49 protein-coding genes (1 of these 49 running past the window's edge) are annotated in these 57,671 nt (G+C 69.4%); 14 read left to right on the top strand and 35 right to left on the bottom strand.

The window, feature by feature from the left end:
* The 7 genes in view from E6J58_10715 to E6J58_10685 are tightly spaced (at most 30 nt apart) and all read left to right on the top strand, a layout consistent with a single transcriptional unit that may run on beyond the window.
* Positions 1-525: the 3' end of a hypothetical protein gene (locus E6J58_10715; protein TMB37789.1), read on the top strand. 1,812 nt of this gene lie to the left of the window's left edge; only the last 525 of its 2,337 coding nucleotides appear in the window; its start codon lies off the left edge, out of view; the stop codon is at positions 523-525.
* A gap of 30 nt (positions 526-555) precedes the next feature.
* A complete protein-coding gene (locus tag E6J58_10710; protein TMB37788.1) occupies positions 556-2,787 on the top strand; it encodes a hypothetical protein in 2,232 nt (743 codons plus the stop codon).
* Positions 2,784-3,791 (top strand): hypothetical protein, encoded by a 1,008-nt coding sequence (locus E6J58_10705; GenBank protein ID TMB37787.1) that lies wholly within the window; start codon positions 2,784-2,786, stop codon positions 3,789-3,791. Before E6J58_10710 ends, E6J58_10705 begins: the two co-directional genes overlap by 4 nt.
* Positions 3,788-4,840 (top strand): hypothetical protein, encoded by a 1,053-nt coding sequence (locus E6J58_10700; GenBank protein TMB37786.1) that lies wholly within the window; start codon positions 3,788-3,790, stop codon positions 4,838-4,840. The genes E6J58_10705 and E6J58_10700 overlap by 4 nt, the downstream gene beginning before the upstream one ends.
* Entirely contained in the window at positions 4,837-7,335 is a 2,499-nt protein-coding gene (locus tag E6J58_10695; protein ID TMB37785.1) for an ATP-binding cassette domain-containing protein, read from the top strand. Before E6J58_10700 ends, E6J58_10695 begins: the two co-directional genes overlap by 4 nt.
* Positions 7,332-7,658 carry a hypothetical protein gene (locus E6J58_10690; protein TMB37784.1) on the top strand — a complete coding sequence of 109 codons (327 nt, stop codon included), beginning with the start codon at positions 7,332-7,334 and terminating at the stop codon, positions 7,656-7,658. The genes E6J58_10695 and E6J58_10690 overlap by 4 nt, the downstream gene beginning before the upstream one ends.
* A 7-nt stretch (positions 7,659-7,665) precedes the next feature.
* Positions 7,666-10,197, top strand: coding sequence for a hypothetical protein (locus E6J58_10685; protein ID TMB37783.1), 2,532 nt, complete (start codon positions 7,666-7,668; stop codon positions 10,195-10,197).
* Between the two features lie 31 nt (positions 10,198-10,228).
* On the opposite strand, the gene E6J58_10680 is transcribed toward E6J58_10685, so the two are convergent.
* Positions 10,229-10,876 (bottom strand): hypothetical protein, encoded by a 648-nt coding sequence (locus E6J58_10680; GenBank protein TMB37782.1) that lies wholly within the window; start codon positions 10,874-10,876, stop codon positions 10,229-10,231.
* A 38-nt stretch (positions 10,877-10,914) separates the two neighbouring features.
* Between E6J58_10680 and E6J58_10675 the strand changes: the two genes are divergently transcribed.
* On the top strand, positions 10,915-12,360 hold the full coding sequence (locus E6J58_10675; protein TMB37799.1) for a M20/M25/M40 family metallo-hydrolase: 1,446 nt from the start codon (positions 10,915-10,917) through the stop codon (positions 12,358-12,360).
* A gap of 19 nt (positions 12,361-12,379) precedes the next feature.
* A complete protein-coding gene (locus E6J58_10670) occupies positions 12,380-13,927 on the top strand; it encodes a 3,4-dehydroadipyl-CoA semialdehyde dehydrogenase (GenBank protein TMB37781.1) in 1,548 nt (515 codons plus the stop codon).
* 7 nt (positions 13,928-13,934) lie between these two features.
* On the opposite strand, the gene E6J58_10665 is transcribed toward E6J58_10670, so the two are convergent.
* Together E6J58_10665 and E6J58_10660 are read right to left on the bottom strand one after the other, a co-directional pair.
* Complete coding sequence (locus E6J58_10665) at positions 13,935-15,497, bottom strand: hypothetical protein (GenBank protein TMB37780.1); 1,563 nt, start codon at positions 15,495-15,497, stop codon at positions 13,935-13,937.
* A 143-nt stretch (positions 15,498-15,640) separates the two neighbouring features.
* The gene (locus tag E6J58_10660) at positions 15,641-16,528 is read right to left on the bottom strand and encodes an NAD-dependent epimerase/dehydratase family protein (GenBank protein TMB37779.1); all 888 of its coding nucleotides are present in this window, start codon (positions 16,526-16,528) and stop codon (positions 15,641-15,643) included.
* A 221-nt stretch (positions 16,529-16,749) separates the two neighbouring features.
* Here E6J58_10660 and E6J58_10655 point away from each other — a divergent pair, with 221 nt between their 5' ends.
* Positions 16,750-17,841, top strand: coding sequence for a hypothetical protein (locus tag E6J58_10655; protein TMB37778.1), 1,092 nt, complete (start codon positions 16,750-16,752; stop codon positions 17,839-17,841).
* Here the strand turns inward: E6J58_10655 and E6J58_10650 are convergent.
* The 11 genes from E6J58_10650 to E6J58_10600 all read right to left on the bottom strand — a co-directional run bounded on the left by E6J58_10650 (position 17,814) and on the right by E6J58_10600 (position 33,426).
* Entirely contained in the window at positions 17,814-18,449 is a 636-nt protein-coding gene (locus tag E6J58_10650; protein ID TMB37777.1) for a TIGR02266 family protein, read from the bottom strand. The genes E6J58_10655 and E6J58_10650 overlap by 28 nt on opposite strands.
* Before the next feature lie 121 nt (positions 18,450-18,570).
* The gene (locus E6J58_10645; protein ID TMB37776.1) at positions 18,571-19,893 is read right to left on the bottom strand and encodes a PhoH family protein; all 1,323 of its coding nucleotides are present in this window, start codon (positions 19,891-19,893) and stop codon (positions 18,571-18,573) included.
* On the bottom strand, positions 19,890-21,965 hold the full coding sequence (locus tag E6J58_10640; GenBank protein ID TMB37775.1) for a diguanylate cyclase: 2,076 nt from the start codon (positions 21,963-21,965) through the stop codon (positions 19,890-19,892). The genes E6J58_10645 and E6J58_10640 overlap by 4 nt, the downstream gene beginning before the upstream one ends.
* A gap of 4 nt (positions 21,966-21,969) precedes the next feature.
* Positions 21,970-22,263: a septum formation initiator family protein gene (locus E6J58_10635; protein TMB37774.1), complete on the bottom strand. Its 294-nt coding sequence runs from the start codon at positions 22,261-22,263 to the stop codon at positions 21,970-21,972.
* Positions 22,264-22,307: 44 nt separating this feature from the next.
* Entirely contained in the window at positions 22,308-28,772 is a 6,465-nt protein-coding gene (locus E6J58_10630; GenBank protein TMB37773.1) for a DUF4157 domain-containing protein, read from the bottom strand.
* Between the two features lie 66 nt (positions 28,773-28,838).
* Complete coding sequence (locus tag E6J58_10625) at positions 28,839-29,090, bottom strand: hypothetical protein (GenBank protein TMB37772.1); 252 nt, start codon at positions 29,088-29,090, stop codon at positions 28,839-28,841.
* Complete coding sequence (locus E6J58_10620; protein TMB37771.1) at positions 29,087-29,815, bottom strand: hypothetical protein; 729 nt, start codon at positions 29,813-29,815, stop codon at positions 29,087-29,089. The genes E6J58_10625 and E6J58_10620 overlap by 4 nt, the downstream gene beginning before the upstream one ends.
* A gap of 51 nt (positions 29,816-29,866) precedes the next feature.
* Complete coding sequence (locus E6J58_10615; GenBank protein ID TMB37798.1) at positions 29,867-30,355, bottom strand: transcriptional repressor; 489 nt, start codon at positions 30,353-30,355, stop codon at positions 29,867-29,869.
* A gap of 68 nt (positions 30,356-30,423) precedes the next feature.
* Positions 30,424-31,014: a HEAT repeat domain-containing protein gene (locus E6J58_10610; protein TMB37770.1), complete on the bottom strand. Its 591-nt coding sequence runs from the start codon at positions 31,012-31,014 to the stop codon at positions 30,424-30,426.
* Between the two features lie 10 nt (positions 31,015-31,024).
* A complete protein-coding gene (locus E6J58_10605; protein TMB37769.1) occupies positions 31,025-31,990 on the bottom strand; it encodes a hypothetical protein in 966 nt (321 codons plus the stop codon).
* Entirely contained in the window at positions 31,987-33,426 is a 1,440-nt protein-coding gene (locus E6J58_10600; GenBank protein ID TMB37768.1) for an adenylate/guanylate cyclase domain-containing protein, read from the bottom strand. Before E6J58_10600 ends, E6J58_10605 begins: the two co-directional genes overlap by 4 nt.
* A 156-nt stretch (positions 33,427-33,582) precedes the next feature.
* Here E6J58_10600 and E6J58_10595 point away from each other — a divergent pair, with 156 nt between their 5' ends.
* Positions 33,583-34,329, top strand: coding sequence for a hypothetical protein (locus tag E6J58_10595; GenBank protein ID TMB37767.1), 747 nt, complete (start codon positions 33,583-33,585; stop codon positions 34,327-34,329).
* A gap of 9 nt (positions 34,330-34,338) precedes the next feature.
* Positions 34,339-34,641, top strand: coding sequence for a zinc ribbon domain-containing protein (locus E6J58_10590; protein TMB37766.1), 303 nt, complete (start codon positions 34,339-34,341; stop codon positions 34,639-34,641).
* Here the strand turns inward: E6J58_10590 and E6J58_10585 are convergent, their stop codons facing one another.
* Together E6J58_10585 and E6J58_10580 are read right to left on the bottom strand one after the other, a co-directional pair.
* A complete protein-coding gene (locus E6J58_10585; protein ID TMB37765.1) occupies positions 34,642-35,691 on the bottom strand; it encodes a DUF72 domain-containing protein in 1,050 nt (349 codons plus the stop codon). It abuts the gene before it with no gap.
* A 56-nt stretch (positions 35,692-35,747) separates the two neighbouring features.
* Positions 35,748-37,004 (bottom strand): P1 family peptidase, encoded by a 1,257-nt coding sequence (locus tag E6J58_10580; protein ID TMB37764.1) that lies wholly within the window; start codon positions 37,002-37,004, stop codon positions 35,748-35,750.
* Between the two features lie 102 nt (positions 37,005-37,106).
* Between E6J58_10580 and E6J58_10575 the strand changes: the two genes are divergently transcribed.
* Positions 37,107-37,931 (top strand): hypothetical protein, encoded by an 825-nt coding sequence (locus E6J58_10575; GenBank protein ID TMB37763.1) that lies wholly within the window; start codon positions 37,107-37,109, stop codon positions 37,929-37,931.
* A gap of 6 nt (positions 37,932-37,937) precedes the next feature.
* Here E6J58_10575 and E6J58_10570 read toward each other — a convergent pair whose 3' ends face one another.
* The 12 genes from E6J58_10570 to E6J58_10515 form a co-directional block, all read right to left on the bottom strand.
* Complete coding sequence (locus E6J58_10570; GenBank protein TMB37762.1) at positions 37,938-40,091, bottom strand: ATP-grasp domain-containing protein; 2,154 nt, start codon at positions 40,089-40,091, stop codon at positions 37,938-37,940.
* Positions 40,076-40,666, bottom strand: a complete 591-nt coding sequence (locus tag E6J58_10565) for an RDD family protein (GenBank protein ID TMB37761.1) — start codon at positions 40,664-40,666, stop codon at positions 40,076-40,078. Before E6J58_10565 ends, E6J58_10570 begins: the two co-directional genes overlap by 16 nt.
* The gene (gene hemB / locus E6J58_10560) at positions 40,651-41,640 is read right to left on the bottom strand and encodes a porphobilinogen synthase (GenBank protein ID TMB37760.1); all 990 of its coding nucleotides are present in this window, start codon (positions 41,638-41,640) and stop codon (positions 40,651-40,653) included. The genes E6J58_10565 and hemB overlap by 16 nt, the downstream gene beginning before the upstream one ends.
* A 34-nt stretch (positions 41,641-41,674) precedes the next feature.
* Positions 41,675-42,460, bottom strand: coding sequence for a hypothetical protein (locus tag E6J58_10555; GenBank protein TMB37759.1), 786 nt, complete (start codon positions 42,458-42,460; stop codon positions 41,675-41,677).
* Positions 42,461-42,472: 12 nt separating this feature from the next.
* Positions 42,473-43,009: a nicotinate-nicotinamide nucleotide adenylyltransferase gene (locus E6J58_10550; GenBank protein ID TMB37758.1), complete on the bottom strand. Its 537-nt coding sequence runs from the start codon at positions 43,007-43,009 to the stop codon at positions 42,473-42,475.
* Positions 43,002-44,147 (bottom strand): DUF1343 domain-containing protein, encoded by a 1,146-nt coding sequence (locus E6J58_10545; GenBank protein TMB37757.1) that lies wholly within the window; start codon positions 44,145-44,147, stop codon positions 43,002-43,004. The genes E6J58_10550 and E6J58_10545 overlap by 8 nt, the downstream gene beginning before the upstream one ends.
* A complete protein-coding gene (locus tag E6J58_10540; GenBank protein TMB37756.1) occupies positions 44,147-45,547 on the bottom strand; it encodes an undecaprenyl-phosphate glucose phosphotransferase in 1,401 nt (466 codons plus the stop codon). Before E6J58_10540 ends, E6J58_10545 begins: the two co-directional genes overlap by 1 nt.
* Positions 45,548-46,138: 591 nt before the next feature.
* Entirely contained in the window at positions 46,139-47,419 is a 1,281-nt protein-coding gene (locus tag E6J58_10535; protein TMB37755.1) for a hypothetical protein, read from the bottom strand.
* Between the two features lie 71 nt (positions 47,420-47,490).
* Positions 47,491-47,706: a hypothetical protein gene (locus tag E6J58_10530; protein TMB37754.1), complete on the bottom strand. Its 216-nt coding sequence runs from the start codon at positions 47,704-47,706 to the stop codon at positions 47,491-47,493.
* 138 nt (positions 47,707-47,844) lie between these two features.
* The gene (locus E6J58_10525) at positions 47,845-48,768 is read right to left on the bottom strand and encodes a PDZ domain-containing protein (protein ID TMB37753.1); all 924 of its coding nucleotides are present in this window, start codon (positions 48,766-48,768) and stop codon (positions 47,845-47,847) included.
* 13 nt (positions 48,769-48,781) lie between these two features.
* The gene (locus tag E6J58_10520) at positions 48,782-49,936 is read right to left on the bottom strand and encodes a glycosyltransferase family 4 protein (GenBank protein TMB37797.1); all 1,155 of its coding nucleotides are present in this window, start codon (positions 49,934-49,936) and stop codon (positions 48,782-48,784) included.
* Entirely contained in the window at positions 49,882-50,988 is a 1,107-nt protein-coding gene (locus tag E6J58_10515; protein TMB37752.1) for a glycosyltransferase family 4 protein, read from the bottom strand. The genes E6J58_10520 and E6J58_10515 overlap by 55 nt, the downstream gene beginning before the upstream one ends.
* Here E6J58_10515 and E6J58_10510 point away from each other — a divergent pair.
* Positions 50,813-51,784 (top strand): glycosyltransferase family 2 protein, encoded by a 972-nt coding sequence (locus E6J58_10510; protein TMB37751.1) that lies wholly within the window; start codon positions 50,813-50,815, stop codon positions 51,782-51,784. The two genes, E6J58_10515 and E6J58_10510, sit on opposite strands and share 176 nt — an antisense overlap.
* Here the strand turns inward: E6J58_10510 and E6J58_10505 are convergent.
* From E6J58_10505 to E6J58_10475, 7 genes are all read right to left on the bottom strand, one after another.
* Positions 51,771-52,676, bottom strand: coding sequence for a decaprenyl-phosphate phosphoribosyltransferase (locus tag E6J58_10505; GenBank protein TMB37750.1), 906 nt, complete (start codon positions 52,674-52,676; stop codon positions 51,771-51,773). The two genes, E6J58_10510 and E6J58_10505, sit on opposite strands and share 14 nt — an antisense overlap.
* A gap of 4 nt (positions 52,677-52,680) precedes the next feature.
* Entirely contained in the window at positions 52,681-53,391 is a 711-nt protein-coding gene (locus E6J58_10500) for an SDR family NAD(P)-dependent oxidoreductase (protein TMB37749.1), read from the bottom strand.
* Positions 53,388-54,536 carry an FAD-binding oxidoreductase gene (locus tag E6J58_10495; protein TMB37796.1) on the bottom strand — a complete coding sequence of 383 codons (1,149 nt, stop codon included), beginning with the start codon at positions 54,534-54,536 and terminating at the stop codon, positions 53,388-53,390. Before E6J58_10495 ends, E6J58_10500 begins: the two co-directional genes overlap by 4 nt.
* A gap of 109 nt (positions 54,537-54,645) precedes the next feature.
* Entirely contained in the window at positions 54,646-55,416 is a 771-nt protein-coding gene (locus E6J58_10490; GenBank protein TMB37748.1) for an acyl-CoA desaturase, read from the bottom strand.
* A gap of 51 nt (positions 55,417-55,467) precedes the next feature.
* Positions 55,468-56,223, bottom strand: coding sequence for an ABC transporter ATP-binding protein (locus E6J58_10485; protein ID TMB37795.1), 756 nt, complete (start codon positions 56,221-56,223; stop codon positions 55,468-55,470).
* A gap of 11 nt (positions 56,224-56,234) precedes the next feature.
* A complete protein-coding gene (locus E6J58_10480; protein TMB37747.1) occupies positions 56,235-57,086 on the bottom strand; it encodes an ABC transporter permease in 852 nt (283 codons plus the stop codon).
* Positions 57,083-57,671, bottom strand: a 589-nt coding sequence (locus tag E6J58_10475) for a sugar nucleotide-binding protein (GenBank protein TMB37746.1), incomplete at its 5' end; no start/stop codon positions are given. The genes E6J58_10475 and E6J58_10480, both read right to left, overlap by 4 nt.

The following is a 57,671-nucleotide window of genomic DNA, read 5'->3' as shown; positions in this document are numbered from 1 at the left end:
GCTCCCGCGTCGCCGGACAGCCGCAGGCTGGAGTTTCCTCCGCCGTTCGGGTTCAGCGACGAGTGGGTGCAGAAGCTCGATCGCTGCGCGCAGGAGGCGTGCGAGGCCCTCTCGCGGCTGCGCGCCGAAGCGCCGTTTGGCCAGTTCGACGGCTCGGTGTGCCTGCCGCGCGAGCCGGGCATCGAGCGCCCGCAGGAGGTGACGCTGTCGAGTCCCGAAAGCCCGAGCAGCGTGACGCTGTCGAGCTGCGACGCGCACGCCGGAGTGCGGCTGACGCTGCGCCGCCTGCGCGAGGCCGGCACTCTCATCTCCATCGCCAGCACGCACCCCTTCCGCTACGGCAGCGAGAACGTGACGCGCCAGGGCCGCCATCCACAGCTCGGCCGCATCTACGAGCGGGTGGCCGACCTGACCGATCCGGAGGACGTGTCGCGCCGCGCCGACTCGGTCTTCGAGGTGGCGCTGACGCCGACGGTGACCAACCAGGTCTTCTATTTCTTCAGCCTTCGCAGGCGCGATTACTGAGGAGGGGAATCGCTGCGCACGCTGTTCGCGATGGTCATGGCCTTCGCCGGGGTCGCCGCCTCCGGCACCGCGTACGTGCGCAGCAGCGCGCCCGTGCGGCCGGCATCGCCCTGGTCTTTGGCCGAGCGGGCGGGAGCGCTGCGCATCGATCGCGCTCTGCCCGAGGCCGTGCAGAAGCCGGCGACGTTCTCCGTCCGCGACCGCCACGCGGTCCTCAAAGTGCGCCAGCCGACGGGGCCGGTGCTCCTCAAGTGCCCCCTGCGGGCAGACGTCCCGGAGCAGTACCTGCGTTTCGCCACCGCGGGCGCCACCCAGGAATGCGAGGCGCAGGCCGTCGACGAAGTCGGCGACGTTCTCGTCTACGAGGTGAGCGGCCGCGTGTCGCCGCTCTGTCCCGGGCAGTTCGCCACCCTGACCGAGCAGCAGCTCCACGACGCGCTGTTCCTGCCGGCTCTGCAGACCGCCCGGCCGCGCGACGAGCCCGCACCCGCCTCCGTCCTGCAGCCAGGCCGCCTCGAGGCCTGCGCCGGTGCCGGGGCGAACTGCGCGGTGAGCAAGGCCGCGAGCGCGCTGCTCTATTGCGGTGTCGTCCGCACCTGCGCCGAGGGAGCCTGCTACCAGGGCGGCAGCGCCGACGTCGCTCCCGACGACGTCGCGACGAGCCTCTACTATTACCAGGCGCTGGCCCAGGCGACGGCGCCGTCCACCGTGGCGCCTGCCGCGTGCGGCCCCGTCCCGATGAGCGTCCACCTGAGCACGCTGGTGTCCGAGGCGGTGACCGCCACCAACTCCGCCAGGTTCATCGAGGCACAGCCGTGGAACGCGGCGACGCTGGGCGCGCCGGGCAGCCCGGAGACCGCGGCCGACCTGCGCGCGTTCTTCGATCGCCATCCGCGGGGAATCTGCCTGTTCATGCGCGGAATCGACGTCGAGCGGCCGCGCGAAGCGGAGATGGCGGCGCAGACGCTCGCGTTCCCGGTCTTCGCGCCGTTCGATCCGCGGCTTCCCTCGCGCGCCACGCCGCTGCTGCGCAGCCTGCAGCGGGCCGCCTTCGACGAGGAGACGATGGCGGCGCTGTTCGGCCGCTGCGAGCCCGGCGGCGAGAAGGCATGCAAGCTGAAGCGTGAGAGGATGGCGGCGCAGCTCCGCGCTTCCGTCGGCAAGCTGCAGACGCCGCTGACCAACCTCGCGGCCGACGAGATCCCCTACCACGTCGGAGCGTCAGGTCCGTTCCACCTCGCCGATTACGACGCCCTGCACGTGACGCTGGAGAGCTCGGCCGAGGTGCCCAAGGCAAAAGGGACCCGGTCGCGGCTGTTGATCCGCTACCAGCCGCTCTGGCCCGAGTCCGTGGCGGAGAAGCGGCTGCAATGCCTGCAGCAGCCCGGGATCTGTCTCTTCCGCGCGCTCTGGAACCTCGACGCGCCGGCGCGCCCCGAACCAGGCGAGGACGGATTCGAGTCGCTGGTGGCGCTCTTCGGGCGCAGGGACGGCAGCACGCGGTGCGTGCGCCGCCTGTTCAACGCGCTCGCCACGGCGAGCGAAGATCGCCTTCTCGAGCTCCAGCGCGACCTGCGTGAGCCGGTGGCCGCGGGAGAGAACCGGGCGCCTTGTGACGCGCGCGCCCGCGCGCTCGCGGGCCTCGTGCCTCGCAACGACGACGGCCTTGCCCCCGCCTGCGAAGATCCCGGGCCGGCGCAGCCCTTCGGCGAAATCGGCGACGCCAGCTGCCGTCCTCTCAGCCTCGTGTACGTGCAGGAGGAGCCATGGGCGGCGGCAGCCGCGCGCATCGCCGCGGTCGCCGCTGGCCGCGGTGTCGCAGTGCAGGTTTCCGGCGTGAAGGCGAGCGAGGTCCACCGCGGATCGCTGGGGAGCTGGGACGTCCTGCTGACGGTCGCCAGCAACTATTACAACCGTCGCTACCCGACGCTGGTTCCCCTGCTGCATCCGGCCGGCAACCAGAACCTCAGCGGAGGCCAGGCGGTGAGCGAGTCTCCCGGCCGCGCGCTGCTCGCCGGCTACGAGTCGTCGATCGTCTATCCGCCACCTTCCTGGCTGGGAAGCTCGTCGGCGCCGCCGCCGACGCGCGCCGAAAGCCTGCGTCTGCTGGAACAGGACGTGGCGAGAAACGGGCCAGCGCCCATCTATCCGCTCGCGTTTCTTCGTCCGGCGACGCTGACGATCCCCGAATCGCAAGCTGACGCAGCCCGCAGCCCGCGCTACTTCGGTCGTCTGCTCCAGGCCTGGAGCACGCCGCAATGAGCGCAGCGCTGCTGGCGGTGGCGCTGGTCGCGAGCGGAACCGACGCCCAGGACTGGTTTCGCGCCGTCCAGTACGCCGCGAAGCCCACGGCGCTGCGCGGCTGCTCCGAATGCCAGGGTGAGCCCGATGACGTCTGCGAAGTGCGCGCGGGCGCCCTGGCCCGTGCGTTGGGCGAGTCCACGGCGCTGCCTTCGCCAGCGCCGAATCGGGTCAAGCTCCTCCGCTCGAAAGCGGACCCCGATTGCGCGGTGCAATCCGCGACCCTCTTCGGAGCGCGCGGAACCGTCGAGCTCGCCGCGCTTCGGCTGGCCAGGACGCCTCCTTCCGCCGCGCTCATCGACCGCTTCGCAGTGCGGCTCGCGGTGGTGGGTTGGCCGCGGGCCCCGCAGCGCAGGAAGGGACAACGCCTCGTCGCCGTCGCCACCGATCGGGCGGAGCTGCGCACGGCCCTCGTCTGCTGGGGGGCGCAGCGTGCCTGGCCAACGGCGGACCTGGGCCCTGCGACTCTCTGCGAATGGTGGCTCTTGCCGGTCCGCTCCGACAACGAGCCCGATCTCGCCCGGCCGTCGTTTCCGCTGATCGCCGGCCGCGACCGATGGCCCGAGAAGTTCCGCTTCGGCGATCCCAGATGGAGCCGCGCCTTCGACCGCTCCCTGCCGCTCGACGAAGCCGTCCTGCTCGGAAGCGAGGCCCGCGCGGAAGCGCAGCCTGCGGCACCTCCGCCGCCAGCTCCTGTGACCCCGACGGCACCCGCGATCGCGCGCTGTGGAGAAGGCCGGGTGCGTACGGCCGTGCTGGACCGATTCGATCAGTGGGAAGCCGGGATCGTCGGGCCGCCGAAGTCGCTCGACCGCACCGCCTGGAGCCTCGACGCGGCAGCGTGGTCCGGGCACTGCCAGGAGCTGGACGTCCTGCGCTCCGCGCTCGAGCAGCAGCTCGGGTGCGCGCTGGCGCAGGCAGGCCGATGCGTCGGCCTCTCGGCGCTGAAGGAGGAAGCGCGATGAGCGTCGAGGCGCAGACCGACGGCATCGTCGCGCTTGCGACGGCGGCGCGCGGGTCGCGCCTGGCGGCCTCGGCGCTTCGCTGGACCGCGGCTTGCGCCGTGTCCTTCGCCTCGCTCCTCGTTCTTTCCGTTGCGCTGGCGGAGGTCGATCGCACCCGTCCCACCGTGGCGGCTCCGCCTTCCGCTTCCGCCTATCTGGATTTCGACCTCGCAGTCCTGCGCGCGCTCGCGCAGCGCAGCCTCGAGGCCAAGGACCGGGACGACGTCCTCCGCGGCATGTGGGGCAGGCGCCCGCCGTGGAGACCTCCGGAGATCGCCGACCAAAGGTCGCATCTCGTTTCGCTGCGCGATGCCTGGGCGGCGGCCGTCGCCGGCAAGAGCCGCTTCCGCAGCGCGGCGTGGGGTGCGTACGACGCGCTGGGTCTCCTGCTTTGCGGGCTCTCCCTCGCCCTGGCTGCCGCCGGCATCGCCGGGGCCATCGCGGAGGGGATCCGCGCAGGCCGCATGACGGCGCGTCCCGCCGGCCGGTTCGCGACGGGAGCTTCGACGGCCGCCCTGATCGTGCTTCCGCTCGCGCCGCTCTTCGATCCAGCGCTGTTCTACGATCGGACCCGCTCGATCGGTGCCGGACCGGCCGCGGCGCTGTTCGTCGCCGGATTCGCCGGCGCGATGGCGGGCGCGGCGGCACGGTCGCTGTTCGGTCCGCCACCGCAGGCGGCGCATCTGAGCGCCCTGGGAGCGCGGCCCGCTCTCTCCTGCGCGGCGCGACTCTCCGTCCTCGACGCGACGCGCTGGCTCGTCCCGTTGGTTCCGGCCCTCGCGGCGGCCGCCGTGTTCGCCGGCGCGAAGGCGGACCAGGACCCCGCCTTGCAGGCGGCCTCCAGCGGTCTCGGCTCGCTGATCCGCGCTGCCATGGCGGAGGTGTCGGCGGGCGATAGACTCTCTTCCGCGGCGCTGGTCGGCGGCGCGCTCGTCGTCCTCTGGTATCTCGGCCACCGATTCGTCGCGGAAGTCCGCTGGTCCCTCAGCGCCTCGGGGACCGCGACGTGACGGCGCACCAGGCCGTCGACGCGCTCCTCCCGCCGGGGTTCCGCGCACCCGCCGCCATCGCAGGCATCCTGCTCGTCCTGGGGTTCGCGCAGGCGGTCGCCTTGACCGACCGCGCGGAGCCGTATCCGCTCACGGCGGCGATCCTCGCGATCCTCCTGATGGGCGGCGGTGCCGTCCTCGCTGCATTCATTCGCCGCAACCTTCGCGGCGAGCTCGCCGACACCGGGCCGCGCTCCGTTGCCGACCTGCTGGCGCTGGTCGCGGCCGCCGTCATCGCCGCCGCGACGCTCGGCATCTGGAGCTCCACGGGCACGCTCTTCCCGTTGCGGATGGCGCTCTGGTGGCGAGGACCGCTTCCCTTCGAGCGCATCCTCGAGCCTGCGTTGCCGATGATGCTGGCGGGCACCTGCCTCATCGCCCTCGGCGCCGCCGCGACGGCGGTGTGGATCGGCGCCCTCTGGACGCTGCTCTACGCGCGGCGTCTGGAATCGGCGCTGCGCATCTGTGGCGCCGCTCTGTCCTTTGCGGGAGCGGTTCCCTACGTCGCCTTTGCCCTGGTCGTACGTGCGCTGGTCTGCAGCCCAGTCGCGATGCTCGCCGCCGGCCAATGGCTGGCGCTGCGTCCCGAGGATCAGCTCGCGTATCGATCGCTCCTGGGCGCCGCTCCAGGGCTCCTCGCCGCGTCGGCAGCGCTAGGCCTGGGGATCAGCCGCGGCCTCTGGAGCTGGCTGGACGACGTCCGGGCCGCGGAGGAGAGCAGCGACTCGTTCCTCGCCGCCACCGTTCGCGGCGAGAAACGCTGGGCGATCCTGCTCCGCCACGGGCTCTGGCTGCGGCGGCGCCGGGAGCTCGGCGCGCTCCTGCTCGCCGGAATGGCCGGCGCCGTCCTCATCGACATCGTCTCCAACACGTTGATCGACAGCTTCCGTCCGCCCGGCTTTCCTCCCTACCCTTCCCTCGGCGCGGCGCTCTTCCTCCGTGGCGCCGACGAGAGCGGCGCGCCGGGCCCGTTCCCGGAGGCCTGGGGCTCCGCGCACGTGACCGTGGTCGCCGCCGCCCTCCTCCTGCTGCTCGCGCAGACGTTGCCGCGCCGAGCCGGCCGGATCGAGCTGGACGGCGGCGTTCTCCGCGTCGGCCCCGCAGTGCTCGCCCGCGGCATCGCGAGCGCGCACGGCCTCGCCCCAAGGCCGGCGCTGCAGTGGGTCCTCGGTCCTTCGGGCGCCGGGAAGAGCACCCTGCTCCGGGCGTGGAGCGCGCAGCTCCAGCGCGCGATTCTCGTTCCCCAGGATCCCGACGAAGCGCTGCCTGCGGCCTTCTCCGGCACCGACGTGGCGGCGGTCGCGCGCGCGGCGCCGGTCCGCACCGATCGCGTTCTCTGGGACCTGCTCGGGCGCCTCGGCGACGACCCGGTGCGCCGCCGCCTCTTCGATCCGTTCACGTCGGTGGCGACGCTCTCGCGCGGCGAGCGGCAGCGCCTGCTGCTCGCGCTCGCGCTCTCCCGCGCGCGGGCGGATCCCGGCTGCACGCTGCTCCTCGACGAGCCCACCTCCGCCCAGGACGGCGCGCGCACGTCCGCGCTGCTGGAATGCGTGCGCGACCTGTTGCCGGCGAAGTTCACCGGAAGCGGGGCTTTGGTGCTCACCTCGCACGATCCGGAGCCGATCGATGCGCTGCTCGGCGACCGCGGCGCGCAGGCCGTCGCGGACCACGTCCTCTGGATCGAGAACCGCCGCGCCCGCTCCTTGACGATACGCAGGGACGGAGAGCGCCGCTGGGAGGGAGCCGAAGGGCAAGGCCTGCAGGAATACCTCGATGCCGTGGGAGCGCTCTTCGCCGCGCGCGACGGCGCCCGGCCTGAGGGTGTCGCCGGCTCCGGCGCGCCCGACGGCGTCCGCGTCCTGCGGACCCGCGTCACCATCGGAGGCCGCTCTCATGCCGTCTCGCCCGACGCGCGCATCCGCGGAGGCGAGCTCGTCGTCCTCTGCGGGCCCTCCGGATGCGGCAAGTCGACGGTCCTGCGGGAGATCGCGGCGCGGCCGCCCCTTCCGATCCGGGTCGGCTACGTGATGCAGGACGCTGCGCGCGCATTTCCCGCCGAAATGCCGGTCCACGAGATCCTCGGTGGCGGATCCATCCAGCCCAGACGCGCGCTGGCCCAGAGCTGGTTTGGCGCCCAGCTCGATGACGATCTGGTCTCACGGCCCGTCGGCACGCTCTCGGAGGGCGAGCGACAGCGGATCCTGCTCGCAGGCGAAGTGCTCCGGCTGGAATCGGCGCGGGATCGGACGCGCCTCCTGCTTCTCGACGAGCCATTCGGAGCAGCCGATCCGGCGGCTCACCTGCGGCTGATGGACGCGCTGCTCCGCTGGGTCCACGAGCCGTCCGGCCGGAACGCGGCGATCCTCGTCTCACACAGTCCACTGGTGGACCTCGGGCTCGCGCGCGCTTTCGGCGTCCCCACCCGCGAGTGGACGATCGAAGGCGGAGACCGATGAACCGCGCGGCCCGCAAAATGGCGCTCCTCGAACGCAGGCCCTGGACCCTGGCGCTCATCTCCGCGGCCGGTGTGACGCTCCTCGTCCCCAGCGTGCTGGCGCTGTACGGCCCGCCGGAGCTGCTCGATTCCGCGATCGCGCTCGGCGATACCCGCCTGGCTCTGGGCCTCACTGGCCTGTTCGCCGGCAGCGCCGGAATTCTCCGCCTGCTGCTGCGGCGCCGCCGTCTTGCCGAAGAGCAGATCGACGAAGAGACGCCTCCCGCCGAATCCGACGCCGCGCATCGGCCGCCCGGAACCGCCCCCCGCGCGCACCTGCGCTGAGACGACATTGGCTTCCCCTGACTCCATCTCCGTCCAGCGCGCTGCCGGCGCGGCGCTTCGCGCGCTCAAGCGGCGCGGCGCTCCTCCCAACAGGCTGACGCGTGCGGGGCGGGCGGAGCCGCTCAGGCCAGCGCTGGCCATCGAGGCGTTGCTCGCCGCCATGCGGGCGCAGTTCGGACTCCCCGAGCCGACCGCGAACGACCTGCTGCGGCCGGCGCTCGCCGACTGGCGCGACGCCGTCGGCTGCGCCGATCCGCTCCTGGTGCCAGCCGATGTCCTCGGACCTGCATCCGAAAAGCACCTGGTCCCGATCCCGATGCCGTCCTGGTGTGCGCCGCTCGTCGATGCCGGCGTCATCCGTCTGGACGGTCCGGCCGCGCTGGACGGCCCCCGCGTCGTGCAGCCAGCGTGGCTCGCCGTCGTCCGCGAGTCCGAGCTCACCGCCGTGGAATGCTTCCCCTTCGTCTTCGCCGGTCGCTACGGATCGGGGGCCGCATCGCTGCGGATCCATCTGGCGCTCTCGCCACCGTTCCTCTCCCCGGGATGGCGGGGCACCGTCTGCCTTCGCGCCGGAGCGCAGCGCCTCGACGGCTCCAGGACGCCCGTCCGGCTCTGGCTGGGCGCTGCGGCATCGCCGGGCTCAACTCCCAACGGAGTGACGGGCGAAGGCGCGGTCACGTGGGCGATGCCGCGCCTGGCCAGTTCCGTCGTCGCGGACTGGCCGGCAGACTGGCAGAGGTGGGCGGTGTTGCGCGTCCGCGAAGGGCGGGAGCCCCAATCCCTCTGGGATCTGCCGGCGCTCTGGCGCGCGTGCGTCGGGTCGGCGCCGGAAGCGGCCCTCGCTTCATCGGCCTCCGCGGCGGCGGGAACCCTGCGGCTCGCAGTCGACATCGGAAGTACCTCCACTGTCGTCGTCGAAGAAGACAGCGCCACCGCAGGCGCGGTCGGCGCGAAGCTGTTGCCGCAAGGCGCTCACCGGCCCACTCCCTCCGGTTTCCGGCGGCTCGGAGGCGACCCGGCGACGGCCTATCGCGTGGGATGCGGGGAGCACCTGCTCGCGCCCGGCGGACAGCTTCCGACGGCACTCGCGGCGCCGGGTGCCGCGGCGCTGGCAGCTCTCTTGCGGGGATCGCCCGACGCCGCGGACCAGCTCTGGCTGCCGCAGGCGCCCACCGCCGAGGACGAGGGCGGCCCGCTGCTGATCGATCGGTTCAAGTCGCCCGACCTGCTCCTGCTCTCCGACTGGCTCGCGCAGCTTCCGGAAGCGACCGCCGATCGCGCCGAGGTGAGCCGCACGCTGCTCGAGACCTTCGCCTACCAACTCGGCCGCACCCTCGCTCTTGCGCACGCCGTTCCGCTGGCGGCGCCCGAAGGAGGCCGATGGACGCTGCGGCGGCCCCGCCTCGCATCGGCGGAAGCGGTGGTCACCTATCCGGAGTGCGCGTTCGACAGCGGCGCGACGCAGCCGTTCAGCGCCGTCTACGAGCGCGGCGCCAGCCAGCTTTGCCGCGGGCTCGAGTCCGCATGGGAAAGCGCGGCGCATCGTCTCGTCGCCGATCCCGCGGCGGCCCGGGCCGCGCGGGGGCGCACGCGCGACGACCGCCATCCCATCGAGACGTACGTCGATTTCGGCGGCCTCACCCTCCAGGTCACCGTTCGCGTTCCTCATTCGCCGGGACGGCCCGCTCCGTTCATCCCCGGAACGTCCAGCAGCTTCCTGCTCGGGGGCGAGCGCCTGATCGACGCCGCCGCCTTCGCCGCGGCGGACCGCGAAGCGCCCGGCACGCTGCGGGATGCGTACCGCGCCACGGCGCGGCACTGGCGGGCGCTGATCGCGAGCGGGGGAAGACTGCACGGCGACGAAGCGGAACGGCACCGCGCGGTGGCGGACGCCGTGCTCCACACCGTCCTCGCGCTGGTCCGCCGGCAGCTCGAAGGCACGCTTCGCCGCGCCGCTCCCGATCTCACCGCGATGCGTGGAGCGGGAGTGCGGCTCTACCTGCTCGGCGAAGGCTGGAAGCTCGTGGCCATGGACGTAGACGACGAGCTGCGCGAGGCGGAGACGCTGCGCCGGATCGAGGAGCGCCTTCTGCAGGCGCCGCTTCTCTCCGCCGCCCCGCTGCAGCTCCAGCGCATGACGAAACGGCGCGTCTGCGAAGGCGCGCTACGCGTGCGCGCCGGCGACGCGCCGGCCGATCCCGCGCTGGAGCTGCAGGGCGTGGACGTGGCGTCCGGGGACGAGCTGCGCCAACGATGGTTCGGGCTCGCCGACGCGGCTGCCGCTCCGGACCCCGACGTCCTGCCGCACCGCCAAGACGCCTGGTGGCGTCAGTTCGCGGGCGGCTCCGATTCGCTCTTGCGCGTCGAGCAGTGGTTCAGCGGGCCGCCTTCGACGTCGCCGTTCCAGACCGGGCTTCTCGGCGGAAACCTCGCGTTCGATGCCCGCCGTCCCGTGCTGAAGCAATGGATCGACGTCTCCGGCCCTTCGCTCGTCGCGCTGCGCATCTGGCAGAGGCTGACCGTACAGCCTCAAGCGTAGCCGCAAAGCCGCGCCTCCGGTGCGGCAGCGGCTAGTTCACGATGAAGGGATCGACCCGCCTCGTCACCGTCACCTTCGCCAACGAACCCGACAGGCCGCCGGCGAGGTCCAACTGGTTCGAGCGGACGATGATCACGCGCTGGTTCGTCCGGGCTGGATTGTCCGTGCCCGCGATGTCGTAGGATCCGGTGTCGGAGACGTCGGCGGCGTTGAAGTCGCGGGTGGTGATGGTGACCGACTGCGCCACCGAGGGCGTGGTCCAGCTCACGTGCAGCGGCTGGCCGGCGGAGACGGTGCTGTTGACCGTCGGCGCATTGATCGCGTGCGCGCCGGGATAGCCGAGCACCACGCCTTGCACCTGGTCAGTCCCCTTGACCACCGAGAGGCTCAGGTCGCCCGAGGGGTACGACGTGCTCGAACCGGTGTAGTTGCCGCCGCCCGCGTCCGTCAGCGACACGGCGCCGAAGCTGACCGTTGCTCCGGTCACGCCAGCGTTTTGCCCGTTCTTGACGGTGACCAGGTAGTTCGTGGACGGAGACGTGTCCGAGGCAGTCACCGTTGCGGTCGCAGTGACCAGCAGGGTCGACGATCCCGAACCGGCCCGGTTGCGATTCGCCGCGATATTCGAGCTACCCCCACAAGCGGCAACGACGGCGGCGACGAGGACGATCCTTTTCATGGTCTGCTCCTTTGAGTCTTCTTTTCACAGAGCACAGGATCGGCAGGCGAGGCCACGCGACATTGTGCGAGGCGCGGAGCACGCACTCCCACTCCCGCCACGAATTTCGTGCGATAAGGTGCGCCTCTCCGGGAGGTCCCTTGCTGCTCGCGCTGGTGCTCGCCGTCGGTCCCGTTCCCCCGGACGTTGCGCAGAAGCTGGTGGGCGGCGCGCTCACCAGCGGGGTCGCTTACGCGCGGCTGCAGGAGCTGACGGACACCGTCGGGGCGCGGCTTTCCGGATCGCCGGGCGCGGCTGCGGCGGTGCAATGGGCGCTGAAGAAGCTCCAGCAGGATGGTCTCGCTGCGCGGACGGAGGCGGTGAAGGTGCCGCACTGGGTCCGCGGCGAGGAGACGGCCGAAATCCTGGCGTCGCCGGGCGGCATCGACCACCGTCTCGCCCTCACGGCGCTGGGCAACAGCATCGGCGGCAGCGCCACGGCCGAGGTGGTCGAAGCCCGCTCCGTCGCGGAGATCGCGGCTTTGGGCGCGGCGGTGCGCGGGAAGATCGTCTTCTTCAATCACACCATGTCCGCTCCCGCCGACTACGGAAAGTTCGTCGAGATGCGGTCCCATGGTCCCTCCGCGTCCGGACGGGCCGGCGCGGTCGCGGTGTTGCTGCGGTCGCTGGCGACGGCTTCGTTTCGCTCGCCGCATACCGGATTGACCATCTACGACGCGGACGCTCCACGCGTTCCCGCCGCGGCGGTCAGCACCGAGGACGCCGATCTGCTGCATCGCCTTCTCCAGCGAGGACCCGTCCGCGTTCGGATCGCGCTCGGATGCCGGATGTTGCCGGACGCTGACTCGGCCAACGTGATCGGCGAAGTGCGCGGGCGCGAGAGGCCGGACGAAGTGGTCTTGATCGGCGCGCATCTCGACTCCTGGGACCTCGCGCAGGGCGCGAACGACGACGGCGCCGGCGTCGCGATGGTGATGGAGGCGGGGCGGTTGATCGCGTCGCTTCAGCAGCGCCCGCGCCGGACGCTGCGCGTCGTGCTCTTCATGAACGAGGAGAACGGCCTCGCCGGCGGAAAGGGATATGCCGCCGCGCATCAGGCGGAGCTCGGCCGCCACGTCGCCGCGCTGGAAGCGGACAGCGGCGCCGACCGGCCGTTGTCGGTGCGGCTGCGCACCGGCGAGGGCGGCAACGCCATGCTCGCGCCATGGCTCCTGCCTCTCGAGTCGCTGGACATCCATCTCGAGGAGGGCGACGCGGGCGGCGCGGACCTGACCCCGATGGATGGCGCGCTGGTGCCACTCGTCAGCGTTCACCCCGACGTCACGCACTACTTCGACATCCACCACAGCGCCGCCGATACGCTGGACAAGATCGATCCGGAGAATCTCGCCAAGAACGCCGCGGCCATCGCCGTGGTCGCGTACGCGCTGGCCGAGATGCCGGCGACGTTGCCGCGTCCGGCGGCTCGGCCGGCGACACATTAGATCCACTGCAGGAGGCGCCATGCAGACGCTGCGAAGCTTCGTCGGAGGACGCTGGGTCGAAGGGAAGGAGCCGTTCTCGACCCTGGTGAACCCCTCGACGGAAGGACCGCTCGCCCGCACTTCGAGCAACGGGATCGATTTCGCTGAAGCGGTGGAGTTCGGTCGGTCGCAAGGCGGCCCGGCCGCGCGCCAGCTGACGTTCGCGCAGCGCGGCGAGCTCTTGAAGTCGTGGAGCAAGGCGATGCACGTGGCGCGCGACGAGCTGATCGGCCTCGCCATGCAGAACGGCGGCAACACGCGCGGGGACGCGAAGTTCGACATCGACGGCGCCATCGCGACGCTGGCGCACTATGCGGAGCTCGGCGCGCAGCTCGGGTCGCTGCGCGCGCTGCGCGACGGCGAGGCCGTGCAGCTCGGCCGGACGGCGCGGTACGCGGGCATCCATCTCTGGGTCCCCAGGGACGGCCTCGCAGTTCACATCAACGCCTTCAACTTCCCCGCCTGGGGCACCTGCGAAAAGGCCGCCTGCGCGCTGCTGGCAGGAATGCCGATCCTGAGCAAGCCGGCCACCAGCACCGCTCTCGTCGCCTGGCGCACCGCAGAGCTCGGCGCCGAGATCCTTCCTCGCGGTGCCTTCCAGTTCGTCTGTGGATCGCCGGGCGATCTGCTCGACCGGCTCGGCCCGCAGGACGTCGTCGCCTTCACCGGTTCGTCGCAGACCGCGGGAAAGCTGCGCGAGCAGCTCGCGCGGCGCGGCGCCCGGCTCAACGTCGAAGCCGATTCGCTCAACGCGGCGGTGCTCGGGCCGGACGTGCAACCCGGCAGCGCCACCTGGGACGTCTTCGTCCAGGACGTCGTTCGCGACATGACCCAGAAGGCCGGACAGAAGTGCACCGCGGTCCGCCGGATCTTCGTCGCCGGCGACCAGCTTCCGGCGGCCCGGGAGGCGCTGATCGAGAAGCTCTCGCAGGTCCGGGTCGGGGATCCCGCGCGCGCGGAAGTGACCATGGGTCCGTTGAGCACCGCCGATCAGCTGCGCGACGTCCGCGCGGGGATCGCGAAGCTCGCCTCCGAGGCCGACCCGATCTTCGGCGGCGACGGGACCGTCAAGGCGATCGCGCCCGAGGGAAAGGGATACTTCGTCTCGCCGGTGCTGCTGCTCTCGCGCGACCCGGCAGCCGCGAAGATCATGCACAAGGACGAGGTCTTTGGACCCGTTGCCACGCTGGCCCCAGCGCGATCGCCTGCCGATCTCGTCCGGCGCGGCGGCGGCGGGCTCGTCTGCTCCGTCTACAGCGACGACCGCGACTTCCTCCGCGAATGCGTCCTCGCCATCGCGCCGTACCACGGCCGCATCTACATCGGCAGCGAGAAGGTCGCGGGCCAGACGCTGGGGCCCGGCACCGTCCTGCCGCAGCTGCTGCATGGCGGACCGGGACACGCCGGCGGCGGCGAGGAGCTCGGAGGCCTTCGCGGCCTGCAGCTCTACTCTCAGCGGGTGGCGCTCCAGGGCGACCGCGCGTTGCTGGACGCGATCGCCCCCGCCCTCGAGCAGCAGAAGCCCTGAGCGCCTGCTAGTTGCCCGACGCGTGAGTGACGGCGTTGAGCGCGTTCACCTGGCCTTTTCCGTACCAGGAGTTGTAGCCAGGGCCACCCTGACACGCCGCGAACAAGCCGCTCTCGGTGCCGGTGCCGAAGACGGTCTCGTACGTCGGCGGAAGGAAGACCGGGCACGGCTGCGGATCTGCTGTCTGGTCGAGGTACGCCTTCACGCGCTCGGGACTCATCTTTCCGTTCTGCGGGTTGTTCAGGTTGCCGAAGCGGCTGACGATCAAGGCGGCGACGCCGGCGACGTGCGGCGATGCCATCGACGTTCCCTGGAGGTAGCAGTAGACGACCGTCGGCTCTTCGGGATCGCCGATGTTCTCCTTCACGCTGCGCGTGCACGGCTTGTTCGGCGGGTACGTCGAGAGCACGCGGCCATTCACCGCCTCCGGCGTGCGGCCGAACACCGAATCCCCTCCCGGTGCGGTCAACTGGGCCACGCCGACGCCGACATTCGAGTAGAAGGACTTCAGATATCCCGTGATGAGGTTGCCGTTCGCATCTGTCTGCCGGGCGTTCCCCACGGCGGTGACGCCGATCACCCGCGGGATCTCCACCGGAATGACCACGCATGCGTTGGTCACCTCCCGCGTCACCGGAGTGGTGTTATCCGGGCTGGTCGCGTCGACAGTCGGGTGCGCGAGATCCTCGCTCTCGTTCCCCATCGCGGCGACCACCGTGACTCCCTTCGACTGCGCGAACTGGATTGCCCGCTGCTCCGCCTTCCAGATGGCGCGCTGGACCGGGTCGTTGCGGCAGTTGAAGAGATACGGATCGGCGAAGTAGCTGTTGTTCGTCACGTCGACGTGGTGCGTCGCTGCCCAGACGAACGCGCAGATCACCGCTTCGGGAAAGAAGAAGCCGGCGGTGTTGCCCGCCTTGATTCCGGCGATCTTGACGTTCGGCGCCACGCCGACGATTCCGAATCCGTTGGCGGCGGCGGCGATGGTTCCGGCGGTATGGGTGCCGTGGCCGTTGTCGTCCTGTGCCGCAAGTCCGGGCACCGGCACTCCGCTCACGCAGTTGACGCTGTTGGCCACGTCGATGTTCTGCCTCAGGTCCGGATGGTGGAAATCGATTCCCGTATCGATGTCGCCCACCAGCACCGCGGGGCTGCCGCCGGTGATCGCATGCGCTTCCGGTGTGTGGATCTGCCGCATGTCCCACTGCAGCGCCGAGAGCGAGTCCGTGTCCGTCGCTGGCGCATTCGGAAGGTCGCCGGGCGGCGGCCCCTCCGCATCCATTTGCGTGTCGGGTAGTCTGGTCGCGAAACGCTCCGTCGCTGCAGCGTTCTCGATCCGGTTGTCCTTGAGCAGGTTGTCGCGGAACGAAGCGTTGTCCGACTTCGCGATCACGACTCCGATCTGGGGATACTGATAGACGACAGAACCCCCGGCGTTCGTGACCGTCGCCTCGACGTCGCGGGGCAGGTCCTGCTGCTTGTAGAGCACCACGTAGTTGGAACCGAACGCCGCGGGCGCGGCGAGCGCCGCCAGAACGAGCGCCAGTCCTCGCACGATTGCATTTCGCATGATGGGACCCCCGTTTCCTTCCGGAGGCAGGGGACAAATGCCACTGCGCTGGCAAGGTCAAGTCTGGGAGCGTTACGCCAAGGCGGTTTGCAGGGCACTCGCCGCCTTGCTCACCATGGTTCAGCGATTCGGAACGGCAGACTCTATCGCGCGGAGTGCCAGAGGGCGAAGAAGTGGGCTGCCTCGCCGACGAAGCTCTCGTGCCGCGGGCGCCAGTCGAGATCGTTGCGCGCCTTCTCGCTCGAGATCTGCTGGTCGAGCGTCAGCGCTTCCTGGTACGGAGTGCCGTCGGGTTGCTGCGGCTGGATCTTGCCGTCCTTGCCGGCGGCACGCGCGGCGGCCTCGGCGATCTCGCGCTGCGTCAGCCGCGACGCGTCGGCGGCGTAATAGACGGATCCGGCGGGCGCGCGCTCGACCAGCCGCACGTACAGCTCCGCCAGGTCGTCGATGTGGACCAACGGCCAGTGGTTCTCGCCGGCTCCGACGGTTTGGGCAGCGCCATGCTTCAAAGCGGTGCCGAAGAACATGGCCGGGATTCCGCCGCGGGCGCCCCCGTAGACGATTCCGGGGCGGACGACGACGGAACGGATCCCGTCGCGCGCCATCTCCAGCGCTGCCTGCTCGTGCGCCGGTCGCCAGGAGACCGCGCGCGCGGGCTTCGCCGGCGTGCTCTCGTCGGCGACGCCGTCAGTCGGTCCCTGCACCCAGCAGCCGCTCGTATAGATGAAGGTCGCCCCCACCTGGCCGCGCAAGAGATCGCGGGCACTCGAGATGGTCCGGCGATCGAGCTCCGGTCCCTGCGCGGACCAGTCCTGCGCAACGTGAACGAACGCCGCACGTCCCCACGCGGCCCCCGCGTAGCCGGCGGGGTTGCCGAGCTCGCCGACGGCGAGCTTGACGCCGGCCTTCTTCAGCGCCTCTCCCTTTGCTTCCGAGCGGACGAGGGCGAGCACGTCGTGCCCGGCTTTCTTCAGCGCGAGCGCGACCGCAGAACCGATGTACCCGCTGCCGCCCGTGAGGAAGACCTTCATGCACCCTCCAGATGGGAGCGCCCTGTGTACGCCGGGCGCAGCGGCGCGCCAAGAGCAAACGTGACCTGCGTAGCCGGCTTCGCACCGCCACCGCTTGTACGCGGAGGCATGTGGGTGTAACGGCTACATGGATGAAAACCAAGTGCCGGGATTGTTTCGAGTTTGTGTCGTAACGCGCCGCAGCGGTTCGCGGCCTCACGTTTGCTACTCACCACCGTCCAATGGGCAACGTCGAGCGTCTTCCAGCCCGCAGCGCCGATCGCGTCGCGGTGCTCCTCAACGCGAATGCGAGGAGCGTCTCCGATACGCTGAAGCGCGAGCTGGAGAACTTCGTCCCGCCCGAGGATCTCTATTACTCGCGCAGCTTCGACGACGCCCGCTCCATCTCCCGCCAGGTGCTCGACAAGGGTTACCGCACGGTGCTGACCGGCGGCGGCGACGGAACCTTCGTCGGTTACGTGAACTGCCTCTTTGACCAGGCTCAGCAGCCGCGCGTCGACACGGCACTTGGCGCCTTCAAGCTCGTTCCCGTTCCGGTCGGCGAAATCCTCATGCCCCGCTTCGGCGTGCTCAAGCTCGGCACCGGCAACGCCGTCGCGGATTACGTGGGCGCGAGCGGGAGGCGAATCGGCGTCGTCGAGGACATCCTCCGCGCCCGCTCCGGAGAGGTCTCGGTCGCCCGGCCGCTGCACCTCATCCTCCACGACGGGAAGCGCGCTCCCTTCGCCGGGCTGGGGATCGACGCGGCGGTGCTGAACGACTACGTCAGCCTGAAGGAAACCGTCGGGCCCGGCGGCCTGGGCTACTTCTGCTCGGTGGTCGGGAAGACGCTCCCCTCGTATCTGCTCCAGCGGGGAATCCCGCAAGTCGAGGTGCTGAATCTGGGCGGCCGCGCGCAGCAGCTCGGTCCGGACGGCAAACCGGTCGGCCGCGAGATCGAGCATGGCGAGGTCATCTACCGCGGGCCGTGCAAGATCGCGGCGGTCAGCACCGTCCCCAACTACGGATTTGGTTTCCGCGCCTTCCCTCACGCGCTGCGCGCTCCCGGCAGGTTCCAGCTCCGTCTCACCGCCATCGGCGTTCCCAAGGTCCTCACTCATCTGCGCACACTCTGGCGCGGGGGACCGGCGCCGACGGGGGTTCTCGATTTTCAATGCGACAAGGTCTCCGTCCGGTTCGACCGGGAGATGCCGCTCCAGGTCGGCGGCGACGCGGAAGGATATCGCCGCGAGGTGGTCTTCGAGATGGCCGAGCGCCCGCTCGAGCTGCTCGATTTCCGCGCCCGTCAGTCCTTGAGCAGCGAGTCCATGTAGCGATCGATCCGCTCCCGGAAGTCATCCCCGGAATCGACGAACTGCACCCCGACGCCGGGCATCTTCCCGCCCACGGCGAGCTGGCGGTGCACGACGATTCCGTTGGTCGTCACCGGCGCGGGATTGTCCGGCAGGTTCACCTCTACCTGCACCACCGTCTCCAGCGGCGGCGGATCGTCGGTCTGGATGAAGATGCCCCCACGGCTGATGTTACTCGCGTGCTCGAGCACGAAGTCGCGCGCGCTGCGGAACCGGACGGCCAACGTCACCGCGTGGCGGGCAAAGCCGCGGTGGTTGCCGTCCTTCTGGTCGCGATCCGAGAGGAGGTGCGAGATGCGCATCCGCGCCTGGGGATCGACGACGATGAAGTCCGCCCAGAAACCGGCGTCCCCCGGCGCTCCGGCTTTCGCCCGCGCCACCCGCCCGATTGCCACTTCCGGCACCGCGATATTCGGCAGGTAGAGCGCCATCGACACGCGCGCGCCGACCTGTGGAGGCGCCAGCGAACGCACCGCGATGCCGAGGGGGCTGAGCTCGCGCGACGTGGTCTGGACCGCTACCCCTTCCGACACGTACCGCACTGGAAAGACGAAGTTCGTCGACGGCATTCCCTGTTGTCCCTTCAAGCGGCGTGCCGCGAATCGGCGCAGTGGTTGTCGTCCCTTACAGACTGGACGCAAGATTGCCCGAGGCCAGCTCCCCAGCCGCCAGCCAGAAGTCTGGCCCGACTCACAAGACGTTAGAAGCGAGCTCTGCCAGCGCGGAACGCTCACCTTTCGTCAGGGTGATGTGTCCGGCCAGGCGCTCGTGCTTGAACTTGTTGACCACGTGGACGAGGCCATTGCTGGTCGAGTCCACGTACGGATTGTCGATCTGATACGGGTCGCCGGTGATGACGATCTTGGTGTTGTCGCCGACGCGGGTGATGATCGTCTTCACCTCGTGCGGCGTCAGGTTCTGCGCTTCGTCGACGACGATGTACTGGTTGGGAATGCTGCGCCCGCGGATGTACGTCAGCGGCTCGATGGCGACCAGTCCCAGATCAATCAGCTCCCGATAGCTGCGTCCCGCCTTCTTGTCCGCCCGAGAAAGGCCCATCAGGAACTCGACGTTGTCATAGATGGGTTGCATCCACGGGTTCAGCTTCTCCTCCACCGTGCCGGGAAGAAAGCCGATGTCCTTGCCGAGCGGAAAGACGGGCCGGCTCACGAGCATCTTCTGGTAGACCTGCTCCTCCATCGTCTTCTGCAAGCCTGCAGCGATGGCGAGCAGCGTCTTGCCGGTGCCCGCCTTCCCCACGATGGTGACGAGCTTGATCTCGTCGTTGAGCAAGAGGTCGAGCGCGAAGCTCTGCTCCTTGTTGCGCGGCCGCAGCCCCCAGGCGCCCTCTTTAAGCGACTTGAGCAGCGGGACGAAGCGGCCTTTCTGCGCGTTGTACTTGCTGAGCGCGGTGTGGTTCGGTGCGTTCCGATCCTTGAGCAGCGCGAACTCGTTCGGGTAGACGCCGTTGATTCCGTCGGGTGGCGCCAGCTCGCCGCGGGCGTAGAAGTCGTCGATGTCGCCCTTTGCGACCTCCAGCTCGCGCACCCCCATGTAGACCTCGGGGTTCTCGATCTTGTCGTTCTCGTAGTCCTCGGTCACCAGCCCCAGCGCGTCCGCACGGATGCGAAGGTTGATGTCCTTGGTGACGAACACGCAGCGCAGGTTCGGCTCGCGCTCCTTCACGTCGATGGCCAGGGCGAGGATGCGGTTGTCGGCGACGTGCTGGTTCATCAACTCGCGCGGAAGCTCGCGCTCGGTGAAGAGCACGCGCAACGTCCCGCCGTTTTCCAGCGGAACGCCCTCGGTCAGGCTGCCGTTCTCCTCCCGGAAGGCGTCGAGATCGCGCGACACCTGCCGCGCGTTGCGGCCCAGCTCGGAGAGATCACGCTTGAACTTGTCGATCTCCTCGACGACGTAGATGGGGATGATGACGTTGTTGTCTTTGAACTGGAAGAGGGCCCGCGGATCGTGGAGCAGGACGTTGGTGTCGAGGACGTAGTTCTTTCTCAACCTGGGCTCCCGGGTAAGAACGAGCGTAGATCGCCACGGACGCCGGGGGAAGCGGGATTTGCGGCGCAAACGCGGTTTCTTCCGCCCTGTTTCGCGCGGTAGAGCGCCTTGTCGGCTGCGTCGACCAACTGCTCCGCGCCGTCGCCGCTGCCGGGCCAGGTGGCGAGCCCTGCGCTCAGGGTGATGCGCAGCGCTCCCTGGTCGGTCGCGTGCGGCGCTGCCCCCACTGCCTTGCGGATGCGCTCGGCGATGGCGTGCGCGCCCCACCCGTCCGTCTCCGGCAAGATCAGCGCCATCTCCTCGCCGCCGTAGCGCGCCACGATGTCCGTCTCGCGCGCCTGATGCGCCAGCATTGCAGCGACGCTGCGCAGCACGGCGTCGCCCGCGGGATGTCCATGGCTGTCGTTCACCTTCTTGAAGTGATCGATGTCCAGCAAGAGCAGCGAAAGTGGCCGGCCGTACCGCTGGGCTTCACGAAGACGGCCGAGAAGCTGCGCGTTGAACGTGCGCCGGTTGAGCAACCCCGTGAGCCCATCGGTGGTCGCGAGGTGCTCCGCTTGCTCGTAGAGGCGCGTCCGAACGAGCGCTTCGGCGGCCTGGAGCGCCAGCATCGCCAGCTCCTTCTGGGCCGGCTCCGGGAGCCCTTCCGGATCTCGCGAGCCGCAGACCAGCGTCCCCACCACGCTCTCGCCGGACTTGAGGGGAAAGATCTTCAGCGCGGACAGGCCGCGCACGACCGTCCCCGCATCGAAGATCATCACCCGATCCATCGCGCCGAGCGCGCGTCCGGGAAGCGGCGCTCCGAGCTTGACCACGTTGCTGACCAGGCCGGCATTGTCCGGGAAGGTGAGCTCGAGCAGCGCGGAAGCAGTGTCGCCAGCGACTGCGACGACGCGATGGCCGCGGTCCTCCAGCACCGTGATGGCGCAGAGGTCGAGCGCCGCGCACATCTGCCTTGCCTGCTCGATGGCGGCCTGTGCGGCCTGCTGCGGCGTGGTGGTCTTGTTCAGGTCCTCGAGAGCGCGGAAGAAGCGGGCCTTCTCTTCCTTTTCGCGCCGGACGGCGCCGAGCAGCCTTTCGGCCTCGACCGCGCGGGTGACCTCGCCCGCGAGCGCTTCGAGGACCCGCTGCTCGTCCTCCGAGAACGGAGCATTGCGATCGGCGACGAGCGCGCCGATGAGGCCGCCGCCGCGCTCCTGCAAGGGCACGCCACAGAAGGCGACGACCGGAGAGCGGCCTTCGTAGTAGGTGAGCTGCGGCGCGCCATCGTCGAGTCGGACGGCGCGCTGCGCGGAGAGGACCGCGCCCAGGGCTCCCTCCCGGGAGGGAAGCGGTCCGCGAAAGAGCTTGTCGCTCGTCGAGGCGCACTCGCGCAGGCGCGCGCTCTCCCCCTCGGGCGAGAGGAGAAAGACCGCCACCGTGTGCGGATGCAACGCCGCCTCGGCGACGGCGAGCGCGCCGCGCAATACCTCTTCCACTTCCGCCACGCCGCCCAGCAAGTGGCGCTCTTTGGCGTCCGGCCCGTCCGACGACACGGCCACCAGGCGCAGCTCGCGGGCGCGTACTTCGGCCTCCTCGATGCGCTTGCGGACGGCGAGGCCTTCTGCCCGGCGCGCCGCCGCGAGCCGACCGCCGAGGAGCAGATGGTAGAGCGCCGCGAACAGAGCGGTGAACGAGGCGTGAGCGACGGTTTGCGGCCACTGCCCTGCGAGCGATGCGTCGAGAGCGATCAGAACGGCCAGCAGGGGGATGGCGAGACGGAGAGGCAGAAGAAGGACGTAGCCAGCCGCGAGCAAATACATGAGCGGCTGCAGGGGAGGCGCGAGCTGGATGATCGCCAGCACCGCGAGCGCGCAGAGGAATCCGTTCTCGATCGCGTGCCATGCCCTGCGCTGCGTCGAGAGGCCCCAGCGGGCGACGGCGGCCGCGACGGCGGCGACGAGGATCGCCCACGGCGCTGGTTTGGTGGTTGCGAAGGCCCCGCAGAGAAGCAGGATGCAGAGCGCGGCGCAGGCGACGGGAAGCGCGCCCAGGGCCGCCCATTTGCGCGCTGTGCCCGTCCGCGGCGGCATCGCGTCACTCGAACTTGAAGAGGACTTCGTCCTGCCGCACGTACCCCAGTTGCTCCCGCGCGGCCCTCTCCAGCGCTCTGGGTTGCAAGGGTGGGGAGAGCTCGCGGACAGTCCTCGCCAGGCGAGCGTTTTCCGCCCGGAGCTCGCGGTTCTTCTGCTCCTGTCTTTCGATGTCGGCGGCGAGGCGCTCCAGCCGCCGCAAGCCCTTCGGATCGGCCAGCGACATCGCGCTCATGCACAGCGAGGCAGCGAGAGCGCCAAGCAGCAGCTTCTTCCGCGACGAGAGCTTCTCCAGCATCTCCCGCCGACGCTACACCGGGGGTTCGATGGCGCAAGAAAACGTCAGCGCGACTCGAACGCGTTCTCCAGCTCTTCCATCAACAGGTCGTACACCCGGCCGGAGATCTGCTCGAGCAGCTCGTCGCCGTCGGGCAGCTCGTCCTTGCCGCCCGCCTCGTGGCCGCGGCTGCGCGTGCGCTTCGCGGTGTGGATGCCGGAGGAGGCTGCGGTGCCATCGGAAGCCAGCCGGAACCCCGGCTCGGGGCGGCGCAGGTTCAGCGTCTCCATCTGCGGCCCGTGTCCGTAGCTGTGCTCCGCGTGCAGCGCCTCGCCCTCCGCCGTGCGCACGTCGAGGTTCGCACGGCCCTTCTGCAGCACGTGGGTCAGCTCGTGCGCGATCAGCTTCTGCCCTTCCACCGTCGTCGGGTTGAAGCGGCCCGGCGCGAAGAAGATGTGGTCCTTGACCGTCACAGCCTCCGCGTTGAAGCGCCGGGTCACTTCCGCGGCGCCTGGTCCAGTATGGACCCGCACGCCGGAGAAATCGTCGCCGAGGAACGACTGCATCTTCGAAAGCGTGGTGACGTCGAGCCGGCGCGGCTCGTCGAACGCCGATCCGAGGGCGACCTTCTGCGGCGACAGCTTTCCGTCGATGCCGTCGCCGCTCTTCGACGCCTTGAACAGGTTGACGAGGCCGCCGAATTTTCCCAGCGCCGACTTGCCCTCGCCCATCCAGTGGTCGGCTTTCTTCAAACCGCCGTGGGCGGCCTTCGCTTCGTCGTCTACCCAACCCGCCGCGCCGCCGACCTTTCCCGCATACCCGGCGAGCGTGTGCAGGCCCATCTTCTCGAGGAAGCCCTCGGCCTGACCGGCATATCCCTGGACCTTCTCCGCCGCGCTCTCCACCTGCGAGAGACCGTGCATGCCCGTCTCCGCGTAGTGCATTCCCTTGCCGAGCAGGCTGGAACCCTTGCGGGCCCATCCGGCGATCCGGTCGGCGAATCCCTCCAGGCGGTCGAACACCCGAGCAAAGAATCCACGGTGAGAAGGCTGCGCGTGCGGAGGATGCACGTCCGCGCGGCCGCCGGGGCGCCCGCGGCGATGGTGCACGACCAGGGCGCCCTCGGCGGGGATGAAGGCGCCGAACACCTCGGAGAAGAGCTTCACGCCCTCGCCGGACCCGAGCCAGGTCTCGAGGGCAGCGGGATCGACCTCCTGCAAGTCGTCGACGGGCACGTCACCGCGCGCCGCCCCCTTGTCGACGTGGATCCGTCCATCGTTGCCGTCGAGGATGCCGTCGATCAGCTCACCGACGGGATCGTGGTGCGCGTGGCCGCGCCGGCCGGAAGGCGCGTGCCGGCGATCGTGCGCTGGCTCCGGCCCCGCATCCAGTCCATGGAGCCCTTTGACGAACTGCGAGAGATGCGCGCGGATCTCCAGATAGTGCTTGCGCGCGCTCGCGGCCTGCTTCGCGAGCTGGGGATCGTTCGCGGCCGCCTGCACTGCCCTGTCCACCTCGACGCGTGTCTGCTCACTCATCGCGCGCAGCGCATGCACCCGGTCAGCGGCCTCCTTCGTCCGCCCGGCGTGCATCAGCCGCTCGATCTGCCGGATCGCGGCGGTGATCTGCTTGCCGAACGCCGTCACCCACTGGAGCGCGTTCTGCACGGCCTGCGCCGGATTGACCTCCGCCTGCGGGTGATCGCCGCCGCCGAACAGCCCTTTGACGAGCTCCCAGCCGCCGTGCACCGCCCCGCGAACGTCGTGGACGAAACGCTTGCCTTCCTTCCACAGGGCGCCCGCGTCGTGACCGAGGTGTTGCCCTTCATGGAGGGCGTGTTCGAGCGCACCCTCCTTGTGGTCGGCGTGCACCGGCTTCTTTCCGTGCACCTTCTCGATCTGCTTCGCGTGATGGCCCTGCGCGGCCTCGAGCCCCTGGCGGAAGATCTCGTGCCCTTTGTGCAGGAACTTCTTGCCGGTCTGCGCCATGTCGAGCGCCTGGTGCAGCTTCTCATGGCCTTTCCCGGCCCCTGCGCCGACCTGGTGCACGAGCTCGCCCAGCGCGGAGTCTTCGCCGAGTATCTGGCTCACCTGCCCGGCGACCGAAGCCACCTTCTCCAGACCTGAGTCGATCTTCTTGCCCGCCCCAATGCCCTTGTGCAGCGCTCGTTCGGCGGTCGTCAGCCCGGAGTCGATCCGTTTGCCCGCCTTGATGGCCTGCTTCTTGTATTTCTCGATCGCTGCAAGTCCATGCTTGGCAGGCTTTACAGGCTGCGCAGAAGCCTCGAGCTTGCGCATCGCCTCGTCGATCAGCTTGTCCTGCATGCCGCCGCCGGTGAGGAAGTCGTGGGCGGCCTTGTCCTTGCGGTACTTGGCCTTCAGCGCCTCCAGATCGCCCTTCGCCTTCTTCGCCTCGGCGAGCACCTTCGCGACCTGCGCCTTGGCGTCCGGGTCGCGCAATGCCGCGCCGAAGCTCTCCACCTTGGTGCGCACGGCGTAGATGGCCCTCGTATTCTCGAAGATGTCGGGGTGCGTGCTCTCGGCGATCCCGAAGCCAGAGACGGCGACCTGCGCCCCGAGCCCCTTGGTGTCCGCGATCCGGGTGTGCAGCTTTGCCTTCGTAGCCCGATGCCACTCCTCGTAGAAGGCGATCTCCTTCTCGTATTTTTCGTTGCCCTTCGCCAGCGTTTTCGCCTCGCGGATGGAGAGGGCGATCTCCTCGCACCGCGACCCGAGCCCCATCAGCTCGATGCTGGCCGCATTCGCCTGGCCCTTGTGCAACGACTCCTGGATCTTCCGCTGCGACTTGCCGTACTCGGTCTCGAACTTCTGCACCTGGCGAGAGACGGAGCCGATGCGCTCCCACGCGCTTGCCTTTGGCGGCGCGACGTCGTGGGGCGACTTCCGCGGAGTGCGGCGCCCGTCCAGGTACGTGAGGGGCTCGGGCTCTCCGTCTTTGTGAACGCCGGGGATCTTCTCGATCGCCTCGTGCGTCGCGCCCACCTTGCGGTTGAAGTCCTGGGCCACGCCGATGCCGGTTTCGAGATGGTCGTGGATGCGGTCTGCTCGATCGGCGACACGGGTCAGGTACCGCCCGAATTCACTGTCTTCGCCGAGCACGTCCGCACCCTGCCGGGCGACCGCGATGGCCTTCTCGAGTCCCGACTGCACCTTCTCGGCGCCGCTGAGCCCCTTCTCGACGACGTCGTGCACCTTGCCCAGCCCGTCGTGAACGCCCTGCGCGACGCGGCGGCCCTTGCGCACCAGATCCTGCCCTCGCGTGACCGCCTTCTCCAGCGCCGTCCGCTCGGGCCGCGGATGCCTGCGCCTGCGCGTGGCCTCGGCGAGGTGCAGCTCGGGATGCTTGCGCCGATGGTCTTCCAGCTTGAGCCGCGCGAGGTGCTCGAGCGCGCCCTTCTTTCCCGCGCGCAGATCCCGGCGCGCCATCATCTTCTCGTACGCCTTGCCGGGATCCTTCACGCCGGCGTAGGCGAGGCCCTTGTCGAGATAGCCGTGGTACTTCGAGAGCGTGTCGGACGCCGCGTGGCCGTATCCGAGCGCCCTCTGCAACCGGTCGTCGCCCTGGCCCGCCCAATCGCCGAGCCGGCCGACGAAATGGCCTGCCGCGTTGTCGCCGACAACGTCGGCGAGGCCCGGCGCCAGGGTATGCACCTCCGAGAGGACGCCGTGGATCTGGTCGCCGGCGCGAACCACCTTGTCGAGCGCATGCTGGGCCCGCGCCGCCTTCCCGCTCACCCAGATGCCACCCTTGACGCCCTTGCTGCCCAGTTTTTCCAGCGCGGCGAGCGTCTTGCGCGCGCGGGGATCCGCCATCGCTTTGCCCTTGAGCAGCTTCTCGGCCGTGGTGAAGCTCTTCAGTTTCTTCAGCGCGTGGAATGCGCCGGGATCGAACGAGTCCAGCGCGCCGCCGGCGGCGCCTTTGAGCGCGTCCTTGAGCGAGCCACCGGACGCGACGGCGGTGATGCCACCCTGGAGCGCGCCGATGCCGATCTTCGCCAGCGGTCCGATCTTCAGGAAGGGGATAGCGCCGGTGAGCGCGCCGCCCGCCGCCGAGGCCAGCACCGCCTTCCAGTCCTTGCCTTCGCTGATGGCCTGCATCGCGCCGATGCCGGCGCCGATGACGGCCTTCACCACGATCCCGCCGGGAATGAAGCTGGCGGCGAGCGACAGGCCGGTGACGAGGAGCTGTCCGGCGGGACTCTGGAGGAACTTCGAGGTGGTGTCGTACGCCGTCTTCAAGCCGGCCCAGGCCTGGCCGGCGACGTGCTTGGTTGCGTTCCAGACCTTGGAGAGGCCTCCCGCCTTCACGAAGCCGTAGCCCTTCTTGACGGCGTATCCGAGAGGCGTGTGCTGCGCGGCCGTCTTGAGGAAACTGAGCCCTTTCCTCAGGCCCGTGCCGACGGCCCCGACGACGCCCGTCTTGCGCGTCCATTCCAGCCCGGAGTGGACTCTCTCGCCGAGCCCGTGCGCCGCTCCGCCCGCCTTGCGCTGTGCCCAGGTGGCGGCGCCCCGGACGGCGTGGAGGCCGCCTGCGGCGACGTGCGCGAGCGCATGCCCCGCGTGACGGACGAGCCCGAGGGTGGACCGGCCGATGTGTTGGGCGGCCTGCAACCCTCCGCGCGCGACGGATGTGGCGCCCCGCGCCACGGCTCGGCCGACTTGCGCAGCGGCCCGGACACCCATCTCGCTGGCGCGGTTCGCGAAGCTGCTGATGCCCTGCCGCGCGGCGCCGGCCAGGCCGGCCACCGTGCCCGTCGCCCGGGTCACCGTCTGGGAGACGCCGTGCAGCGCGTGCGACACCTGGTCGGAGACGTTCTTCTTCAGCCAGCTCCCGAAGCTGAAGCGCGGCCGATGGCCTTCGCTGACCAGCGTGTTGAACGTCGTCACGGCGTTCCAGAGGTGGCTCGAGCCGCGCGAGGCGAGATAATGCTGCGCGGCCTGTCCAATCGGGAGCCCGTGTCCCCGCTGCGCCGTTTCGCAGAGCGCCCGCAGGGCGCCTCCCGGCGCGAGATGGGCGGCGAACCCCGCCGCTTTCGGATTCTCGCGGAACGCGCCGAGCAGTGCACCGGCAGTCGCCTGCGCAGGCACCGGCCCTTTCCGTGCGCGAGCCGCGAGCTGCTTCTGCCTGAGCTCCGCCTTCGCCGCCAGCTCTCGCAGCGGCGTCCCGGAAACCTGGAGGCCGGCCAGCGGATGCGATTCCTTTGGCGCGACGCCCGGTGGTGCAAAACCTGCCGGATGCGCCGCTCCGAGCGCATGGAGACCGCCGGAAAGGATCGCCGTCGTTCCCAATGCGCCGCGGATCGGCTGCGGTTTGAGCGACAACGCTCCGAGGCCCGAGTCGCTCCGTTTCTTCAACTCGCTGGAGAGCTGCGCCTGCGCGATGCGGTGAAGCTGCGCCCTGCGGTCCTCGATGTGCTTGCGGATCTCCGCGCTGTGCCCACCGCCTCCGGCGCGGGCGGCCACCGAGTTCATCCGCTGGATGATGGAGCCGACCGCGTGCGCCCCTTCGAGCACCTCGTGCCGCGCCGCTCCGCGCAAGCGCGAGAGGATCGCGTCCATCCGCGCCAGGTTCGCCCGGAGCTCGCCGGTCGTGCTGTCGGTGAGCGTCCGGTGTGGCGCGGTGGCGAGATGCGAGAGAGTCTTTTCCACGCGCGCCGCGACCACGTCGCGCTGCTGATGGTTGCGCTCGAGCAGCCGAGGCAGATCTCCCTTGCCGTACCGCGCCGCGCGGTGCCCGGCGGGTTGGGGCTTTCGCAGGTCAGGCTTGCCCGGCGGCAGCGGAGGGATCGGCTTCGAAGGAAGATTGCGAGCGACCGGCGTGGACGCCGGCAGCCGCACGATCACCGGCGCCGGCCGTCCGTCCGTCAGCCGGCGCAAGTCGGGCAGCGGAGGCTTCTTCACTTCGTATTGCTGCGGGGGCGCTGCCGCGGCCTTCTGCTGTTCGGCCGCCTCGCAATCGCGTTGTGCGGTGAGCCACGCCTGGCGCAGGCGTTCGTACTTCTCGCGCGCGCGATCGCGCTCCTTCTGCAGCTCCAGGACCTCGCGATGCTGCTGCTGCAGGAGTCCTTCGTGCCGCTGCGCTTCCGAGAGCATCGCGGTGGTCTGATCGATGGCCGGCTTGCGGAGCTCGAGGAGCCGGACCAGGGGATCGCGCCGCCGTCCGGAAAGCTGCGCCAATTCATGGCCGAGCGAAGTCCAGGCGTCGACGCAGAAATCGAGATCGTAGTCCAGGTCGAACCGCTTGCTGCGCTGCTCGAGGCCGCCGAGGCGCTCGCGAATGCGATCGATCTGCTCCTTCGGTGTGCCGTCCTGCTGCAGCTCGGGCCGTGCCCGCTCGACGGCCTCCTCCAGCGACTCCGCCGCGTCAGACCAATGATGCAGGGCCGGCCAGAGGCTGTCGTCCTTGCGCGCCTGGTCGACGCGCTCGTCGAGTTGCGCGGCCTCGACCGATGCCTTCAGCATCAGGCGGCGGAGATGCTCCACCTCGAACCGGCTGGGCGCGCTCGGCAAGTCCCTCTCCCCCGATACTGCTCAGGCCGCAGGCACATGTAGTTTACCGGAAGGAAAGGTAGTCGTTCAACGCATCACCGAATTCCCCCGGAGAAACGCGAGGATCTGCGCGCGCTCGTCGGGGTTCAGGTGCGTTTTCTTCTCGGTCTGCATCTTGTCGAGGACCGCCGGCCAGTCCTTTCGCTCGCCGGGCTCGTACGCCCGGTGGCATGCGGTGCACTTCGCCCGGTACGTCCGCTCCTCTTCCGAGAGCGGCCGCGATGGCGCCGAGCTGCAGGCCGCCGCCATCGACAGCACCAGGCCGGCGCGGACCTTCACAAGTTGATCCCGAGCACCGAGCGCACGAAAGTCGCTCCGGCGCTCTCGCCGAGGCCGAACCCCGCCCCGATCTGCAACCAGAGCTTGCTGGAGGCGAACGACACCGAGGGCCCCGCAAAATAGCTCCCTTCGGTGACGCCGCCTGCGGTCTCCTGGATGGTCCAGAACTCGGCGCCGAGCCGAAGCTGGGGAAGGACCTCGTACCGGGCGCCGGCGTCGATTTCCCAGAGATGTCCCTCTCCGGCGTGGAAGAGCTTCTGCTCGGCCACCAGATTTGCGACCAGCGCGAAGCGGCCGAAGTCCTTCTCCAGGATCAGCTTCTCCTCGGTTTCGAACGGCTCGGTGAAGTTCGCCGGCCGTTCCACTTCGAAGTAGAGCTCGACGTCCACCGGCAGGACGTTCTTCTCGAACAGGCGGTAGCGCGTCTCCAGCCGCCAGGAATCGAAGCGGAACGAGTCGCCCGGCTCCTGCGCGAAGACGTGGTAGAGGGCCAGGTCCCAGTGGTCCGTCAGCCCGTACTCCAGCTCGATGCGGTGGACGGTGGCGGCCTGGTCGAATCCGCCGCCCTTCGGCGCCTCGATCTCGTTCCAGATCTCCAGCTCGAGGTTGCCCTGGGGCTGTGTCATGTACTCGTAGGCGCGGATCATCGTGCGCCGGTCGGCCCGTGCGGCGGGGGCGAGGAACGCGCAGGCCAGAAGCACGTTGAGACCGATTGTGATTCTCATTCTCAGTCGCACCACAGGGGCCATTTCGTTCTCGTTCGACTGCGGGTTGGACTATCGCTGGCGGTTGCGGACGTCCGACTGCCGCTGCTGGCAGGCGGCGCACAGCCCGTACAGCTCGAGCTTGTGGTGCGTGACGGTGAAGCCGTGCTCGCCGGCCACCCTGTCTTGAAGTTCCTCGATGCGCTCGTTCTCGAACTCGGCGATGTTGCCGCAGGAGGTGCAGATCAGATGGTCGTGGTGGTGCCGGTCCAGCGCCGCCTCGTAGCGGGTCTGGCCGCCCTCGAAGTGGCGGGCGGAGGCCAGGCCGGCGTCGGTGAGGATCTTCATCGTCCGGTAGACGGTAGCGGCGCCGATGCTGGGATCGCGCTGCTTGGCCTTCTCCACCAGCTCGTCCACCGAAAGGTGGCCGGTCTGGGAGAAGAAGGTGTCGACGATCAGGTCGCGCTGCCGGGTGGCCTTCAGCCCGCGCGACGCGATCCAGCTCGCGAGCCGCTCGCGGGCAGTTGAGGTCAGGGCTGTCTTTCGCTCGCTGCGCTTCATATTGAAATTGATTCTCACTCTCGAAAACTGTAGTGCCGGCGCTTCCGGGCGTCAAGGCAAGCGGCATTTCAGCGCAGCCAGCCCCGCTTCCGACCCTCTTCCCTCCAGGCGTCGGGATCCCTCCCCTCGTCGTGCCCGGCGAGCCGCACCAGCGCCGCGTGCGCCCGCTCGCGGACCGCGGGGTCGGCGTCGTCCAGCCGGTCGATCATCTCCGCCGCATATCGCGCGCCGTCGCGGCGGTATCCGGCCACCTCGACGGCCAGCGCGCGCACGCGCGGATCGGGGGACGCCATCAAGGCCGGCACCTCGTCTACCGGCGCCGAGGGCGGCCTGATCTTCTGCCGCGTCGACGGCAAGAGCAACACCCAGATCAGCGCACCCAGGCCCACCTGGAAGAGGCCCGTCGCCGCCGGGTACTTCTTCGCCCGCATCAGCGCGAACCGGTAGAACGTGAAGATGGCGAGGAAGATGCCGAAGATCGTGGGGGCGACGCTCCGCGTCCAGTACGGCAGCGTCCGGCCCGCCACGGGACCGCCGGACCAGAAGGTGAACAGCGCGGAGAGCGCCAGCAGCGCGTAGAGCGCCGGCCGCAGCACCTGCACGAACGCCAGACCTGCCCGGACGCGCAGGCGGCGAGGATCGGCGGCGCTCTCGCCCACGCCGGGTCGTTTACCCCGAGGCGGAGCCGGCGTCCAGAATGACCGCGATGCGGTTGAGCCCCTTGTTGGCCTGCTCGTAGCGGCCGTCGGAGAACGCGGAAGTCACGTCCTTGAGCAGCTTCTCGATCTCGCCGCGCTGGATGTCGGACAGCTTCGCGGTGCCGCGCGCGCCCTGCAGGCGGGTGATCTTCGCCTCCACGAATCGCTGATCGACGCGCAGCCTCGCCACCGCCTTCACCAGGTCGTTCAGCAGGTCCATGGCGCGGGCGAAGTCGCGCTGCCGGCGCGCCGCGAAGATCTCCGCGTTGAGCGGCTGATCTTCGGCCGGCAGGTCGCTGACGAGGATGCCGCGGGCGTCGAGCTCGCCGAGCAGCCTCTTGTGCTTCTCCTCGACCATGGCGGCCTTGGGGACCGCCCTGCGGTCGCGATACTCGGGCGGCGGACCCTGGCGCTCGAACGCGGCCACCGCCTTCTCCCGCAGCGCCACGTCCTTGAAGCGCTGCGCGAGGTCCCGCTCGTGCGAAGCGAGCTGGGCTTCGCGCTCAGCGACCTTGGCTTCCCGCGAGGCCACCGCAGCGCCGCGGACGTCGAGCGCGGACTGGGCGGCGCGCTGCAGGTCTGCATCCACGGCCCGCTTTTTCGCCTCCACCTCGATCTTCTGCGCCTGCAGGGCGGTGACGCGGACGCCGAGCTGGCCTTCCAGGGCCTGCGACTGGCGCAGCTCCTCTTCCAGCCTGCGGCGCTGTTCCGCGTCCGCCGCCGCCTTCAGCCCCTTGGCCAGGTCGGCGATGCGCTGGTCGAGCTGAGACTTGTCTTTCTGCAGCGCCTCTTCGCGCTCGCGGACGGACTTCTCCAGCTGCTCCACCTCTTTGCGGTCGGCCTGGACGATGATGGTGAGCTCGTCCGGAGCGCCGGCCTTGTCGTCGTCGCAGGCGGCGAGCGCCACCAGGAGGACCGCCGCGAGCAGCCGTTTCACGCGGCCTCCGTGGCGACGACCTTGGTCCGGCGGATCTCCCACAGTGGGACCGGCTTGGACTTCCCCTTCAGCTTGACCGGATCCCGCGGTGCGGCGTCCACTTCCAGCGCGACCTTGTCGTAGACGGGCTGCGAGACCAGCACCTCTCCCGCCCGCGCCTGCGATTCGAGCCGCTGCGCCAGGTTCACGGCGTCGCCGATGACCGTGTACTCGAGCCGCTTGGCGGCGCCGAGGTTGCCCGCCACCGCCTCGCCGGCGTTGATCCCGATCCCGAACCCGACGGTGGTCAGGCCGCGCTTCGTCCGCTCCGCGGAAAGCTTCTTCGCCCGCGCCTGGATCTCCAGCGCGCAGAGCACCGCGGAGCGCTCGCCCTGGACCGCGTGCTTGGGGGCTCCCCAGATGCACATCGCGGCGTCGCCGATGAACTTGTTGACCGTCCCCCCATGGGCAGCCACCCGATCGACCACCACGTCGAAATACTCGTTGAGCAGCGCCACCACCTCGGTGGGCGTCAGCTTCTCGGAGATGGTGGTGAAGCCGCGGACGTCGAGGAAGAGGACCGCCACGTGGCGCACTTCGCCGCGCAGCGAGAGATCGTCGGTCTCGGAGAGGATGCGCTCGGCGACGTCGCCCGAAACGTAACGCCCGAGGGTGCCGCGCAGGCGCTCGCGCTCCTTCAGCCCGAGCGTCATCTCGTCGAAGGAGCGGGCCAGGTCCCCGATCTCGTCGTTGGTACGCGTGCTGGGGGCGGCGGTGATCTCGAAATCGCCTTCGCGGACGCGGCCCATCGCCGCGGAAAGATCGGTGAGCGGCTGGGCGATCCGGCGGGCGATGGAGAGGGCGCTCATGACCGCGAAGAAGAGCGTTCCGGCGAGCACGAAGGCGTCACGGATCAACGAACGCCGGAGCTCCGAGTCGATGGCCATGGTGGAGAGGCCCAGCTCGAGGCGGCCGATGGTGGAGTGACCGGGGCCGCTGTCCGCCGTCAGCTTGATGGGCAGGCGCCGGATGCCGGACTGCCGTCTGCCCACCGCCAGGTATTCGAGCGCGTGGGCGCGGTCGCGCAGGTACAGCTGTGCCAGCTGCTCGGAGGCCTTGCGCAAGAGCGGCACGTTCGCCAACGAGGCCGCGGAATCGAGGTTGCCCCGGTCGTCCCAGAGGAGCGCATAGACGATCTCCACGCCTTGGACCCGGCTGGAGTTTTCGACGAGGGCGTGGACGCGCGTGGGGTCGAAATGGGCGCCGTCCGCGCGCAGGTCGATCCCCAGCGGCAGCGCCGTCTTCACCAGCTGCGACGCGAGCCGCTCCTGCGCCTTCAGCTTTGCCCGCCAGGGCAGGATGACCGTGAACAGCGCCACCAGCACCGTCGCCAGCAGGATCAGCCCCCCTGCGAAACCGGCGATCTTCAGGCGAAGCGGAAAACGGCGCATCGGCATCGGGGGTCCAAGTTTCGGCCCCCGCGGCGGGTCGTGGCAAGTATTCGGGTTGACTTGTCAGGGGCTTTTCGTAGGTTGCGCCGCCCGATGCCGCGCCTGAACGAACGTGCTCGACACCTACTCGGGCTGTTCGCCTACCACCGAGACGCACCCCTCGTGGCACGGGCCCTCCGGGTTCCGCTCGAGACGCTGGACGCCGAGCTGACCTCCCTGGGTATCCGCGCCAAGGCCTACCGCCTCTCGCGCGGTACGGACGCGCAGATGCCGCGAGCCGCCGCAGTGGAGGCACCAAGCGGACCCCCCGTCCGGCGCCGGTCCCGGGAGGCGGCAGCGCCGCCGCCGGCGCCCTCGCCCGAGCCGAAACCCGTGGAGGGCGAGGCAGCCATGCTTCGTGCGCTGCTCGCCGAGGTTGGCCCGCGCCGCGCCGCGCTCGCCGAGCGCCTGGGCACCTCCGGCGGCGCGCTCCTCGCCCGCTTCCGGGCTGCCGGCCTCGAGCGCGAGCTGGCGCTGCGCGAGCGCGACCTGATCCGCGCGCTCTGGTCCAAGCATCGAGTGTCGGAAACGAAGGTGGCCGCCGAGCTGAACATCGCGCCGCAGGAGTTGCGGGAGCTCCTGGTCGAGCGAGGCCTGTCCCGCGAGTTGGAGGCGCAGCGCGACCGGCTGCGGCGCGAAGCGCTGCGCCGCCGCTGGCCTCGCGACCGGATCGAGCAGGTCCTCGACCGGCGCGACGAGCTGCGCGCGCTGGGGATCCTGGAAGCCCTCGACCGGGAGGTGTCGGTGCGCGCCGGCGTGATCTGGAACAGCCTGCGCGGCAAGCGCGATGCCCTGGATCTATTCGCGAAGAAGCTGCATCTCACCCGGGCCGAAGCAGTCCGGCTGCAGAAGCTGCTGCACCTGAGTTAGGATCGCACCGTGCCCATCTACGAATTCGTCTGCGAGAGCTGCGGCCGGATCGTCGAACGCCTGCAGAAGGTGACCGATCCGCCGCCAGACGCGTGTCCCGAATGCGGCGGGAAGATGGCGAAGATCATGAGCCGCAACTCGTTTCAGCTCAAGGGCGGCGGCTGGTACAAGGACCTCTACAGCTCGGGCAGCAAGTCCGACGGCGGCGGCACCAGCAAGCCCGCGAGCGACGCTCCCGCTGCCGCCACTCCGTCGCCCTCCACGGGCGGCTCCCCGCCGAGCCACGCCCCCAACAAGGGCACCAAGACCTGATCAGCTCAGCATCGCGGTTTCGCCGACTTGGGACTCGGCGCGCAACAGCGAGGAGAGACGCATCGCGCGGTCCACGGCCAGTCCTTTGCGGTCGTGCTTGAGGAACGCGTAGACGTCGATACCGCGGCGCGCCAGCCCGCCGAGCCGCTCCGCCCACTCGTCGAGCGCCTCGGGGCCGTCGTCGTCGCGGCGGATGCGCACGTAGGTGAAGCCGGCGGTGAGCTCGATGCGCGGCGCGCCCTCCCCTTCGTCGTTGAGCACCAGCGCGACATCGTGTTTCGAAAGCAGGCGCAGCGTGGCGTCGTCGCGCCACGACGGATGCCGGAAGTCGAAGGCGACGCGCAGTCCTTCGGGGAGCGCCTCGAGGAACGACGCCAGCGCTCTCAGGTCGGCGCGGCGCGATCCCGGGATCTGGATCAGCACCGGGCCGAGTGAATCCCCGAGGCGGACGGCGACGTCCATGAAGGCCGCCATGGCCCGCACCGCACCCTTGCCGGACGCGAGCTCACTCGCGACGCGGCCTGGCGCCTTGACCGCGAACTGGAACGAAGGCGGCACCGACGCCGCCCACGACTCCGCCAGCTGCGGTGGCAGCGAGGCGATCTCCACGCCCGAGAGCCGCTCGGCGTAGAGCGGCAGGAACTGCTGCGGGCTTGCCTCCGGCGGATAGACGTGTCCGGACCATTCCCGGTAAGCGAACCCGATCGTCCCCACCCGCGCTTCCGCCAGCATGGCCGCAAGATAGGCACGCGTTGGAGGGCGCGCTCCGGCTGGGCGGGCAGGCGCCTGGCCGGTTAAGCCGTGCCCCTTGGAGGCGGCGCGCTCTCCGGCGCGGGTGCGGGCGCGCGAGGAAGAGGCGGCAACGGCGGGTTTTTCTTCACGTGCGCCGGCTTGCGGGGCAGCGGCTTCCCGCCGTTGGCCTTGATGGCGGCCTTGTGCCGCTTCTGCTGCTGCCTCCACTTCTTCCGCCGCTGCATGATCGTGCGGATGTGCTTGCTCTTCGAACGCGCCATTTCGTCTCCACTCCGGGGGGGAACGGGGGGCGGACATATCTCATCCCGTGCACAGCCTCAAGCAGGAGCCGCAGGCCGGTGCGGCAGCGGCCATCAGGATCCAGTGCCGGGTTCCTTCGGAAGCGGCACGGTCATCATCCCTTCGGCGCCGCGGGCGGCGCTGGGCGGCGCCTCGGATACACGCGGCGCTTCCGGCGGCAGTGCGGGAGGCTTGGCCGGCGGCGGGGACGAGGGCCGCGGGCGCGCCTTCAGTGCCGAGCGCTGGACGATCTCCTTCACTTCGTCGAGCGGCAGCGCTGGAGCGAAGTTTCCGTTCACGCCCTCCATCTCGCGCGCCATGCAGAGCGAGTTGAGGATGGCCTCTTCCGTCGCCTCGATCGCCGCCTCGTAGAGGGGGTTCAGCCGCTGATCGAGCAGGATCTTCATGTGGTAGATCATCTTCTGCGTCGTGCGCGGGATCTTGTTCGCGGTGGAGAACGCGAGGATGATCTCGCCCGATCCGTGCGCGGCGATGCTGCCGGCGCGGCCAATCCCCAGGGCCACGTGCTTGGAGACGCGCCCCAGCTGGTGGCTGGAGAGCGGCGCGTCGGTCGCGGCCACGGCGATGATGCTCCCGTAGCTGATGGCGCGCTTGTGGAAGTGCCGGTACTTCGGCTCGAGCAGCGGCCCGACCGGCAATCCGGCGACGCGCAGGTCCTGCATGTGGCCGAAGTTGTTCATCACCAGCACGCCGAAGGTGTAGCTGCCGAACGCGGGCGGAAGCTTGCGCGAGGAGGTCCCGATCCCGGCCTTGAAGTCGCAGGAAATCATCCCGGTACCGCCACCCACGGATCCCTCGGCCACGGGCCCGCTGGTGGCCGTCTCCAGCGCTTCCCGGACGTTCTCCGCCTTCACGTGCCGTCCGGCGACGTCGTTGAGCCAGGAGTCGTCGCATTCGCCGACCAGGGGAATGAGGACGTCGTGCTCGTCCCCGATTCCGGGGAACTGCTCCACCATCCACTGCACCGCCGCGTCGCTGACCGCGCCGACGCTGAGCGTGTTGGTGAGGAAGATCGGGGTCTCCACGATCCCCCACTCCATCAGTTGCGTGAGCCCCGAGACCTCGCCCGCGCCGTTGAGGACGAACCCTCCTCCGGTGACGCGCTGCTCGAAGATGTTTTTCTGGTTCGGCAGGATGGCGGTGACGCCCGTGCGCACGGGTCCGCGGCCGCGGCGCAGCGGTCCCGCGCCGCGGATGATGGTGGAGTGCCCCACCAGGACGCCTTCCACGTCGGTGATGGCGTTCCATTTGCCGGGCCTGAAACGCCCGAGCGGGATGCCGAGATCCCGCGCGCGGTAACGCGGCTCCACGCCCGTGCTCTATCCCGACTCGTGCTGGAATGCCATCGGCGCAGCGCGTCAACGTAAAAGAAAGCGATTGAACGCAAGTCGAATCTCGATTCGAATGCGCATGTGCCTGTAATCCGCCTGCTCGTCCCCTTCCTGCTCGCCGCTGCTGCCTGCACTCCAACGCTGATGCACGCCGCCTATGTGGGCGACAACATCCGCGTACGGGAACTGCTCGACCATGGAGAGAACGTCAACCAGGCCGATCGCGGCTGGACGCCTCTCCTCGTCGCGCTCGGCCAGGAACACGTCGAGACGGCTCGCCTGCTCATCGAAAGGGGGGCGGATGTGCAGGCGCGCACGCCCACCGGGCAAACGACGCTCGCTCTCGCCGCCTATCGAGGGCACATGATGCTATGCCGGATGCTGGTCGAGCGCGGTGTCCCTCTCGATGCGGCGGACACTGCTCTGAACGTGACGGCGCTGCACGCTGCGAGCGCAATGGATCGGGAAGCGGTAGTCCGGTACCTCCTCGATCAGAAGGCGGCCATCGACTTGCCGGACGCGATCGGCAGGACTCCGCTGATGGAGGCGTCTTTCTATGGAAATACCGCGATCGCGCGCCTGCTCCTCGAGCACGGAGCGAACGTGAACGTCCAGGACCAGAATGGCGGGACGCCTCTCATCATGGCCGCCGTCAACAACCACACGGAGACGGTGGAGACTTTGCTCGACGCCGGCGCGCAGGTCGATCGTCCCGACGTGCACGGCTTCACGCCCCTTCTCGTTTCGGCGACAAAGGGTTATTTGCAGCCCGCACAGCTGCTGGCACGTCGGGGAGCGGATCTCCACCGCCACGGCGACAAGGGCGAGACCGCACTTTCTCTCGCGCAACGCTCCAACAACGCCGCTTTCGTTGCTTGGCTGCGCGAAGCTGGTTTGACTGAATAGGCCTGATTACGTCCCGGATGTCGGCACCGCGATGACTCGCGACTCGTCCGGGCTCGCCAGCGGAGGGGCCGAGTGCGTCCCGTTGACGCCGTTCGGCGCCTTGCCGGCCTCCGGCGTACGGGTCTCGGTCCTGCGCTCCCGTTCGCGCTCCTTGTAGCGGCGGATGGCGCCGGAGAGGATGTCGGCGATCAGCGCGTTGTATTCCATGCCCGCCGCCTTGGCGATCAGCACCAGGTCGCTCCACCCCGGAGTCAGCCCCGGCAGCGGGTTGCACTCGAGGAAGTAGACCTTTCCCTGCTCGTCCATGCGGAAGTCGACGCGGGCGACGTCACGGCAGCCCAGGGCGATGAAGCACTCGCGGGCCGCGCGTTCAAGGGCCTTGAGCTGACCGGGCTCGAGCTTCGCCGGGACGTCGTAGCGGATCTTCGAGGACGAGTCTTGCTTGAACTCGAACGAGTACACCGGGCGGATCTCGCTCTCGTCGAGGAAGACCACCTCCATCGGAGGCAGCACCTTGGGACGGCGCTCGCCCAGCATTCCGACGGTGAACTCGCGGCCGCCGATGTAGTCCTCGACCAGCGCAGGCTGGTCGTACTTGACGATCATCTTGTGCGCCGCCTCGCGCAACTCGCCCTCATTCTCCACCACGCTCGTCGCGTGGACGCCCTTGGAGCTGCCCTCGGCGATGGGCTTCACGATCAGCGGAAACCGGAGGTCTTTGGGCAGGCGCTCCTTGCCGGTGTTCATGGTGAAGAAGTTCGGGGTGAGGATCCCGTGCTGCCGGACGATCTTCTTCGCCAGCGCCTTGTCGAGCGCGATGTTCAGCGCCGCCGGGTCCGATCCGCTGTAGGGGATGTCGAGCAGCTCGAGCAGCGCCGGCACCTGCGACTCGCGGTTTCGCCCCTTGATCCCTTCCGCCATGTTGAAGACCAGGTCGGGCTTGGCGGTCTCGATCAGGGAGGGGAGATCCGCGGTCGCCTCCAGGTCGATCACCTCGTGCCCCGAGGCCGCGATCGCCTCGCGGACCGCCTGGATGGTGGCGGGGGCGTCGTACTCGGCCTCCTCGTCGCGGGTGCCGTCGAGTGCCGGCTTCACGCGCTTGACGTTGTAGGTGAAACCGACGCGGAGCGGTCCCCGGCGCGGCGGCCGGCTGCCCGAGCGGCGCGGATCCTTGAGACCCCATCGGGCGACGGCGCTCTCCACTACTTTGCCGAGCACCGCATCGGTATGCAGCCCCTCGAGCGCGGCGGCGGCGTAGATCCCCGCGCCGGGCTCCAGCGAAGGGAGCGCGTTGATCTCGATGAAGTACACCTGCCCGTCCTCGGCGACGCGGAAGTCGATGCGGCCGAGATCGCGCACGCCCAGCGCCTTGTACGCCCGCCGCGCCATGTCCTGGGCGCGCTCGAGGACCCAGGGAGGAAACTCCGCCGGGCAGCGCACGTCGACGGCGTCGAAGTGCACCGACTTGAGGTCGTAGTCGTAGATCCGGTACCGCCGCTTGGACAATTCCGACTCGGCGATCACGTACTCGACCGGGGAGAGAACGCCCGCGCGGTCGGGACCGCACTTCTCCAGGAAGGCGACGGTCAGGTCGCGGCCGGGGATGAACTCCTCGATCAGCACGCCGGCGGGAAACCGGGCCAGCTGCTTCTCGGCGAGCGCGCGGAGCCGCTGGCGATCCTCCACCACCGACTCCTGCGTGATGCCCTTGGAGCTGCCTTCGAAGTTGGGCTTCACGATCACCGGAAAGCGCCAACCTTCCAGCTTCAGGTCGGAGATCTCCTCGACGAACTGTCCCTTTGGCGAGACCACGCCGTGCTCGCGCAGCACCAGCTTGGTGAGTGCCTTGTCCAGCGTGACGGCCAGCACCCAGGCATCCGATCCCGTATAGGGAAATCCCAGCTCGTCGAACAGCGCCGGATAGAACGCCTCGCGGAAGCGGCCTCTCCGCCCTTCGGCGGTGTTGAACACCAGGTCCGGCGCGTATGCCTCGAGCCGCGCCGCGGTGCGGCTGGCAGGTCCGCTCACCTCGATGCGGTCGACGCGGTGTCCAAGGCGCTCCAGTGCGATGGAGAGGGCGTCGATGGTCTCGCGGGTGTCGAACTCCGCCTCGTCTTCGGAATCGGTGAGGCGAAGGTTGTGCGTCAGGGCGATGCGCATGCCGTGGAGTCCTTCTGCCGGGCTGCCCGGGAGGCGAGTGGAACGGGAGCAGCCGAGGCTTTGGCGAGAGGGCGCGCCTCGAGGCCGAGAGCAAGGCGGGCGTCGATCACCTGGGTGCCGGCGATGAAGTCGCCGAGGCGGCGCTGTCCAAGGTCGCGGCTCAGCGGGCGCAGGGCGATGCCGGCCTCGAGCACGACGATGCAGGCGAGCGCGGCGCCGGAGAGCTGCGGGGGAGCGCCGGCGAGCATCGGCGCCGCCGCCAGCATGAACACGCCGTTGCGCAGGACGGACTCGCGCACTCCGGCCGGCCGCCGCGTGGCGAGGACGACGACGCGCAGCCCCGCGAGGCGCTTTCCCAGCGACCGACCAGGACCGAACAGCGAGTCGGCGAAGAGCAGCAGTCCCGCGCAGAGCAGAGCGGTGGCCAGCGGATGCCCACGCGCGACGAGCAGGAGCGGCGCGAGCGCGACCAACAGGTCGATCGCCCGGGCGAAGACGCGGCGCCGGAAGTCCGCCGGCGGATACGACGGGCGCTGACCCGGAGGCTCAGCCGGGTCCATCAATCCTGCAGCCATCGCGCCGCTTCGGCGGCGGAGTACGTGAGGATGATGTCCGCCCCGGCGCGCTTGATGCCCGTCAGGATCTCGAGGCAGACGCGCTTCTCGTCGATCCAGCCGGCTTGCGCCGCGGCCTTCAGCATCGAGTATTCGCCGGAGACGTTGTAAGCGGCGATGGGAAGGTTGGTGGTGCGCTTCACCTCGGCGATCACGTCGAGGTATGCCAGGGCCGGCTTCACCATCACGATGTCTGCCCCTTCGGCGACGTCCAGGAGCGCCTCGCGGCGCGCCTCGCGGACGTTGGCGGGATCCATCTGGTATCCGCGGCGATCGCCCTCCTTTGGAGCGCTCTGGGCGGCCTCGCGGAAGGGGCCATAGAAGCCGCTGGCGTACTTCACCGCGTAGCTCATGATCGGCGTCTCGCTGAGCCCGTTCTCGTCGAGAGCTTTGCGGATGGCGGCGACCCGCCCGTCCATCATGTCGCTCGGCGCGACGACGTCGGCGCCGGCCTGCGCATAAGCCACCGCGGCGCGGGCCAGCAGCGGCAGCGTCCGGTCGTTGGCCACGGCGACGTGTCCGCGCGCGTCCCGCTCGAGCGGACCGCAGTGTCCGTGGTCGGTGTACTCGCACATGCAGACGTCGGCCACGAGGACCATGTCTGGGAGCGCGCTCTTCAGCGCCTTGAAGCCCGTGCAGACCGGGCCGTTGGGATCCCACGCGCTGGATCCTTCGGCGTCCTTCCGATCCGGAATGCCAAAGAGGATGAGAGAGCGGACGCCGGCGTTGTAGGCGCCCCGCGCCTCCTCCACCACATTGTCGACGGAGAGCTGCGCGACCCCGGGCATCGAGGCGATGGGCTTTCGCACGCCGCGCCCCGAGACCGCGAACAGCGGCAGCATGAAGTCGCTGGGGACGAGGCGCGTCTCGCGCACGAGATTGCGCAAGGTCTCGGTCCGGCGAAGGCGGCGGGGTCGGTCGGCGGGAAAGGCCATGGCAGTCGCACCGTAACCTTCGCGGGGGTCCCGTTCAAGGCTTCCAGCGCACCCCGAACGTGATCGCGTGCTCCCGGGCTTCGAGGAGGAGCGCCTGGTCCGCCGCCCGCGACGGGTCCAGCACGCTGGAGCCGGAAAAACTCGCGTGCCATCGGGTGAAGTCGTAGCCGACGTCCACGGCCGTCCGAGGGCTGACGTCGACGGAGACTTGGAGGCGGAGGCGGATCTCGCTCGCGTCGGAGAGGTCGCCGAGGTTGCGCTGTGCCGCGTAGGGAAAGGGAGCCAGCGCGCCCTCGAAATAGCCGGAGACCGTGAGCAGCGGGGCCAGGCGGTACTCGAGCTCGATGTTGGAGGAAATGCCGAAGATGCCCACCCGCGGCGCCCCGCTCTGGGCCTGCGTCCCCCATTGATACCGGGTGATGGGGCCGGCGCTCGCCGTGATGATGAATCCCGGCGAGATGCGCGTCGCCGTCCCGCCCAGGAGCCGGACGGTGAAGTCGACGCCGTTCGACCCGAGCCGGCTCCCCTGCGTGTCGCTCTCGAACTGGCCGCCCTCGATCTCCGCGCGCGCCATCAACTGCTCGTCGAACAGGGTCGTCGTCCAGCGGGCAAGGCCGCGCAAGAGCTGCACCTTGTCGGAGCCGAATTCCGAGCCGGCGCCGCTGTCGACGCGCACCGAGAGCAGCGTGGGCTTCCAGGCGACGAGGAACCCCACCGGGATTGGAGTGGGGACGACGATGGGGATCTCCCTGGGCTCTTCGGGATCGGCGACTGCAGGCGCTGCGGCGGCGAGGCAGAGGGCGAGAGCGAGGGAGCGCACGGCGGGACGATATCAGCGGTAGGTGCCGGCGTCGCGGATGGCTTCCAGCACCGTGCGAGGGACGAGCTGCGAGGCGTCTCCGCCGGACTTCAGCAGCGCACGCACCTGGGTGGAGGAGATCTCGGGGATGGCCACACCCCCCTCGCCGTAGCCGCCGCGGCGGACGGTGATGAGGCGCGCCAGTTGCTCGACGCGTTCGAAGCGCTTCCACTGGGGCTTCTCCGCGTCGAGGTCGGTGCCGAGCATCAACGCCCAGCGCGTCTGCGGGTGCTTGCGGTGGAGCCACTCGAGCAGGTCGACGGTGCGCCCTTGACCGGACTCCTGCTCGGCGCGCGAGACGCGGGTGCGGGGAAGCTGCGCGGCGAGGTGCTCGCAGAGTTCGATCCGGTGGTCGTACGAGCCCACCAAAGGCTTCGCGAACGGGTGGTGTTCCACCGGGACCAGCCAGAGCTCGTCGATGGGCTCTGTCGCGAGGACGTACGAGGCGGCCAGCAGGTGCCCGACATGCGGCGGATCGAAGCTGCCGCCGAAGAGGGCGATCTCAGGCATAGAGGAGAAACCTCAGCCGATCCCGCGCGAAGGCGTCGCGCTCCGCGTCCCAGAGAGCGCAGAGCTGCGCCGTCGATGCGCCCTGGTCGGCCCTGGTCCGGAACGCGGCGCTGCCGGTGAGCAGATCGATGGCCGGTTTGTCGTCGACGAACTCGTACTTCTCCGTACGCCAGCGGAACTTCGCCGGATTCTGGGCGCGGGCGTGGCCGATGGCGGCAACGCCGAGACGGACGGAGTCGAAGCCGCGCGGATACTCGACGTGGATCTGCACGCCGTGGCAGCGCTGCCCCCTGTGCTTGTCCCACGTGGGGGTGAACGAACAGGGCCGAAAGCGGAGACCTTCGAGGGGCTCGCGGGCGAGATCGTCGGCGAGCCGCTGGGGATCGAGCCAGGGGGCACCGAAGAGCTCGAACGGCCGGGTGGTGCCGCGGCCTTCCGAGAGATTGGTACCCTCGAGCAGGCACATGCCCGGGTAGACCAGCGCGGTCTCCGGCGTCGGCATGTTCGGGGACGGCATCACCCAGGGTAGTCGCGTCTCGGCGAAATGGAGGTCTCGACGCCAGCCCTGCAGCCGGATGACGCGCAGGTCGCAGCCGATTCCCTCGTTGACCAGCCGCGCGTATTCGCCGGAGGTCAGGCCGTGGCGGGCGCACACCGGCCAAAGGCCGACGAACGATTCGAATCCGGGGTGGACGACGCCTCCCTCGACGGCCAGTCCGCCGATGGGATTGGGTCGGTCGAGGACGAGAAAGCGCAGCTTGTGCTTCGCGGCGGCCTTCATCGCGAGCCCCATGGTCGCCAGGTACGTGTAGTAGCGGCTGCCCACGTCCTGCACGTCGAAGACCAGCGCGTCGAGGCCGCCCAGGTGCTCGTCCTTCGGCGTCAGCGAGGCGAAGTCCTTGCCGTAGAGAGAGTGCTCGGGGACGCCGGTGCGCGGATCGCGGGCGTCGGCCACCTCCTCGAGGTACTGCAGGTCCCCGCGCACCCCGTGCTCGGGGCCGAAGAGCGCGGCGAGGACCTTGCGTTCGTGCAGCACGTCGGCGAGGTGGCGGAGGTCCGGCGTGACGCTGGTTGGATTGAGGATGGCGCCGACGCGCAGCCCCTTCACCGCCGCGAGCAGCTCCGGAATCGCGATCATCAGTAGGCGTTCCGGGAGAGGAAGCCGAACGCCAGCGTGCGCGCGAGGATCTTCAGGTCGAGCAGCAGCGACCAGTGCTCGATGTAGTAGAGGTCGTACTCGACGCGCTTCTCGATGCTGGTGTTCCCGCGCAGGCCATGGATCTGCGCCCACCCGGTCATCCCGCTCTTCACCATGTGCCGCAGCTGGTAGCGGGGGATGTGGCGGCGGAACTGATCGATGAACACCGGGCGCTCGGGGCGGGGTCCGACGAGGCTCATGTCGCCGCAGAGGACGTTCCAGAGCTGCGGAAGCTCGTCGATGGAGGCGCGGCGGAGCCAGGCGCCGAGCTGCGTGACGCGGGGGTCGCCGCTCTGCGCGAAGCGCGGGCCCAAGGCTTCGGCGTCGTTGCGCATGGTGCGGAACTTCAGCATCCGGAAGGGCTTGCCGTCGAGGCCGACGCGCTCCTGCGAGTACAGGACCGACCCGGGGCTGGTCGCCTTGATGAGGGTGGCGACGGCAAGGAGGAGCGGCGAGAGCAGAAGCAGGAAAAGGCTGGAGAAGATGAGATCGAACGTCCGTTTGGCGATGGCGTTGATCCCCAGCACCCCGGTGGACTGGAGATTGACGATGGGCAGGCCGCCGAACTCCTCGAGGCCGCCGAAGAGCGTCGCGTACTGGTACACGTCGGGGACGAGCTTCACGTCCACCGTGGTGTCCGCGCAGATCTCCATGATGCGCGGCAGGTGGTGCATTGACCTCGAAGGGAGCGCGACCAGCACCTGATCGACGCCGCGCGTCTCCAGGACGTGGCGCAGCTCGCGCATCGTTCCCAGGACCTCCACGCCGGCCACGCTGGTGCCCACCCGCTTGCGGGTTACGCTCAGGCACCCGACGGGTCGGAAGCCCAGCTCGCGATGCAGGTCGAACTGCTCCATCACCTGGCGCGCGAGGCGCCCTGCGCCGAGCACCAGGACGTACCGGAGGTTGTACCCACGCCGGCGCAGCGCCTGCAGCACCTCCTTGAAGAAGACGCGCGCCAGCGAAATGCCGAGGAAGCTCAGGGCAGTGAAGAGCGCGAGCGTTCCGCGGGAGTATCGCGACTCGCGGATGAAGTACGTGACGGCCACCAGCAGCAGGCCGGCCATCAAGGTGGCCTTGAAGACGCCGAACACCTCGTCGAGCGGCGTCCTGTGTCGCTGCGGCCGGTACAGGCCCATCGCGCGCAGCGAGAGCGGCCAGATGACCAGAGCGAGCGACGCGACGATGAACGTCTCCTCGGGAAGCGGCAGCTCCGGATACGGCCAGGTCCGCGGCGAACCGAAGCGGAGGGCGTAGGCGCCCCAGAACGCGACGCCGACGAGGAGCATGTCGAGCAGCACGCGGAGCGCGGTGAAGAGCTGGTGGTGCCGCTTGAACATCGAGGTTGGCCTAGCAGCGAAGGACGTGCCGCGCAAGCGATCGGCCACCGTGCGCGGGCCGGCGTCGGGCAGGCGTCCGACGGTATTCCGCGGGAGCGCGTGCGACGCTGTTCACATGACACACGCACGCGTCCTGGCCAGCCATCTCGCCGATTTGCTCAGCCGCGAGCACGTCGCGATGGCAGATTTTCTCGTCGCTCTTGCGGACTTCAACCGGAACAGGTCGTGGGTCGACCTGGGTCACTCGAGCCTCTTCAACTTCCTGCACCGCGAGCTCGGCCCCTCCACTGCCGACAACGTCCGCCTCCTCCACTATGCGGAGCCTTGCATAGTGGAAGGGGCGCGCGGGTGCACCGTCTTGTCCGCCACGTTGGAGCAACGCGTCGCCGCCTTTCCGGCGCACGAGATCGATCCGACGGTGCTGGCGACTGTTTCTTGGCGGGCTTCGCGGTCGGCTTGTGCGCGGCTGGCCCGCGGCGCGTGCGGCCCGGCTCGCCAACTGGTGCGGCGCCCGCGCCGTCGAGGTGGCCGGCATCCCCGTCGTCGAGCATCTACCGACCTTCAGTTGAGCCGCCGCTGCAGTTGCCCTCGTCAGTGCAGAAAACCCGTCCACCAGCGGAACGTGAAGGTGCGGGATCCGGGACTCGCGTCCTCGGCCCGCCCCCCGACGACGGTGCCGTCGGAGCCTACGAACAGACCGCCAGCACAGAACTGGCCAGATTGGTCGACGGGAAAGGCGGCCGTTCCGCAGCTCTTGCCAGACGGTGCGACAACCTCGATATCGGCATGGCAGACCGCATCCAGGCGGGCCGGATGGATGACGGCGTACGCGCGCCCGTTGCGTACCACGGGTAGCGTCGACACGGGACGCGCCGTGAGCCAGTCCGGCGGAGCGGTACCTTCGCCCATCGCGTCGAATTGGCCGATCCATGCCGCCGTCGTGGGCGGCCCCGGATTCCGTGCCGCGAAGAAGCCGTTTCCGACACGAGGCGTGAGAAAGAGATACGGGGGTGACGGAACGTTTTCGACGGCCAGGAACTCCGCTCCGGCATTGCCGGAATGGTCGATCCAGATGCCCCCGACCTTACCGCTGCCGTACCGATCCGTTGCATCCAGGAGAACGAGCGAGTTCCCCTGTCGATCGACGCCGAATTCGAGCACCCGCTCGGTGGAAGAGAGCTGGGTACGGAAGCGGAGGTTCAAGCGCTCGTCGTAAGCGGCAACTACGCTGGGCGGGGGGCTATGGATCACCACGATCCCGCCCAGAGGATCGTTGGCGATCGGCCACCATGGGATGCCCTCGAATTCGGTCGTCGCCATCACGGACCCGTTCTCGTCGAGGGCGGCCAACTCGCCGCGGGCGTACACGGTGTCGTAGTAGCTCACCACGATTCCTTGAAGTTGCCCGACGATTGCCTCGCCCAGCGTGACCTGGGCGCTCCGATACGCTCCGCGTTCCGCGCCTGACGGGTGGAACAGGCGGATTCTCAACGAAGGCTCGAAGTTGTCGTTCGTCATCATCAGAGCGACGGTGCCGGAGCCATCGGTCGCCCCCGGGAACCAGTTCTCGTGGTCGGTCGCAGGTATGGCGACCGACGCCGAAGGCTGGCCCACGGTACCCGGACCGAGCCCGGCGCATTCGTCGTGTCCGGCGACGGCGCCGCCCGCATCCGGCTGTCCGCCAGCGCCACCATTCCCTGCATCGGGTTGTCCGCCTCCTCCGATGCTGGTACCCGCGTCGGGCTGTGCGCCTCCGCCGCCGGAGCTGACGGTACCTGCGTCAGTTGGAGCGATGGGCGCTGAGCGCGAGTCGCATCGGACGTTGGCAACCGCAGCCAGGAACGCGGCGCAGAGGGAGACAGTGTTGCGCATGCGGGCCACGACTCTCTGCCGAAACTGGAATCTGGAAGCGACAGCTCGCGTTTTCAATCAGCGAGCAAGCGCTAGCCGTGCGCCGTCTGGACCAGGTCCTCGGGGCGGCCGGAGCCGAAGCGGGTGGGGCGCGCGCCGAGTACCGGTTTGGTCAGCGCGAGCATGCCGAAGACGTCGTTGAACTGGTATGCGGCGAGCGCTTTTGACCAGCCGCCGAAGAGGCCCGTGGAGCAACTCGGCGTCCTCGATGCTACGCGCGAGGGCGCAGAAACATGTCGATGGCTCAAGTGCTGCGCCTGATCGTTATGTCCGCGTAACCTCTGCAGGGTGCACAACGATCTCGCGGCGCGGCACGCGTTCGGCGACGCGTGGATGAATCAGTTCACAGGCGAGGGCGGACCAGGAGGAACTTCACACGGCGGACGTCATTCCGATGGCGTGACCATGACGTCCAGGATCGACCCGCCGCGCAATGCCTTGCACGCCATGGCGCGGCCGATGGACGAGGCGCCGAGTAGCCTGTGGACCTCGTCCACCGTCTGCACCGTGGTTCCGTCGAGCGCGAGGAGGATGTCGCCGGCGCGGAGGCCTGCGCGGGCGGCGGGCTTGTCAGGAACCACCTCCATCAGCTCGATGCCGTTCTTCTGGGAGAGGTTGTGGTGCCGCGCGATGCGCCGGTCGAGCGGTCGGATCTGCGCAGCCAGTCCGAGGACGCCGCGGCGCACCCGGCCGCGCTGCATCAGCTCGGCGAGGACCCAACGGGCGGTGTCGACCGGAACCGAGAAGCTGAGCCCCTGGGCGCCGAGGATCACCGCGGTATTGATGCCGACTACGCGCGCGTGGCTGTCAACCAAGGGACCACCGCTGTTGCCGGGGTTGAGCGCAACGTCGCTCTGGATGATGGCGTCCATCAGCCGACCGTCCTGCGCCCGCAGAGTGCGGCCGAGCGCGCTGACCACGCCGGCGCTGACGGTGAAGGAGAAACCGAGCGGGTTGCCGATCGCCACCACCAGCTGGCCGACGCGCAATTTGCCGCTGCTGCCCAGCTCGGCCGCCGGCAGGTGCGCTCCATCGATGTGGACCACGGCGAGGTCGGTCGCGGGATCGGTTCCGACCACGTTGCCGTCGTGGGCGGACCCGTCGTTAAGCCCGATCTTCACGGCGCCGGCGCGGCCGACCACATGGGCGTTCGTGAGCAGGTACCCGTCGGGGGTGAACAGCACCCCCGAGCCACCGCCCCGGGGCAAGGAGACGCTCACCACCGCGGGCCCGACCGCGTCGACCACGGAAGTGACCGCATGCGAGTAGGCGTCAAGCAGCTCTTCGTCGCTGGATGCGAAGCGAACCATCGCCGCAAATTGATTACCGGCGGACGCGTGTCAAGCAACCCTCGATCGCGCCCCGCAGCTCCGGACCGAAGCGGGCCACGTCGAATCGTCTGGCGTGCTCGTGAATCCTCATCGGATCGGGTTGCAGCCCGTCGATGGCCGCGATGCCGTCGAGGAGCGACTCGACCGTAGGTTGCGGGAAGAAGACCCCGGTCTCGCCGTCGATCACTGTCTCCAGCGCGCCACCGCGCCCGAGCGCGAGCACGGGCCGGCCGGCGGCCTGCGATTCCACGGGTGCGATCCCGAAGTCCTCCTCCCCCGGAAGGACGAAGAAGCGCGCGCCCGCGTAGAGACGCGGCAAGTCGTCCTGCGAGACGACGCCGAGGAAGCGGACCGACGGACCCGCTGCCCGCTCCAGCCGGAGCCGCTCCGGTCCGTCGCCGGCGATCCAGAGCCGCCGCTTGACGCGCGAGAACGCGCTCACCGCCAGCTCCAGGCGCTTGTAGGGGACCAAGGCGGAGACAATCAGCGCATAGTCGTCCGGCGAGGGCCCTTCCGCGGCGGGGACGAAGCGCGAGCTGTCGACAGGGGGGTACACCACCGCATCGACCTCCCGGCCCCAGTAGCGGCGGATTCGTCCCGCCACGAACCGGCTGTTCGCGACCAGGCCATGTGCCCGCGCCGTCGAGCGGACGTCCCAGCGGCGAAGCAGGGGCGCCAGCGCCGCCGCAGCGATGCGCGTCAGCGTCCCTGCCCGGCCCTCGCCGAAATAGGCGTCGAACTGATCCCAGACGTAGCGCATCGGCGTATGGATGTACGCGACGTGCACTGCATGCTTCCCCGGCCTGCACCCCTTCGCCACCGCGTGGCTCGTCGATATCACCAGCTCGTACGCGGACAGATCGAAGCTCTCGATCGCCACCGGAAAGAGCGGCAGATAGTGCCGGTAGCTCCGCTTCGGGAGCCGGTCGAGGAAGCTCGCGCGGATGCGATGGCGTTCGATGATCGGCCCGCAGCTCCCGGGAACGTAGATCAGGGTGAAGATGTCCGCCTCCGGATAGAGGAGGCAGAGTTGCTCGAGGACCCGCTCGCCGCCGCGCAGGCCGGTGAGCCAGTCGTGAACGAGGGCGACCTTCACCTCGCCGCCTCCCGATAGACCTCGACGTGCAGCGCCGCGGACCGATCCCAGCGGAAGTTTCGCGCCCGCACCAGGCCTTTCCCCGACAGCTCCGCCCGCAGCGTCCCGTTTCCCTCGAGCACCCGCCGCAGCAGTACCCGCAACGCGCCCGCGTCGATCCGCGGGAAGTGCAACGCAGCGCCACCCGAAACTTCGACCAAGGCCGGATCGTCGCTCGCGATGCACGGCGTCCCGCAGGCCATCGCTTCGATCAGGGGAAACCCGAACCCCTCGTACAGCGAAGGCAGCACGAGCAGCGCCGCCCTGCGGTAGAGCCCCACCAGCTCGTCGTCCGTCACGTACCCATGTCCCGGGCCGGCGATCCTGAGCTCGACTCCCTCCGGCAGCGCCGCCCGCAGCGTGGCGAGTCCCTTGCGCGGCCCGGCATCGCCCGCGAACAGCACGAACCGCTCCCGCGGCACGTCGGCGGGGGTGAACCGAGCATCGACGCCATGGTGGATGACCCGCACGCGATCCGGACCCACGCCCAGGTGCTCGACAACCTCGCGCGCGATTGCTTCCGTCGGCACGATCACGCGTTGCGCAAGTGCCCTCAGCGATCGGAGCTTCCGGGCGAAGTGCCGCGCCCGCGCGCTCTCCTGCGTGCCGGGGTGGAGAAGCGTCGACAGGTCGTGCACGGTCACCACCACCGGACCGCGAAATGGAGGAGCGGCGTGGTTGGTCTCGTGGTACACGCTGGGCCGCTCGCGCCAGAGGACGGCGGCGCGGCCGGCCTCCGCCAGGGAGTAGGCGAAGGGAAGACGTTTGATGAACGTGCGCATCCGCCGGGCGGGCGCGCCGGGAAGAAAGAGCGGGCGCGCGCGCAAGTTGTCGGATTTCGCGGCTGCGAGCGCGTCGAGCAGCCCGGCGATGTAGCGCCCCACCCCGGTGCGCGCGGCGGCGAGAGGAGCGGCGTTGATTCCCACGTCGAGCAAGGGACCCGAGGATGTAGCATCGGAGAGCCCGCGGGTGCACGCCGTCGTGCTCACCTGGAACGGCGCGCATCTGCTCCCCGAATGCCTCCGCGCGCTTCGCCGCCAGGATGCCCGCGTCCCCCTGCACATCGTGGTGGTGGACAACGCCTCCACCGACGGGACCGCCGCGCTGCTGGCGTGCGATTTTCCCGACGTCGAGCATCTCCGTCTCCCGGAAAACATGGGGTACAGCCGGGGCAACAACGAGGCGATGCGCCGGGCCCTCGACGCCGGCGCCGACTTCGTCGCCCTGATCAACAACGACGTGGAGCTTGCGCCGGACTGGCTCCGCATCCTGCTCGACGGGGCGCGCGCGCACCCCGAAGTCGGGCTGCTCACCGGCACCCTGCTCTTTCGCGGTGAGGAGGTGGTCAACTCCACCGGCTTGATCCTCGATGGGTTCGGCCGCGCACGGGACCGCGACTTCCGCGTCCCGCTCGCCGAGCTCTCCCGCACCGACGGCGAGGTCGAAGGCGTCAGCGGCGGCGCCGCGCTCTTGCGGGCGTCGATGCTCCGCGAGATCGGCCTCTTCGACCCCGCGTACTTCGCCTACTACGAGGACGTGGACCTCTCACTGCGCGCCGCCAGCGCCGGCTACCGATCCTTCTACGTGCGCGCCGCAACCGCGCGCCACCGCTTCGGAGCGACCTTCGGCGCCGATTCGCCCGCGCAGCGATACCTGCTGGGCGTCGGCCATCTGCGGACGCTCGCGCGCCACGAACCGCTGGTGAAGGCGGCGCCACTGGTCGTGCTGACCGTGGCCTACCGCGCAGCCGTGAAGGCGCCCCTCGAGCTGCTGCGGCTGCGCCCGGCGCTCGCCTGGGCCGAGGTGCGGGCGGCGGCGGCGGGCGGCTGCGCGGCGCTGCGCGCGCTCAGCGATAGATGACCGCGGCTGCGGTGATCGCCCAGCCCAGGAGCGACAGCCAGAGGCCGGCGTCCTGGACCAGCAGGCTGCCCGGATCGCCGCCGGCGTCCTGGCGCACGACGTGATGCTGATAGCGGAAGAGCGCGTAGATGACGAACGGCACGGTGTAGAGAAGATTGGTCGTGCCGAAGTGCTCGACGGTGCGCGGCGACTGCGTATAGAGCGCGTAGGAGACGATGGCCGCGCCCGCCAAAGCCGTCAGCCAGCTGTCGACCAGCGGCAGGCTGTAGCTTCCGAGCGCCGCCCGATGGTTGGTCGCGTCCTCTCCGAGAAGCACCAGCTCCGCGCGCCGCTTGCCGAGGGCGAGGAACAGCGCCAGCAGGAACGAGCAGACCAGCAGCCAGGGCGAGATTTCGGCATCGATGCAGGCTGCTCCCGCCGCCGCGCGGAGCACGAAGCCTGCCGCCACGATCATCACGTCGAGCAGGAACACCCGCTTGAGCCCGAAGCTGTAGGCAAACGTGCTCGCGAGATAGCCGGCGGTGATGCCGAGGGTCGCTCCGTTGAGCAGCGCTGCCGCCGCCAGCGCCGCCGCCGTCAGGACGGCGCATGCGGCGATGGCCGCCCCCGGCCGCAGGCGCCCCGACGCGACCGGCCGCTGGCGCTTGAGCGGATGGTGGACGTCGCTGGCGCGGTCGGCGACGTCGTTCGCCAGGTACACTGCGCTGGAGGCGGCGCAGAAGAGCGCGAAGCACGCCAGCACGCGCAGCTCGGCGCGGCCTTCGAAGAGCCGACCGGCGAAGACGATCCCCGCCAGGACGAAGACGTTCTTGCTCCACTGGCGCGGGCGCATCGCCTCGAGCAGCGGCAGCGACTCGGACCCCCTCAGCGCTGGAGACCGGGCATGGGTCATACGGTCAGAACTTCAGGCGCTTGAAGACGCCCTCCGGCAGCGCCTTGACCGCCAGCATGATCAGCCGCCACCACCACGGCAAGTAAACGACCGCGTCGCGGCCCATATCCACGGCGCGCACGATCCCGCGCCCGACCTGCGCCGCGCTGGCGAAGAGCGGCGTCTTCGGCAGCGACGCAGTCATCGGTGTGTCGACGAATCCGGGCTTCAGCGCCAGCACCCGAACGCCGGAGCCCTGCAGCCGCTGGCGCAGCGCGGAGAGGAACGAGTCGAGCCCCGCCTTGGAGGCCCCGTAGACGCCGACCCTGGCGCGGCCGCGATCGCCCGCGACGGACGAGAGCGCGGCGATGCACGATCCCGGGGGAAGAGCCGGCGCGAGCAGCGTCAGCAGCCGCACCGGAGAGATCAGGTTCGTGCGGAGAATCGACTCGGCATACTCGGGATCGCGGTCGCGCCGGCTCGCGTCCCCGAATACTCCCTGCGCCAGCAGCACCACGTCCGGCGCGCCCACGCGTCCGACGAGGCCGGCCTGGTCGCGATCGAGATCGTGAACCACCGTTTCGACGGTGCCGCCGCGCGTCCGCAGGTCGGCGGCGACCGCCTCGAGCTTTTGCGGATCGCGGCCCACCAGCAAGAGCTCCTCGCCCCGCTCCGCCCAGATCCGCGCCGCCGCCTGGGCGATGGCGGACGTGGCGCCGAGCACGACGATCCTCACCGATGCACCCGCCGCCAGAACGACGACGAGAACGCGGGGTCGAGGTGGGCCGAGAACTCCCCCAGCCGCGGAAACGACCGCGCGAACGTCTCCGCGGACATGCGCGCGTCCTTCGCCGGATAGATCGCGCCCCCGGCCTCCATCGCCAGCGCTTCCAGCCGGGCAAGCTGCGCGAACGTCTCCTCGCCCCGATTGGGCAGGTCGAGCGCGAACGTGAACCCGGGGCGCGGAAAGGAGAGCATTCCAGGCGAGCGCGCCGGACCGAACCGCTTGAGCACCGTCAGCGGCGAGGGAGGCGCTTCGCTCAGCAGCGCCCGCAGCGCTTCCGGCGTGGGGACGACGCACTGAAACTGCAGCAGGCCGCGGCGTCCATAGAGCCGGTTCCAGTGGGCGACGCCGTCGAGGGGAAAGAAGAACGGATCCCAGTGCTGCAGCCGCGATCGTCCCGCCAGCTTCTGGGCGGCGTAGTACGCGGCGTTGAAGACGCGCACCGTCAGGGCATTGACCGCGGGCACGTCCAGAGGAACCGCAGCCTGTCCGCGGGGGGCATGGATCGCTCCCGCCGCGTGGTCGCCGCGGAAGAAGACTCCGCGTTGCGAGCGGGAGAGGACGTCCACCCACGCCACCGTGTACTCGAATTCAGCGTCGCTCTCCTCAGAGAGAGAGAGAAACTCGTCCATCCCGGCGAACGGGATCGCCTCCATCCGGACGGCGGCGACCGGAATCCGCCGCAGCGCGATCTCGGCCCAGGTGATGAGCCCAGTGAGCCCGAGCCCGCCCACGGTCGCCTGGAACAATTGGTCGTCGGGTCCGAGCTCCTGCGCTTCGCCGTCGGAGCGAAGCAGCTCGAGCTTGCGCACGTGCGCCCCGAAGGAGCCGGCCCGGTGGTGGTTCTTCCCGTGGATGTCGTTCGCGATCGCCCCGCCGACGGACACGTGCTTGGTCCCCGGAACGACCGGAACAAAGAAGCCGCGCGGCACGAGCAGGCGGAGGATCTCGCCGAGCGTCACCCCCGCTTCGCAGCGCAAGCTGCCCGACTCGGCGTCGAAGGAGATGAACCGGTCGAGCCCGGCGGTCCGCAGCAGCTTGCCACCGTCGTTCAGGCAGGAGTCGCCGTAACTGCGGCCCTGGCCATACGGGAGCATGGGGCCGACCACCGGCAGCGTGAGGCCTGCGCGCCAGTTCAGGCGGACTTCAGCGGCGTGCCTGGCCTGCGGGTAGCGGCCCCACGACTCGGTCACGCCGCGGTTCTTATCACGCGGCCTTGGGCAACGGCTCCGGGAACACGGCCCGCTGCGGCGTGCGGATGGTCACCACCCGGGCGAGGGCGAGCAGCCTGAGCACCTGCCAACCGGGGTCCACCTCGAACCAGCGCGCCGCGAAGTCGGGGCTCGCAACCCACTTGTGGTGGTTGTTCTGGAACAGCTCGCCCATGGTGAGGAAGTCGAAGGGCAGCGTGTTGCGGCTTTTGTCGCCGTTGTCGAAGTTCTGGTAGCCGTACTTGTGACCCGCCCAGTTGACGATGGCCCCGTGGACCGGACCCATCACGAAATGGAACGGCAGCATGAATGCGAGCTGCCACCAGTGCGTGGCGAACGAGAGATAGAAGACGGAATAGAACATCCCGAAGGCGAGCCGGGTCGGCCACGCATCGGCGAACTCCTCGAGCCATGGCCAATCCGGGAACCCACCGTCGAACCGCGGCTCTGGTTGCGCCCGGCCATGGGCGTAATCGGAGTAGCGCTTCTTCGTCTTCCACATCATCGACAACGCGTTCGAGTGCAGCCACGGGGTGTGTGGATCGTGGTCGGTGTCGCTGAACGCATGATGCTCGCGATGCAGGATCGCGTAGGCGCGCGGGTTCAGGTACGAGCTGCCCTGCACGAGAAAGGCGAGGAAGTGCATCACCCGCTCGGTGCGCTTCGGCATGTCGTACATGCGGTGGGCCGCGAAGCGATGCTGGAAAAGGCTCTGGAAGAGGACGCTGAGCAGCCAGTGTGAGACGAAGAAAGCGTAGACCAATATCCCTCCGGGATTGCATGATCGGATAACGCGCCACTGTCATCGCGCTGTCATCTATCCGATTTCAATCTGCGGTCCCGGCCCTGGGCCGCGCTCCAGCTCGCGGTATTTCTCCCACCCTTCATCGATGGGTCCGTCGAACGCCAGGCGGCCGTGATGGAGCACGGCTGCCCGCGGGCACAACTCCCGCGCCGCCTCGTAGTTGTGCGAGACGAAGCAGAAGGTGATGCCCGCCGTACGGAAATCGCGGATGCGCGCCTTGCACTTCTCCTGGAAGCGCTCGTCGCCGACCGCCAGCACCTCGTCGACGATGAGGATGTCGGGCTCCACGTCCTGGGCAATGGCGAAGCCGAGCCGCGCGTACATGCCGGAGCTGTAGTTCTTGATCGGCAAGTCGATGAAGTCGGCCAGCTCGGAGAAGGCGACGATGCGGTCGAACTTTCCCTCCATCTGCTTGCGGGAGAAACCGAGGAGCGCGCCGTTGAGATAGATGTTGTCGCGGCCGGAGAGCTCCGGATCGAAGCCCGCCCCGAGCTCGATCATCGGGCTGATGCGGCCCTGGACCATGACCTCGCCCTCGGTGGGCATGAGCACGCCGGCGATGGTCTTGAGCAACGTGCTCTTCCCGCTCCCATTGTGACCGACCAGCGCGATGGACTCGCCCGGTTCGATGGAGAGCGTCACGCGGCGCAGCGCCCAGAACGTCTCGGCCGAGCGGAGATGCCGGAAGCGATTGACCACCGCTTCCTTCAGCGTGCTCACCTTTTCGCGGTAGAGCCGGTAGCTGACTCCGGCGTCGCGGATCTGGATCTGTCCGTTCTTCACAGGTAGTGGATGTGCCGCGGGGCGAGCCGGTTGAAGACGCTGAACCCGACGAACAGCGCCGCCAGCGCCGCCGCCGACGCGACGGCGACGACGGGCAGCGCCGGCAGCTTCCCGTAGTACACGGGATCGCGCACGAGCTGCAGCAGGTACCAGAGCGGGTTGATCTTCAGGAAGAGGCGGAAGGCGCGGAACCACCAGGCATCGTGCTGGCCGAGCATCTGCAGATCGTAGAAGACCGGCGACAGATACATCAGCATCTGCAGCGCCACCTCCGCGAGGTGGCGGACGTCGCGGAAGAAAACGGTGAAGGTGGCGAAGAGAAGCGTCACGCCGCTGGTAAAGACCGTCAGGATCAGGGTGGCCACGGGCAGGAAGAACAATGCCGCCGTGAACGGTTGCCGGAGGACTGCCATCAAAAGGAGAAGCGGCGCCAGCGAGAGCGTGAAATTGACGAGATTCGAGGCCACCACCGCGAGCGGAAACACGGCCTGCGGCACCCGCACCTTCCGGATCAGCTCCTGGTTGACGAGGATGGAGTGGAGTCCCTGCAGGACCGCGATGCTGAAGAACAGCCAGGGGAGGAGACCGGAGAGAAGGAAGATGGCGAAGTTCCGCTGCGGCGCCTTCATGATGGTGGCGAAGACCACGGTGTAGACCACCATCAGGAGCAGCGGGTTCAGCATCGTCCAGAGCAGCCCGAAAATGCTGCGCTTGTAGCGGACCTTCAGCTCGCGCACGACGAGCATCGCCACCAGCGGCCGGTACTGCAGGAGCTCCCCTAGCGCCGACCTGCGCGAAGGATGGCCGAGCGTGCCCGCGGCGGGCGCGGTGTCCGCCAGCTCCGTCATCGCGAGCGCTCCGCGAGGAAGCGGTCCATCGCGGCCTCCAGCGGCAGCGGTACCGACGCCCCGAGAAGACCTCGGACCTTGTCCACGCGCAGCCCGCACTTCAACGGCCGCGGCGCCGGCAGCTTCATTTCCGCGAGCCGCACGGGAACGATCAACGCCTCGTCGGCTCCGAGCTTGCGCGCCAGGGCGCGGCAGAAGTCTACCCGGGAAATCTCCGTCGCCCCGGCGCAGTGGAAGATCCCGCGCGCGCCGGAGCGGTGGACGCCGATCACCATCTCGGCCGCATTGTCCGCCAACGTGGGGGAACCGATCTGGTCCGTGAATGCCTTCACCTGCTTACCAGCGCGAAGCGACTCGAGGACCGTCAGCGGAAACGTCCACTTCACTCCACGGCGTGCGCTGTAGACAAGCGCTGTACGACAGACGGCGACGTCATCCGCGAGGATCAACGCCGCTTCCTCGCCTATGTGCTTTGTCCGCGCATAAATGCTGCGCGGATTGGGCGCATCATCTTCGGAGTAGCTCCCCTTCATCCCGTCGAACACGTAATCCGTCGAGACCGTGGTGAGCCGCGCTCCGTTATTC

This window comes from Deltaproteobacteria bacterium (genome assembly GCA_005879535.1).
In the GTDB taxonomy this organism is placed as follows: Bacteria; Myxococcota; Myxococcia; order Myxococcales; family 40CM-4-68-19; genus 40CM-4-68-19.
Note: the sequence above shows the minus strand (reverse complement) of the source record. Positions and strands in the feature narration are given on the sequence as shown.

Excerpts from the sequence above, each read along its gene's own strand:
- E6J58_10710 (TMB37788.1), top strand. The coding sequence starts at position 556 with ATGGTCATGGCCTTCGCCGGGGTCGCCGCCTCCGGCACCGCGTACGTG.
- E6J58_10705 (TMB37787.1), top strand. The coding sequence starts at position 2,784 with ATGAGCGCAGCGCTGCTGGCGGTGGCGCTGGTCGCGAGCGGAACCGAC.
- E6J58_10700 (TMB37786.1), top strand. The coding sequence starts at position 3,788 with ATGAGCGTCGAGGCGCAGACCGACGGCATCGTCGCGCTTGCGACGGCG.
- E6J58_10690 (TMB37784.1), top strand. The coding sequence starts at position 7,332 with ATGAACCGCGCGGCCCGCAAAATGGCGCTCCTCGAACGCAGGCCCTGG.
- E6J58_10680 (TMB37782.1), bottom strand. The coding sequence starts at position 10,876 with ATGAAAAGGATCGTCCTCGTCGCCGCCGTCGTTGCCGCTTGTGGGGGT.
- E6J58_10670 (TMB37781.1), top strand. The coding sequence starts at position 12,380 with ATGCAGACGCTGCGAAGCTTCGTCGGAGGACGCTGGGTCGAAGGGAAG.
- E6J58_10665 (TMB37780.1), bottom strand. The coding sequence starts at position 15,497 with ATGCGAAATGCAATCGTGCGAGGACTGGCGCTCGTTCTGGCGGCGCTC.
- E6J58_10660 (TMB37779.1), bottom strand. The coding sequence starts at position 16,528 with ATGAAGGTCTTCCTCACGGGCGGCAGCGGGTACATCGGTTCTGCGGTC.
- E6J58_10655 (TMB37778.1), top strand. The coding sequence starts at position 16,750 with ATGGGCAACGTCGAGCGTCTTCCAGCCCGCAGCGCCGATCGCGTCGCG.
- E6J58_10650 (TMB37777.1), bottom strand. The coding sequence starts at position 18,449 with ATGCCGTCGACGAACTTCGTCTTTCCAGTGCGGTACGTGTCGGAAGGG.
- E6J58_10640 (TMB37775.1), bottom strand. The coding sequence starts at position 21,965 with ATGCCGCCGCGGACGGGCACAGCGCGCAAATGGGCGGCCCTGGGCGCG.
- E6J58_10635 (TMB37774.1), bottom strand. The coding sequence starts at position 22,263 with ATGCTGGAGAAGCTCTCGTCGCGGAAGAAGCTGCTGCTTGGCGCTCTC.
- E6J58_10620 (TMB37771.1), bottom strand. The coding sequence starts at position 29,815 with ATGAGAATCACAATCGGTCTCAACGTGCTTCTGGCCTGCGCGTTCCTC.
- E6J58_10615 (TMB37798.1), bottom strand. The coding sequence starts at position 30,355 with ATGAAGCGCAGCGAGCGAAAGACAGCCCTGACCTCAACTGCCCGCGAG.
- E6J58_10600 (TMB37768.1), bottom strand. The coding sequence starts at position 33,426 with ATGCCGATGCGCCGTTTTCCGCTTCGCCTGAAGATCGCCGGTTTCGCA.
- E6J58_10585 (TMB37765.1), bottom strand. The coding sequence starts at position 35,691 with ATGTCCGCCCCCCGTTCCCCCCCGGAGTGGAGACGAAATGGCGCGTTC.
- E6J58_10570 (TMB37762.1), bottom strand. The coding sequence starts at position 40,091 with ATGCGCATCGCCCTGACGCACAACCTTCGCCTCACCGATTCCGAAGAC.
- E6J58_10565 (TMB37761.1), bottom strand. The coding sequence starts at position 40,666 with ATGGCTGCAGGATTGATGGACCCGGCTGAGCCTCCGGGTCAGCGCCCG.
- hemB (TMB37760.1), bottom strand. The coding sequence starts at position 41,640 with ATGGCCTTTCCCGCCGACCGACCCCGCCGCCTTCGCCGGACCGAGACC.
- E6J58_10550 (TMB37758.1), bottom strand. The coding sequence starts at position 43,009 with ATGCCTGAGATCGCCCTCTTCGGCGGCAGCTTCGATCCGCCGCATGTC.
- E6J58_10545 (TMB37757.1), bottom strand. The coding sequence starts at position 44,147 with ATGATCGCGATTCCGGAGCTGCTCGCGGCGGTGAAGGGGCTGCGCGTC.
- E6J58_10540 (TMB37756.1), bottom strand. The coding sequence starts at position 45,547 with ATGTTCAAGCGGCACCACCAGCTCTTCACCGCGCTCCGCGTGCTGCTC.
- E6J58_10535 (TMB37755.1), bottom strand. The coding sequence starts at position 47,419 with ATGCGCAACACTGTCTCCCTCTGCGCCGCGTTCCTGGCTGCGGTTGCC.
- E6J58_10525 (TMB37753.1), bottom strand. The coding sequence starts at position 48,768 with ATGGTTCGCTTCGCATCCAGCGACGAAGAGCTGCTTGACGCCTACTCG.
- E6J58_10515 (TMB37752.1), bottom strand. The coding sequence starts at position 50,988 with ATGTGCAGGGGGACGCGGGCATCCTGGCGGCGAAGCGCGCGGAGGCAT.
- E6J58_10505 (TMB37750.1), bottom strand. The coding sequence starts at position 52,676 with ATGACCCATGCCCGGTCTCCAGCGCTGAGGGGGTCCGAGTCGCTGCCG.
- E6J58_10495 (TMB37796.1), bottom strand. The coding sequence starts at position 54,536 with ATGCTCCCGTATGGCCAGGGCCGCAGTTACGGCGACTCCTGCCTGAAC.
- E6J58_10480 (TMB37747.1), bottom strand. The coding sequence starts at position 57,086 with ATGACGGAGCTGGCGGACACCGCGCCCGCCGCGGGCACGCTCGGCCAT.